Annotated in this window: 47 protein-coding genes and 1 pseudogene (2 of these 48 cut by a window edge); 35 read left to right on the plus strand and 13 right to left on the minus strand. The window is 72.6% G+C overall.

Features of this window, described 5'->3' with window-relative positions; genetic code table 11:
• The 5 genes from WA762_RS18530 to WA762_RS18550 all read left to right on the plus strand — a co-directional run.
• Positions 1-66 carry the 3' end of a hypothetical protein gene (locus tag WA762_RS18530; RefSeq protein WP_335936943.1) on the plus strand. The gene continues 477 nt to the left of window position 1, outside the view, so the window shows 66 of its 543 coding nt (coding positions 478-543); its start codon lies beyond the left edge, outside the window; its stop codon occupies positions 64-66.
• 78 nt (positions 67-144) lie between these two features.
• Positions 145-3,384, plus strand: coding sequence for a S41 family peptidase (locus tag WA762_RS18535; RefSeq protein WP_335936944.1), 3,240 nt, complete (start codon positions 145-147; stop codon positions 3,382-3,384).
• Between the two features lie 144 nt (positions 3,385-3,528).
• Positions 3,529-3,888 carry a histidine triad nucleotide-binding protein gene (locus WA762_RS18540; RefSeq protein WP_335936945.1) on the plus strand — a complete coding sequence of 120 codons (360 nt, stop codon included), beginning with the start codon at positions 3,529-3,531 and terminating at the stop codon, positions 3,886-3,888.
• Between the two features lie 34 nt (positions 3,889-3,922).
• Entirely contained in the window at positions 3,923-4,837 is a 915-nt protein-coding gene (locus tag WA762_RS18545; protein ID WP_335936946.1) for a ribonuclease Z, read from the plus strand.
• Between the two features lie 173 nt (positions 4,838-5,010).
• Positions 5,011-6,006 carry an adenosine deaminase gene (locus tag WA762_RS18550; RefSeq protein WP_335936947.1) on the plus strand — a complete coding sequence of 332 codons (996 nt, stop codon included), beginning with the start codon at positions 5,011-5,013 and terminating at the stop codon, positions 6,004-6,006.
• Here WA762_RS18550 and WA762_RS18555 read toward each other — a convergent pair.
• Complete coding sequence (locus WA762_RS18555; RefSeq protein WP_335936949.1) at positions 5,970-7,316, minus strand: MFS transporter; 1,347 nt, start codon at positions 7,314-7,316, stop codon at positions 5,970-5,972. The two genes, WA762_RS18550 and WA762_RS18555, sit on opposite strands and share 37 nt — an antisense overlap.
• A 351-nt stretch (positions 7,317-7,667) precedes the next feature.
• On the opposite strand from WA762_RS18555, the gene WA762_RS18560 reads away from it, so the two are divergent.
• From WA762_RS18560 to era, 9 genes are all read left to right on the plus strand, one after another.
• The gene (locus WA762_RS18560) at positions 7,668-8,858 is read left to right on the plus strand and encodes a carbohydrate kinase family protein (protein ID WP_335936950.1); all 1,191 of its coding nucleotides are present in this window, start codon (positions 7,668-7,670) and stop codon (positions 8,856-8,858) included.
• Between the two features lie 138 nt (positions 8,859-8,996).
• Positions 8,997-10,025 (plus strand): PhoH family protein, encoded by a 1,029-nt coding sequence (locus tag WA762_RS18565; protein ID WP_335936951.1) that lies wholly within the window; start codon positions 8,997-8,999, stop codon positions 10,023-10,025.
• A gap of 12 nt (positions 10,026-10,037) precedes the next feature.
• Positions 10,038-10,535, plus strand: a complete 498-nt coding sequence (gene ybeY, locus WA762_RS18570) for an rRNA maturation RNase YbeY (RefSeq protein WP_335936953.1) — start codon at positions 10,038-10,040, stop codon at positions 10,533-10,535.
• The gene (locus WA762_RS18575) at positions 10,532-11,827 is read left to right on the plus strand and encodes a hemolysin family protein (protein ID WP_335936955.1); all 1,296 of its coding nucleotides are present in this window, start codon (positions 10,532-10,534) and stop codon (positions 11,825-11,827) included. The genes ybeY and WA762_RS18575 overlap by 4 nt, the downstream gene beginning before the upstream one ends.
• Positions 11,824-12,177, plus strand: coding sequence for an MmcQ/YjbR family DNA-binding protein (locus tag WA762_RS18580; RefSeq protein WP_335936957.1), 354 nt, complete (start codon positions 11,824-11,826; stop codon positions 12,175-12,177). Before WA762_RS18575 ends, WA762_RS18580 begins: the two co-directional genes overlap by 4 nt.
• Positions 12,178-12,224: 47 nt before the next feature.
• Positions 12,225-12,578, plus strand: a complete 354-nt coding sequence (locus WA762_RS18585) for a cytidine deaminase (protein WP_335936959.1) — start codon at positions 12,225-12,227, stop codon at positions 12,576-12,578.
• A 197-nt stretch (positions 12,579-12,775) separates the two neighbouring features.
• Positions 12,776-14,161 carry a WxL domain-containing protein gene (locus WA762_RS18590; protein WP_335936961.1) on the plus strand — a complete coding sequence of 462 codons (1,386 nt, stop codon included), beginning with the start codon at positions 12,776-12,778 and terminating at the stop codon, positions 14,159-14,161.
• A 263-nt stretch (positions 14,162-14,424) separates the two neighbouring features.
• Complete coding sequence (locus WA762_RS18595; RefSeq protein ID WP_335936963.1) at positions 14,425-15,459, plus strand: WxL protein peptidoglycan domain-containing protein; 1,035 nt, start codon at positions 14,425-14,427, stop codon at positions 15,457-15,459.
• Positions 15,434-16,408 carry a GTPase Era gene (gene era, locus WA762_RS18600; protein ID WP_335936964.1) on the plus strand — a complete coding sequence of 325 codons (975 nt, stop codon included), beginning with the start codon at positions 15,434-15,436 and terminating at the stop codon, positions 16,406-16,408. Before WA762_RS18595 ends, era begins: the two co-directional genes overlap by 26 nt.
• A gap of 121 nt (positions 16,409-16,529) precedes the next feature.
• Here era and WA762_RS18605 read toward each other — a convergent pair whose 3' ends face one another.
• Both WA762_RS18605 and WA762_RS18610 read right to left on the minus strand, forming a co-directional pair.
• Positions 16,530-16,796, minus strand: coding sequence for a protealysin inhibitor emfourin (locus WA762_RS18605; protein ID WP_335936965.1), 267 nt, complete (start codon positions 16,794-16,796; stop codon positions 16,530-16,532).
• Positions 16,797-16,844: 48 nt separating this feature from the next.
• Positions 16,845-17,921, minus strand: a complete 1,077-nt coding sequence (locus tag WA762_RS18610; protein ID WP_335936966.1) for a M4 family metallopeptidase — start codon at positions 17,919-17,921, stop codon at positions 16,845-16,847.
• Between the two features lie 296 nt (positions 17,922-18,217).
• Here WA762_RS18610 and leuA point away from each other — a divergent pair, with 296 nt between their 5' ends.
• The 4 genes from leuA to WA762_RS18630 all read left to right on the plus strand — a co-directional run bounded on the left by leuA (position 18,218) and on the right by WA762_RS18630 (position 22,686).
• Complete coding sequence (gene leuA, locus WA762_RS18615; RefSeq protein WP_335936969.1) at positions 18,218-19,996, plus strand: 2-isopropylmalate synthase; 1,779 nt, start codon at positions 18,218-18,220, stop codon at positions 19,994-19,996.
• 241 nt (positions 19,997-20,237) lie between these two features.
• Positions 20,238-20,915, plus strand: a complete 678-nt coding sequence (locus WA762_RS18620; RefSeq protein ID WP_335937029.1) for a TerB family tellurite resistance protein — start codon at positions 20,238-20,240, stop codon at positions 20,913-20,915.
• 142 nt (positions 20,916-21,057) lie between these two features.
• On the plus strand, positions 21,058-21,804 hold the full coding sequence (gene recO / locus WA762_RS18625; protein WP_335936970.1) for a DNA repair protein RecO: 747 nt from the start codon (positions 21,058-21,060) through the stop codon (positions 21,802-21,804).
• Between the two features lie 57 nt (positions 21,805-21,861).
• Positions 21,862-22,686, plus strand: coding sequence for an isoprenyl transferase (locus WA762_RS18630; RefSeq protein WP_335936971.1), 825 nt, complete (start codon positions 21,862-21,864; stop codon positions 22,684-22,686).
• A gap of 117 nt (positions 22,687-22,803) precedes the next feature.
• On the opposite strand, the gene WA762_RS18635 is transcribed toward WA762_RS18630, so the two are convergent.
• From WA762_RS18635 to WA762_RS18650, 4 genes are all read right to left on the minus strand, one after another.
• On the minus strand, positions 22,804-23,238 hold the full coding sequence (locus tag WA762_RS18635; protein WP_335936972.1) for a Fur family transcriptional regulator: 435 nt from the start codon (positions 23,236-23,238) through the stop codon (positions 22,804-22,806).
• A 65-nt stretch (positions 23,239-23,303) separates the two neighbouring features.
• A complete protein-coding gene (locus tag WA762_RS18640) occupies positions 23,304-24,197 on the minus strand; it encodes a metal ABC transporter permease (protein WP_335936974.1) in 894 nt (297 codons plus the stop codon).
• A 2-nt stretch (positions 24,198-24,199) separates the two neighbouring features.
• Positions 24,200-24,982 carry a metal ABC transporter ATP-binding protein gene (locus tag WA762_RS18645; RefSeq protein WP_335936975.1) on the minus strand — a complete coding sequence of 261 codons (783 nt, stop codon included), beginning with the start codon at positions 24,980-24,982 and terminating at the stop codon, positions 24,200-24,202.
• A gap of 38 nt (positions 24,983-25,020) precedes the next feature.
• A complete protein-coding gene (locus tag WA762_RS18650; RefSeq protein WP_335936976.1) occupies positions 25,021-26,016 on the minus strand; it encodes a metal ABC transporter substrate-binding protein in 996 nt (331 codons plus the stop codon).
• Positions 26,017-26,168: 152 nt separating this feature from the next.
• On the opposite strand from WA762_RS18650, the gene WA762_RS18655 reads away from it, so the two are divergent.
• The 3 genes and pseudogenes from WA762_RS18655 to WA762_RS18665 all read left to right on the plus strand — a co-directional run.
• Positions 26,169-27,551 carry a glycine--tRNA ligase gene (locus tag WA762_RS18655; RefSeq protein ID WP_335936978.1) on the plus strand — a complete coding sequence of 461 codons (1,383 nt, stop codon included), beginning with the start codon at positions 26,169-26,171 and terminating at the stop codon, positions 27,549-27,551.
• Between the two features lie 282 nt (positions 27,552-27,833).
• On the plus strand, positions 27,834-28,085 hold the full coding sequence (locus WA762_RS18660) for a DUF6243 family protein (protein WP_335936979.1): 252 nt from the start codon (positions 27,834-27,836) through the stop codon (positions 28,083-28,085).
• A 267-nt stretch (positions 28,086-28,352) separates the two neighbouring features.
• Positions 28,353-28,487 (plus strand): annotated as a pseudogene (locus WA762_RS18665) (XRE family transcriptional regulator); the annotation flags it as partial.
• Positions 28,488-28,559: 72 nt separating this feature from the next.
• Here the strand turns inward: WA762_RS18665 and WA762_RS18670 are convergent.
• A complete protein-coding gene (locus tag WA762_RS18670; RefSeq protein WP_335936980.1) occupies positions 28,560-30,044 on the minus strand; it encodes an MFS transporter in 1,485 nt (494 codons plus the stop codon).
• A 144-nt stretch (positions 30,045-30,188) separates the two neighbouring features.
• Here WA762_RS18670 and dusB point away from each other — a divergent pair, with 144 nt between their 5' ends.
• The 5 genes from dusB (at position 30,189) to WA762_RS18695 (ending at position 38,037) form a co-directional block, all read left to right on the plus strand.
• Positions 30,189-31,337, plus strand: a complete 1,149-nt coding sequence (dusB, locus tag WA762_RS18675) for a tRNA dihydrouridine synthase DusB (protein ID WP_335936982.1) — start codon at positions 30,189-30,191, stop codon at positions 31,335-31,337.
• A gap of 962 nt (positions 31,338-32,299) precedes the next feature.
• On the plus strand, positions 32,300-35,047 hold the full coding sequence (gene ppdK, locus WA762_RS18680; RefSeq protein WP_335936983.1) for a pyruvate, phosphate dikinase: 2,748 nt from the start codon (positions 32,300-32,302) through the stop codon (positions 35,045-35,047).
• A 547-nt stretch (positions 35,048-35,594) separates the two neighbouring features.
• Complete coding sequence (locus WA762_RS18685) at positions 35,595-36,569, plus strand: ArsR/SmtB family transcription factor (RefSeq protein ID WP_335936985.1); 975 nt, start codon at positions 35,595-35,597, stop codon at positions 36,567-36,569.
• 93 nt (positions 36,570-36,662) lie between these two features.
• Positions 36,663-37,076, plus strand: coding sequence for a VOC family protein (locus tag WA762_RS18690; RefSeq protein ID WP_335936987.1), 414 nt, complete (start codon positions 36,663-36,665; stop codon positions 37,074-37,076).
• Positions 37,077-37,245: 169 nt separating this feature from the next.
• Complete coding sequence (locus tag WA762_RS18695; protein WP_335936989.1) at positions 37,246-38,037, plus strand: sulfite exporter TauE/SafE family protein; 792 nt, start codon at positions 37,246-37,248, stop codon at positions 38,035-38,037.
• Positions 38,038-38,115: 78 nt separating this feature from the next.
• Here the strand turns inward: WA762_RS18695 and WA762_RS18700 are convergent, their stop codons facing one another.
• On the minus strand, positions 38,116-38,739 hold the full coding sequence (locus tag WA762_RS18700; RefSeq protein ID WP_335936991.1) for a class F sortase: 624 nt from the start codon (positions 38,737-38,739) through the stop codon (positions 38,116-38,118).
• A 244-nt stretch (positions 38,740-38,983) separates the two neighbouring features.
• Positions 38,984-39,556 (minus strand): hypothetical protein, encoded by a 573-nt coding sequence (locus tag WA762_RS18705; protein ID WP_335936993.1) that lies wholly within the window; start codon positions 39,554-39,556, stop codon positions 38,984-38,986.
• An 800-nt stretch (positions 39,557-40,356) separates the two neighbouring features.
• Between WA762_RS18705 and WA762_RS18710 the strand changes: the two genes are divergently transcribed.
• The 4 genes from WA762_RS18710 to WA762_RS18725 all read left to right on the plus strand — a co-directional run bounded on the left by WA762_RS18710 (position 40,357) and on the right by WA762_RS18725 (position 46,295).
• Positions 40,357-41,340 carry an ABC transporter permease gene (locus WA762_RS18710; protein ID WP_335936995.1) on the plus strand — a complete coding sequence of 328 codons (984 nt, stop codon included), beginning with the start codon at positions 40,357-40,359 and terminating at the stop codon, positions 41,338-41,340.
• A 55-nt stretch (positions 41,341-41,395) separates the two neighbouring features.
• Positions 41,396-42,298 (plus strand): ABC transporter permease, encoded by a 903-nt coding sequence (locus WA762_RS18715; protein WP_335937030.1) that lies wholly within the window; start codon positions 41,396-41,398, stop codon positions 42,296-42,298.
• Positions 42,295-44,478: an ABC transporter ATP-binding protein gene (locus tag WA762_RS18720; RefSeq protein ID WP_335936996.1), complete on the plus strand. Its 2,184-nt coding sequence runs from the start codon at positions 42,295-42,297 to the stop codon at positions 44,476-44,478. Before WA762_RS18715 ends, WA762_RS18720 begins: the two co-directional genes overlap by 4 nt.
• 134 nt (positions 44,479-44,612) lie before the next feature.
• A complete protein-coding gene (locus tag WA762_RS18725) occupies positions 44,613-46,295 on the plus strand; it encodes an ABC transporter family substrate-binding protein (protein WP_335936997.1) in 1,683 nt (560 codons plus the stop codon).
• Between the two features lie 117 nt (positions 46,296-46,412).
• On the opposite strand, the gene WA762_RS18730 is transcribed toward WA762_RS18725, so the two are convergent.
• On the minus strand, positions 46,413-47,213 hold the full coding sequence (locus tag WA762_RS18730; protein WP_335936999.1) for an aminotransferase class IV family protein: 801 nt from the start codon (positions 47,211-47,213) through the stop codon (positions 46,413-46,415).
• A 90-nt stretch (positions 47,214-47,303) separates the two neighbouring features.
• Between WA762_RS18730 and WA762_RS18735 the strand changes: the two genes are divergently transcribed.
• On the plus strand, positions 47,304-47,933 hold the full coding sequence (locus WA762_RS18735; protein WP_335937001.1) for an NADPH-dependent FMN reductase: 630 nt from the start codon (positions 47,304-47,306) through the stop codon (positions 47,931-47,933).
• 123 nt (positions 47,934-48,056) lie between these two features.
• Here the strand turns inward: WA762_RS18735 and WA762_RS18740 are convergent, their stop codons facing one another.
• Complete coding sequence (locus WA762_RS18740) at positions 48,057-48,800, minus strand: SanA/YdcF family protein (RefSeq protein ID WP_335937003.1); 744 nt, start codon at positions 48,798-48,800, stop codon at positions 48,057-48,059.
• 375 nt (positions 48,801-49,175) lie between these two features.
• Here WA762_RS18740 and WA762_RS18745 point away from each other — a divergent pair, with 375 nt between their 5' ends.
• The 4 genes from WA762_RS18745 (at position 49,176) to WA762_RS18760 (ending at position 55,655) form a co-directional block, all read left to right on the plus strand.
• Positions 49,176-50,579 (plus strand): deoxyguanosinetriphosphate triphosphohydrolase, encoded by a 1,404-nt coding sequence (locus tag WA762_RS18745; protein WP_443080627.1) that lies wholly within the window; start codon positions 49,176-49,178, stop codon positions 50,577-50,579.
• Between the two features lie 170 nt (positions 50,580-50,749).
• Entirely contained in the window at positions 50,750-52,009 is a 1,260-nt protein-coding gene (locus WA762_RS18750; protein WP_335937007.1) for an NAD(P)/FAD-dependent oxidoreductase, read from the plus strand.
• 260 nt (positions 52,010-52,269) lie between these two features.
• Complete coding sequence (gene dnaG / locus WA762_RS18755) at positions 52,270-54,189, plus strand: DNA primase (protein WP_335937009.1); 1,920 nt, start codon at positions 52,270-52,272, stop codon at positions 54,187-54,189.
• A 344-nt stretch (positions 54,190-54,533) separates the two neighbouring features.
• A complete protein-coding gene (locus tag WA762_RS18760) occupies positions 54,534-55,655 on the plus strand; it encodes an RNA polymerase sigma factor (RefSeq protein WP_443080625.1) in 1,122 nt (373 codons plus the stop codon).
• Between the two features lie 282 nt (positions 55,656-55,937).
• On the opposite strand, the gene WA762_RS18765 is transcribed toward WA762_RS18760, so the two are convergent.
• Positions 55,938-57,671, minus strand: the 3' portion of a protein-coding gene (locus WA762_RS18765; protein ID WP_335937011.1) for an ABC transporter ATP-binding protein. Its footprint extends 198 nt past the window's final position; 1,734 of the gene's 1,932 nt are visible here — the last part of the coding sequence; its start codon lies off the right edge, out of view; it ends in the stop codon at positions 55,938-55,940.

Below are 57,671 nucleotides of genomic sequence, written 5' to 3' on the forward strand. Positions count from 1 at the left end.
CACGGCGGCGCCCGGCCCGCCGTCACCGTCACCGTCACGGTGACCGAAACGCCCTGGGACAAGTGAGCGCCGCGGCCTCGGGCGTCCGACGGACTCCGGCCAACCCGGTACCGCGGGACACGCCCGCGGCCTAGGGTGATCGGTGTGACGCAGTCTGCCTACCTCCGATACCCCCATGTCCAGGGCGATCTGATCGCCTTCACCGCCGAGGACGACGTCTGGCTGGCACCGCTGGACGGCGGCCGCGCCTGGCGCGTCAGCGCCGACAACCGGCCCGTCACCCAGCCGCGGATATCCCCGGACGGAACCCGCATCGCCTGGACCTCCACCCGGGACGGGGCCCCCGAGGTGCACGTCGCACCCGTCGACGGCGGCCCCTCCCGGCGACTCACCTACTGGGGCGACGCCCGTACCTCCGTGCGGGGCTGGACGCCGGAGGGCGACGTCCTGGCCATCAGCACCCATGGGCAGGCGTCGCTGCGCCGCAGCTGGGCCAGGGCCGTTCCGGTCGACGGAGGACCCGCCCGGACCCTCCCGTACGGACCGGTCGGCTCCGTCGCGTACGGGCCCGGCGGACGGGTCCTGCTGCTCTCGGCCACCATGGGGCGCGAGGCCGCCGCCTGGAAGCGCTACCGGGGCGGCACCGCGGGCAAGTTGTGGATCGAACGGGACGAGCGGCCGGAAACGGCCGACGGACCGGCGGAGTTCATACGGATCCACGCGGACCTCGACGGCAACATCGAGGCCCCGATGTGGGTGGGCGAGCGCATCGCGTTCCTCTCCGACCACGAGGGCGTCGGCGCCGTCTACTCCTCCCTCCCCGACGGCTCGGACCTGCGCCGCCACACCGGCGTCGACGGCTTCTACGCCCGCCACGCCACCACCGACGGCACCCGCGTCTGCTACGCCTCGGCCGGCGAGCTCCGGCTCCTGGACGACCTGGAGGGGGCCGAGCCGCGCCGCCTCGACATCCGGCTCGGCGGCCAGCGCGCCGACCTCCAGCCGCACCCGGTGCACGCCGGCGGCCACCTGGAGACCGCGTCCCCCGACCGCACCGGACGCGGCAGCGCGGTCGCCACCCGGGGCGCCGTCCACTGGGTCACCCACCGCGACGGCCCGGTCCGCGCCCTCGCCGCCGAACCCGGTGTCCGGGCCCGGATGCCCCGCACCTTCCAGGCCGAGGGCGAGCAGCACGTCGTCTGGGTCACCGACGCCGAGGGCGAGGACGCCCTGGAGTGCGCCCCCGCCACCGGCGCCGCACCCGGCGCGGTGCCCCGCCGCCTCGCCGCGGGCCGCCTCGGCAGGGTCCTCCGCCTCGCCGCCGCGCCGGACGGCAGCCGGTTCGCCGTCGCCGCCCACGACGGGCGGGTGCTGGTCGTCGAGCGGGAGAGCGGCGAGGTCCACGAGGTGGACCGCAGCGAACACGGCGACGCCTCCGGCCTGGTCTTCTCGCCCGACTCCAGCTGGCTCGCCTGGTCGCACCCCGGACCCGATCCGCTCCGGCAGCTCAAGCTGGCGCACCTCGCCGACCTGTCGGTGGCCGAGGCCACCCCGCTCCGCTTCCGCGACTTCGCCCCCGCGTTCACCACCGACGGCAAGCACCTGGCGTTCCTCTCCGAGCGCTCCTTCGACCCGGTCTACGACGCCCACGTCTTCGACCTGGCGTTCATCGGCGCCTGCCGCCCGTACCTGATGACGCTCGCCGCCACCACGCCCTCCCCGTTCGGGCCGCAGCGCCACGGCCGCCCGGCCGAGAAGGAGAAGGGCGGCGGGGACGGCGAGGACAACCCGACCGCGCTGCCCGTGACCCGCATCGACCTCGAAGGGCTCGCCGACCGGATCGTGCCGGTGCCCGTCGAAGCGGGCCGGTACTCCTCGCTGCGCGCCGCGAAGGACGGGCTGCTCTGGCTGAGCCACCCGGTGACCGGGGTGCTCGGCACCAGCGGCGCCACCCCCGACTCCCGGGAGCCCGAGACCGTCCTGGAGCGGTACGACCTGGAGAAGCCGCACTGCGAGGAACTCGCCTCCGACGTCAGCGGTTTCGCGGTCAGCGGCGACGGCCGGCGCCTGGTCCTGCACACCCGGGGCAAGCTGCGCGTCGTGCCGTCCGACAGCCGGGTCCCGGCCGGGGACGACGACCACGACGGCGACAACGCCGTCACCGTCGACCTCTCCCGGATCCGCCGCACCCTCGACCCGGCCGCCGAATGGCGCCAGATGTACGACGAGGCCGGGCGCATCATGCGGGACAACTTCTGGCGCCCCGACATGGGCGGCGTCGACTGGGACGGGGTCCTCGACCGCTACCGCCCGGTGCTGGAGCGCGTCGCCACCCACGACGACCTGATGGACCTGCTGTGGGAGGTGCAGGGCGAACTCGGCACCTCGCACGCCTATGTGACGCCCCCCGGCTGGTGGCGCGACGAGGCCACCCGCCAGGGGCTGCTGGGCGCGGACATCTCCCGTACGGACGAGGGCGGCTGGCGGATCGACCGCGTCCTGCCGTCCGAGACCTCCGACCCGCGGGCCCGCTCGCCGCTCGCCGCCCCCGGGGTCGCGGTGCGCGCCGGGGACACGGTCCTGGCCGTCGACGGGTGCCCGGTCGACCCCCTGACCGGGCCCGGACCGCTGCTCACCGGCTCGGCCGGCAAGCCGGTCGAGCTCACCGTCTCCCCGGTGGACGGCGGCGACCCGCGCCATGTCGTCGTGGTGCCCGTCGCCGACGAGGAGGCGCTGCGCTACCACGCCTGGGTCGCCGACCGCCGGGCGTACGTCCACGAGCGGTCCGGCGGACGCCTCGGCTACCTCCACGTCCCCGACATGGTCGGCTCGGGCTGGGCGCAGCTCCACCGCGACCTGCGCGTGGAGGTGGCCCGCGAGGGGCTGATCGTGGACGTCCGGGAGAACCGCGGCGGCCATACCTCCCAGCTGATCGTGGAGAAGCTCGCCCGGCGCATCGTCGGCTGGGACGTGCCGCGCGACATGCAGCCGTACAGCTACCCCGGGGACGCGCCGCGCGGTCCGGTGGTCGCCGTCGCCAACGAGTTCTCCGGCTCGGACGGCGACATCGTGAACGCCGCGATCAAGGCGCTGGGCATCGGTCCGGTGGTCGGCGTCCGCACCTGGGGCGGCGTGGTCGGCATCGACAGCCGGTACACCCTCGTCGACGGGACGCTGGTCACCCAGCCCAAGTACGCCTTCTGGTTCGAGAACCTCGGCTGGGGCGTGGAGAACCATGGGGTCGACCCCGACGTCGAGGTCGTGACGACGCCGCAGGACCACGCGGCGGGACGCGACCCGCAGCTGGACGAGGCGATCCGGCTCGCGCTGGCGTCACTGGCCGAGACCCCGGCCAAGCGCGCGCCCCGGCGGCCGGGGGAGTAGCGCTCCCCGCCGGACCGTGCACACGGTCCGGCCGCCGGTCCGTCGCACCGGACCGCCCGCGACCGCACCGGCCCCGCGGGCGGTCCCGGGCGCCCCGATACCATGCCGTACAACGATCGCCACCGACCGAGGAGCCGACCCCCCATGGCGGGAGAGCCGCAGCCCGACTGCCTGTTCTGCAAGATCGTCTCGGGCGACGTCCCGGCGACCATCGTCCGGGAGACCGAGACCACCGTCGCCTTCCGGGACATAAACCCCCAGGCGCCCACCCATGTCCTCGTGATCCCGCGCCTCCACCACCCGGACGCCGCCGCGCTCGCCGCCGCCGCGCCGCAGGTCGCCGCCGACGTCCTGCGCGAGGCGGGGAACGTCGCCGCCGACGAGAAGATCGTCGACACCGGGTACCGGGTCGTCTTCAACACCGGCTCCGGCGCGGGCCAGACCGTGTTCCACGCGCACGCCCACGTCCTGGGCGGCCGCGGCATGCAGTGGCCCCCCGGCTAGGCCGCGGCGGAACAGCACCGGACGAGCGCACACCGTGTCCGTACGCGAACTGGTGGTCCTCGGCACCGCCAGCCAGGTCCCGACCAGACACCGCAACCACAACGGCTATCTGCTGCGCTGGGACGGCGAGGGCATCCTCTTCGACCCCGGCGAGGGCACCCAGCGCCAGATGCTGCGGGCCGGCGTCGCCGCGCACGACATCGACCGGATCTGCGTCACGCACTTCCACGGCGACCACTCGCTGGGCCTGGCCGGGGTGATCCAGCGGATCAACCTCGACCAGGTCCCGCACCCGGTCACCGCCCACTACCCGGCGAGCGGCCGGCGCTTCTTCGAACGGCTGCGGTACGCGACCGCCTACCGCGAGACCGTCGAGCTGACCGAGGCGCCCGTCGCCGCCGACGGGGTGCTCGCCGCCACGGACGCCTACACGCTCAGCTGCCGCCGGCTCTCGCACCCCGTCGAGTCGTACGGCTACCGGCTCGTCGAACCGGACCGGCGCCGCATGCTGCCCGACCGGCTCGCGAAGCACGGCATCCGGGGGCCGGACGTCGGCCGGATCCAGCGCGAGGGCGCCCTCGGCGGCGTCACGCTCGACGAGGTCTCCGAGCACCGGCCCGGCCAGCGGTTCGCGTTCGTCATGGACACCCGGCTCTGCGACGGCGTCCACGCCCTCGCCGAGGGATGCGACCTGCTGGTCATCGAGTCGACCTTCCTCGACGAGGACGAGCGGCTCGCCACCGAGCACGGCCACCTGACCGCCGGTCAGGCGGCCCGCGTCGCCCGGGACGCGGGCGTGCGGCACCTCGTGCTGACCCACTTCTCCCAGCGGTACGACGACCCGGCCGTCTTCGAGGACCGGGCCCGCGCCGCCGGTTTCGAGGGCGAGCTGACCGTCGCCCGCGACCTCGACCGCGTCCCCGTGCCCACCCGGCGCCGCCCCTCCTGACCGGGCCCGGCCCGGGACGCCCGGCGCCGCCCCTCCCACCGGCCGCCGGGCTTAGCCTGGGACGACCGGCGCCGCACCGGCACGCCCCGGCGGCCCGCGGAACGCCGACGCCGTCCCGAACGACCGGCACCGCCCCGAACCATCGGCACCACCCCTGTGAGCGTGAAAGACCCGTGCAGCACCTCCCCAAAGCCGAGCTCCACCTCCACATCGAGGGAACCCTCGAACCCGAACTGGCCTTCGCGCTCGCGGAACGCAACGGCGTGCGCCTGCCGTACGCGGACACCGAGGAGCTCCGCCGGGCCTACCTCTTCGACGACCTGCAGAGCTTCCTCGACCTCTACTACGCCCTGATGGCGGTGCTCCGGACCGAGCGGGACTTCGAGGAACTCGCCGACGCCTACCTCGCCCGCGCCGCCGCCCAGGGCGTCCGGCACGCGGAGATCTTCTTCGACCCGCAGGCGCACACGGCCCGCGGCGTCCCGATCGGCGCCGTCGTCGAGGGGCTCGGCCGGGCGCTGGACCGCAGCGAGGAGCGGCACGGCGTCTCCACCCAGCTGATCATGTGCTTCCTGCGGGACCAGTCCGCCGAGTCGGCCCTGGAGACGCTGGAGTCCGCGAAGCCGTATCTGCGCCGGATCAGCGCCGTCGGCCTCGACTCGGCGGAGGTCGGGCACCCGCCCGCCAAGTTCCGCGAGGTGTACGAGGCGGCCGGGGCGCTCGGGCTGCGCAAGGTCGCCCACGCCGGCGAGGAAGGCCCGGCCGCGTACATCCGGGAGGCCCTGGACGTGCTCGGCGTCGAGCGCGTCGACCACGGGCTGCGCTGCATGGAGGACCCGGAGCTGGTGGAGCGACTGGTCGCGGAGCGCGTTCCGCTCACCCTCTGCCCGCTGTCCAACGTCCGGCTGCGCGCCATCGACACCCTGGAGCGGCACCCGCTGCGGGAGATGATGGCCGCCGGGCTGCTCTGCACGGTGAACTCCGACGACCCCGCCTACTTCGGCGGCTACGTCGGGGACACCTTCCACGCCGTCCACGAGGCCCTCGGCCTGGAGCGGGAGCAGCTGCGCACCCTGGCCCGCAACTCCTTCGAGGCCGCCTTCCTCGACCACGACGAGGAGCGCAGGGCCCGCTATCTGGCCGAGGTCGAGGCGTACGAATTCGACTGAGCGGGACCGGCCGCCCGGAACGCGTCCCGGGCCGGGCGCCGGCCGCGCAGCGCGGGCGGGCTGATCTCCGCGACGGCCTGCTCCGGCGCGCCGAGCTCCGGCACCGGTCCGGGCACCGCGCCGCTGCGGACGGCGAGCAGCGCGGCCGGGGCGCCGCCCCTGCGCCGCACCGCCCCCGGCAGCAGGGGGCGGCCGCCGGTGTGCAGGGCGACGGCCGTGAACGGCAGGGCGACCAGCAGCGTCACGGCGCCCAGCAGCAGGCCCATGACCGGGAATCCGGCCCGCTCGGACAGCACGCTGCCGAGCACGGGCCCGCAGGCCACCCCGACGGACGAGGCGGACCCCGCCAGGACCGCCCACCGGCCGCGCACGTCCAGGGACGCGGCCAGGCCGATCAGATAGGACAGGACCACCGGGTAGACGGTGTTCCACAGGATCTCGCCGACCGCGAACGGGCCGAGGCTCCCGGCCGACGAGCTGACCACGATGCTCGCCGCGATGACCGCGGTGCCCAGGCCGATCGGCACCGCCCGGCCCAGCCGGGCCCCCAGCACGCCGGCGCCCGTCACCCCGAGCAGGCCCGCGCCGAGCGCGACGGCGAACACCGCCCCGACCGCGACCTCGGAGAGCCCGGCCTGGTCCGAGCCGATCCGGCCGCTGACGCCCCACAGCGCGTTCTGCGCCATGGACCAGACGAGCATCCCGCCCGCCAGCACCAGCCCGGAGCGGCGGTGCGGCAGCCGGCGCGCGACGGGGGCCGCCGTCCCGCCGCGCGCCGCCCCGCCGAGCCGCGCGGTGGCGGGCCAGACCAGCAGGGCGACCACGGCGATCGACGCGAACGGCAGCCGGTGGCCGCCGCCCAGGTGCGGGATCGTCAGATAGAGGGCGCCGGCCGTCGCGGAGACGCTGAGCAGCCCCAGCGACGAGGTCCGGTGCGGGTCCTGCCGGGCGGCGATGCCCGCCGCGGCCACCGCGGTCGCCGTGCCGGAACCGAGCCCGCCGACCACCGCGCCCGCGACCACCAGCGGCACCGAGCCCGCCAGCGCCGCGCAGCCGTACCCGGCCATGGCGAGCAGCAGCCCGGTCCGGGCCGCCCGCCGCGGCCCGAACGACTCCACCCGGCCCGCCAGCGTGAACCCGGCGGTCGCCGAACTCAGCAGCAGGGCGCTGCCCACCAGACCGGCCCGGGTGGCGCCCAGGCCCAGATGGACGGAGAGCCGCCCGACGACGGTGGGGAGCAGATAGGCGGCCAGGTAACCGGCGGTGAACACGGCGACCAGGGGCCACGCGGCGCGCGGGCGCGAGGACATGGGCGTTCCAGACGAGGACATGCCGAAGACGGCAGGGAGGGGGAAGGCAGGGCGGAACAGGGTGGAGCGGGGCAATACGGGGGAAGTGGCGTGCACCTCGGCAAGAGTCGCCAACCGGGCTCGCGGCCCAATTTGTATCAACTGCTCGCGGCCCATCGAAAGCCGTCATTATGTGATCTGAGTCACAAAAGAGTTTGGGTGTGGGGCGGTCGGGTAGTCGCTTGCGTTTACGCAGGTAGGAGCCCCTGTGTCGAGGGCCGGCGCACGCCCTTCGGGAGAGACGGCGCGGACCCTGCGGCGGCGGGAGCGGATCGGGCACACTGGCCGGACCTGTGACGACCGGGAGCGCACGTGAGCAAGGACACCGCGGACATCGACCCCCTGGACGGGCTGCGCGCCCCGCAGGACCCGGCCTGCGACGTCTTCCTCACCGGCACGGTCTTCCTCGACATCATCTTCACCGGCCTGGACAGCGCCCCGGTGCGCGGCACCGAGACCTGGGCGCGCGGCATGGGCTCCAGCCCCGGCGGGGTCGCCAACATGGCCACCGCGCTGGCCCGGCTCGGGCTGCGCACCTCGCTGGCCGCGGCGTTCGGCGACGACCACTACGGGGAGTACTGCTGGGACGCCCTGGAGCACGGCGAGGGGATCGACCTGTCCATGTCGCACACCGTCCCCGGCTGGCACTCGCCGGTGACCGTGTCGATGGCGTACGAGGGCGAGCGCACCATGGTCTCGCACGGCCACGAGGCCCCGGGTCCCACGGGCGCCGCGGGGCCCGCGCACGCCGCGGCCCCCGTGCACGCGCCCGTGCACGCGCCCGGTCCCGCGGGCGCGCACGGGGCCCCGCCGCCCGCCGAGGAGCCGGTCTTCCCGTGCTGCCCGCCGCGCGCCCGGGCCGCGGTCGCCTCGCTGGCCCCCGGCCGCAGCGAGCCATGGGTGGCCGCGGCGGCCCGGAACGGCGCCCGGATCTTCGCCGACGTCGGCTGGGACGAGACCGGGCGCTGGGACCTGGACGCCCTCACGGACCTGGAGCACTGCCAGGCGTTCCTGCCCAACGCCGAGGAGGCGATGCGCTACACCCGCACCGACTGCCCGCGCGCCGCCGCCCACGCCCTGGCCGAGCGGGTGCCGCTCGCCGTGGTCACCCTGGGCGCGGAGGGCGCGTACGCGGTGGACGCGGCGACCGGGGCCGCCGCCGAGGTGCCCGCGATCGAGGTGGAGGCCCTGGACCCGACCGGTGCCGGGGACGTCTTCGTCGCCGGATTCGTCACCGGCACCCTGGCGGACTGGCCGCTGGCCGACCGCCTGGCCTTCGCCGGGCTGACCGCCGCGCTCTCGGTGCAGGAGTTCGGCGGCTCGCTCTCCGCGCCGGACTGGGACGAGATCGCCGCCTGGTGGCAGCGGGTGCGCACCTTCCCCGACCAGGACCCGGCGGCGCTGCGGCGGTACGCCTTCCTGGAGCACCTGCTGCCCGCCGCCGCCCGGCCGTGGCCGCTGCGCCGGGCCGTGCCCACGATCGGCTTCCGCCGCCCCGGGTGACTGTTCGCACGCGTGTCCGTGGCAGGCCGGGAAAAGCCCTCGGCGTCGCCCGTGCCACGTCGTAGGCTTGGTATCCGAGAGGTTGTCGATCGGCGAGAACCGCGCAACGGAGGTATGTGCAGGCCACAGGGCCGGCCCATGACGCAGACACCCATAGCTCAGACCCCCGCCCCCGAACAGGCACGAGCCCGGTTCACCGTCCCGGCCAAGCACCCGATGGTGACCGTCCTCGGCTCGGGCGACGCCCTGTTGCGCGTGATCGAGAAGGCGTTCCCGGCAGCCGACATCCACGTCCGGGGCAACGAGGTCAGCGCCGTCGGAGACGCGGCGGAAGTCGCTCTCGTCCAGCGCCTGTTCAACGAAATGATGCTGGTGCTCCGCACCGGTCAGCCGATGACGGAGGACGCAGTGGAACGCTCGATCGCCATGCTCAGGGCGAGCGAGAACGGCGAGAGGGACGGCGAGGAGACGCCGGCCGAGGTGCTCACCCAGAACATCCTCTCCAGCCGTGGTCGCACCATCCGGCCCAAGACGCTCAACCAGAAGCGGTACGTCGACGCCATCGACAAGCACACGGTCGTCTTCGGCATCGGCCCCGCGGGCACCGGCAAGACCTACCTCGCCATGGCGAAGGCGGTCCAGGCCCTGCAGTCCAAGCAGGTCAACCGGATCATCCTGACCCGCCCCGCGGTCGAGGCGGGCGAGCGCCTCGGCTTCCTGCCGGGCACCCTCTACGAGAAGATCGACCCCTATCTGCGCCCGCTCTACGACGCGCTGCACGACATGCTCGACCCCGACTCGATCCCGCGGCTGATGGCGGCGGGCACGATCGAGGTCGCCCCGCTGGCCTACATGCGCGGCCGCACGTTGAACGACGCCTTCATCATTCTCGACGAGGCGCAGAACACCAATCCCGAGCAGATGAAGATGTTCCTCACCCGGCTCGGCTTCGACTCGAAGATCGTCATCACCGGTGACGTCACCCAGGTCGACCTGCCGAACGGGACCAGGAGCGGTCTGCGCCAGGTCCAGGACATCCTGGACGGCGTCGACGACGTCCACTTCTCCCGGCTCACCTCCCACGACGTCGTCCGGCACAAGCTCGTCGGCCGTATCGTCGACGCGTACGAGAAGTACGACAGCCGAAACAGCCACCACGGGAAGTAGTCGCAGCGCACCATGTCGATCGACGTCAACAACGAGTCCGGAACCGAGGTCGACGAGCGGGCGATCCTCGACATCGCCCGCTACGCGCTCGCGCGGATGCGGATCCACCCCCTCTCCGAGCTCTCGGTGATCGTGGTGGACGCCGAGGCCATGGAGCGGCTCCACATCCAGTGGATGGACCTTCCGGGGCCGACGGACGTCATGTCCTTCCCGATGGACGAGCTGCGTCCGCCGACCAAGGACACCGAGGAGCCGCCCCAGGGGCTCCTCGGCGACATCGTGCTCTGCCCCGAGGTCGCGCGGAAGCAGGGCGAGGACGCCCCCACCCGCCACTCCATGGACGAGGAGCTCCAGCTGCTCACCGTCCACGGGGTGCTGCACCTCCTCGGATACGACCACGAGGAGCCGGACGAGAAGGCCGAGATGTTCGGCCTGCAGGCCGCGATCGTCGACGGCTGGCGCACCGAGCGGGGGCTCACCGGCCCCTCGCCCGCCCCCACGGTCTCGTGAGCGTTCCCCTCGTCCTGGGCGCCGTCCTGCTGGTCGTCGTCGGCTGGCTGGCGGCCTGCGCGGAGGCGGGCATCGCCCGCGTGTCGAGCTTCCGGGCCGCCGAGGCCGTCCGCTCCGGGCGGCGCGGCAGCCAGAAGCTGGAGCAGGTCGCGGCGGACCCGACCCGGTATCTCAACGTCGCCCTGCTGGTGCGGGTCGCCTGCGAGATGTCGGCCGGCGTCCTCGTCACCTACGCCTGCCTCCAGGAACTGCCGAGGACCTGGGAGGCGCTGGCCGTCGCCATGGCCGTGATGGTCCTCGTCTCCTACGTCGCCGTCGGCGTCTCCCCGCGCACCATCGGCCGCCAGCACCCGCTGAACACCGCCACGGCCGCGGCGTACGCGCTGCTGCCGCTGGCCAGGGTCATGGGCCCGGTCCCGCAGCTGCTGATCCTCATCGGGAACGCGCTGACCCCCGGCAAGGGGTTCCGCAAGGGCCCGTTCGCCAGCGAGGCCGAGCTGCGGGCCATGGTCGACCTGGCCGAGGCGGAGTCGCTGATCGAGGACGAGGAGCGCCGCATGGTGCACTCCGTCTTCGAGCTGGGCGACACGCTGGTGCGCGAGGTCATGGTCCCGCGCACCGACCTGGTCTGCATCGAGCGGTACAAGACGATCCGGCAGGCGCTGACCCTGGCCCTGCGCTCCGGTTTCTCCCGCATCCCGGTCACCGGGGAGAACGAGGACGACATCGTCGGCATCGTGTACCTCAAGGACCTGGTCCGCAAGACGCACATCAACCGGGAGTCGGAGGCCGACCTGGTCTCCACGGCGATGCGGCCCGCGGCGTTCGTGCCCGACACCAAGAACGCCGGCGACCTGCTGCGCGAGATGCAGCAGGAGCGCAGCCACGTCGCCGTGGTGATCGACGAGTACGGCGGCACGGCGGGCATCGTCACCATCGAGGACATCCTGGAGGAGATCGTCGGGGAGATCACCGACGAGTACGACCGGGAACTCCCGCCCGTCCAGGAGCTGGAGAACGGCTGCTACCGGGTGACCGCCCGTCTCGACATCGGGGACCTCGGCGAGCTGTTCGACCTCGGCGAGTACGACGACGAGGACGTGGAGACGGTCGGCGGGCTGCTGGCGAAGGCGCTGGGGCGGGTGCCGATCGCGGGCGCCTCGGCGGTGGTCGACCTGCCCGACGGCCGCCGCATCCGGCTCACCGCCGAGTCCACGGCGGGCCGCCGCAACAAGATCGTCACGGTGCTGGTGGAGCCCGTGGCGCCGGAGGGGGAGGGGCGGACGGAGTGACCCCGCAGCAGCTGAGGGAATTCTGCCTGGAGTTGAACGCCAGCGTCGAGGAGTTCCCGTTCGGGCCGGAGCTCTCCGTCTTCAAGGTGCTCGGCAAGATGTTCGCGCTGAGCGCGCTGGACGCGCGCCCGCTGACGGTGAACCTCAAGTGCGACCCCGACGACGCGGTGCGGCTGCGGCAGGAGTACGAGGCGGTCGCCCCGGGCTGGCACATGAACAAGCGTCACTGGAACACGGTGACGGTCCCCGGGGTGCCGGACCGGCTGCTCCGCGAACTGGTCGAGGACTCCTACGACCTGGTGGTGGCGGGGCTGCCCCGGGCCCAGCGGCTGCGGCTGGACCGGGCGTAGCGCCACGGGGGGAGGGGCGTCCGGGGCGGGGCTCGTATGCTCGGCACATGACTGAGAGCACCGGACTCGCCCCCGAGGACCAGAAGATCATCACTCTGGCGCGCAGCGCCCGCGCCCGCAACGGCGTGCCGGAGGGCGCGGCCGTCCGGGACGAGACCGGGCGGACCTATGTCGCGGGCACCGTGGGGCTGGAGTCGCTGCGGCTCAGCGCGTTGCGGACGGCCGTGGCGATGGCGGTGGCCAGCGGAGCCACCTCGCTGGAGGCGGCGGCCGTCGTCTCCGAGGCCGAGACCCCGTCGGACGAGGACCGCGCGGCGGTGCGGGACCTGGGCGGGCCGGCGACCCCGGTGCTGCTGGCCGGTCCCGACGGTGTGCTGCGGGCGAGCGTGACGGCGGGCTGACGACGGGCCGGTCCGGGGCCGCCGAGTGGTGCGGCTCCGGGTTCCGGCGGTGCGGCCCGCGGCAGGGATCTTGACAGCGTCTGATGGCCCATCAGTCGGCGCCCCCCGACGCCATTGACTTCTCTTCGGCCGACGTCGTCAATGGCCCCCTGTCGGCGCGGAAGAGCCGCTGCGCCGTGTCCCGCAGGAGGGGGCCCATGCGTCCGACCATCCGAAGATTCGCCGTACGAAGACGCCCGGACCGCAGACGCCCGGACCGCGGACGCCGCTGGGCCGCCGCGCTGGGCGTCGGCGCGCTCGTCGTGGCCGGGGGAGGGGTGCTCGCGGCTCCCGCGCAGGCCCTGGTGACGGCCTCCGTCCCGGTGAACTTCCCCACCCACTGCATCCCGCCGGCCATCGCGGGCATCCCGCCGATCGACGGGGCGACGAAGGCGGAGATCACCGTCGACAACGCCGTCCCGGAGGTGGGCGACACGGTCACGGTCACCTACACCGTCCTGGAACCGGCCGCGGGCAACCCGGTCGATCTTCCGCTGCCCGCCGACATCATGACGCCCACCGGGAAGGTCGCCGTGCGCGGCGCCCAGACCGCGGACGTGACCGTCACCGGGCCGAAGAAGAACGTCCCAGTGCCCGGCAAGGGCGCCTTCCCGTCGTTCTCGATGACCGGCACGTTCACCGTCACCGCGCCCGGCCGGATCACGCTCTCGCCCGGCGACTACAACATCCACACCAGCTACATCATGGAGCTGGACACCCCGTGCACGGTGACGGACCCGCCCGCCCCCGTCTCCGAGACGATCATCGCGACGGACGGCGGCGGCCAGGTCAACGAGCGCGCCATCCGCCTCGGGGCCGATTCCGGCAGGGCGGGCGACGCCGTCACCGTGACCGGGTCGAAGTTCACCCCCGGCGCGGACATCACGCTCGCCGGACGGGTCGGCGACCGCCAGACCGCCGACACCGCCACCGTCACGGCCGACGGCGCCGGCGGCTTCAGCGGCCGGCTCACCGTCGACGACCCGGCGACCACCGGCATCGTCGCCTACGAGGGCGGCGCCTGGGACGCGGCCAGGGGCGCCGGTCCGCAGGCGTACACCGTCACCGGGGGCGGCGGGGGCCCGGGCGCCGTCGGCAGCCAGCGGCTCGGCACCTCCGTCCGGGCGGGCACGCTGTCCATGGTCCAGGACGCGGACGGCGTCGAGCTGTCGGCAGTCGACTTCGGGCGCGGCGGCGTCTCCCGGGGCTCCCTGGCGACGGTGACGGTCGAGGACTACCGCGGCGGGCCCGCCGGCTGGTCCCTGACCGGAAAGGTCACCGACTTCCAGGGCCCGGGCGGCGCGGTCATCGGCGCGTCCGCGCTGAGCTGGACACCGGCCTGCGCGACGAAGCCGGGCAGCCCCAGCACCTGCGTGGCGGGTTCCAGAGGGCCGGTCGGCAGCGCGGGCGCCACCCTGGCGTCCACGCCGGACGCGGCGGCCACCGGCGGCGAGTTCACCGTCGACGCCCGGCTCGCGCTGAGCGTGCCGGCGTACACCGCCCCCGGCGCGTACTCCGGGGTGCTCACCCTCACCCTCGCCTGACGGGCGGGCCGGTGGCCGGGGCCGCATCCGCCCCGGCCACCGGCCACCGGCGAACCGGGCGGCGCCCCCGGCACCGGCCGGCACATGGCCGCCGCTCTCCCCCCGGCCCCGCGCGCCCGCCCTCGCCCCGGACGACCGCGCGGATCCGTCCCACGGCCGGCCCGCGCCCGTTCCCCCGCCGCTCCACGATCCCCGCCGCCCCACCACTGGTCCCACGGCCCACGACCGGGCCACGTCCGATCCGGAGGCCCCGCACCGTGCGCATGCGCAAGCCGTACGTACTCCTCCTGGCCGGCGCCCTCCTGCTGGGCGGCGCGCCCGCGGTCCACGCCGCGGACAACGGCAGCTGGTCGGTGTACCCGGCCGCCGGACAGGGCGGCCGACGCCCGTACTTCTATCTCTCCGCCGACCCCGGGGCCACCCTCCACGACCGGGTCACCGTCACCAACAAGACGGACCGGTCGCGGACCTTCCGGCTGTACCCGGCCGACGCCTACAACACCGCCCGCGACGGCGGGTTCGCCGTCCGCTCGCGGGACGAGCCCCAGCGCGCCGTCGGCGCCTGGGCCAGGGCCGGCAGCGACCGGGTCACCGTGCCCCCGCACGGGTCGGTGGGCGTCCCGGTCACCATCACCGTCCCCCGGGACGCCGAGCCCGGCGACCATCCCGGCGCGCTCGTCGCACTCGACGAGGACGTCGCACCCGCCGACGCGGGAGCCGTCGCCGTCGGCGTCCGGCAGGCGGTCGGCGCCCGGATCTACCTGCGGGTCAACGGGCCGACGCTGCCCGCGATCTCCGTGGAGGACATCCGGATCGAGCACACCCAGCCGCTGGTCCCGGGCACCGGCCGGAGCCGCGCCGTCATCTCGTACACGCTCCGCAACCGGGGCAACGTCACCCTCGCCCCCCGGGTCGCCCTCCGGGCCGAGGGCCTCTTCGGCCGCACCCTGCTCGCCCGCGACCTGAAGCGGGTCCCGTCCGAGCTGCTGCCCCGCCAGCGGGTCCGGCTGACCGAGCGGTGGGACGACGCGCCCCAGCTGGACCGGGTCGGCGTCTGGCTGACCGCGAGCGCCCGCGACACCCGCGAGTCCGCCTCCGCCCGGTACGTGGCGCTGCCCTGGCCGCTGGCCGGGGTCCTGCTGCTGGTGATCGCCGGCTCGGGCACGGGGCTGTGGCTGCGGAGCCGCCGGCGCCGGGCCCGGACCGCCCGAGCCGACGCCCGACGGGCCCGCCGCGCCCCTTGGTGCGGCGGGACCGCCGGGATCGGGGACAATGGGCGCCATGAGCGTTCGACCTGACACAGAAGCCGCCGCACAGCAGGGCGCGGACCACGCACCCCACCGGGCCGGCTTCGCCTGCTTCGTGGGCCGCCCCAACGCGGGCAAGTCCACCCTCACGAACGCTCTGGTCGGCCGGAAGGTGGCGATCACCTCCAACCGGCCCCAGACCACCCGGCACACCGTGCGCGGCATCGTGCACCGCGAGGACGCGCAGCTGGTCCTGGTCGACACGCCCGGCCTCCACAAGCCGCGCACGCTGCTGGGCGAGCGGCTCAACGACGTCGTGCGGACCACCTGGGCCGAGGTCGACGTCATCGGCTTCTGCCTGCCCGCCGACCAGAAGCTCGGCCCCGGCGACCGGTTCATCGCCAAGGAACTCGCGGGCATCAGGAAGACCCCGAAGATCGCCATCGTCACCAAGACCGACCTCGTCGACTCCAAGCAGCTCGCCGAACAGCTCCTCGCCGTCTCCCGTCTCGCCGAGGAACTCGGCTTCGAATGGGCCGAGATCGTCCCGGTCTCGGCGGTCAAGGACAACCAGGTCGGTCTGCTGGCCGATCTGATCGCCCCGCTGCTCCCGGAGAGTCCCCCGCTCTACCCGGAGGGCGACCTCACCGACGAGCCCGAGATGGTCATGGTCGCGGAGCTGATCCGGGAGGCCGCGCTGGAAGGCGTGCGCGACGAGCTGCCGCACTCCATCGCCGTCGTCGTCGAGGAGATGCTGCCCCGGGAGAACCGCCCGGCGGACCGGCCGCTGCTCGACATCCACGCCAACGTCTACATCGAGCGCCCCAGCCAGAAGGGCATCATCATCGGCCCGAAGGGCAGGCGGCTGAAGGAAGTCGGCACGAAGTCCCGCAAGCACATCGAGGCGCTGCTGGGCACGCCCGTCTTCCTGGACCTGCACGTGAAGGTCGCCAAGGACTGGCAGCGCGACCCCAAGCAGCTGCGCAAGCTGGGCTTCTGAGCTCGGCCCGGTACGGGACCCGCCCGGACCCGCGGGGCCGGCCGGTCCCGTACCGGACCCGCCCGGTCCCGTCAGGACTCGTCGGGCTCCCGTCCGCCGGCCGCGCGTCCGCCCGGGCGCGTCACGCGCCCTCCTTGAGGACGCGCGAGACCAGGGCGCGCTGCTCGTCGGTCAGCCGGGGATCCGCGCAGTGCACCGTGCGGCCGTCCACCGTGATCCGGTACTGGAAGCCGTCCGGCACCCCCCGGGGCGGGGCCCCGTGGCCCGCGGCGAGCGCCGACTCGGCCAACGCCTCCCACTCTGCGGCGTCGGGCCGCCCGGAGGTGTCCACCTCGCCCCGGCGTGCGACACCGGCGAAGCCGCCGGTCCTGCTGACCTGAATCCGCATGCGGTAGTCCTCCATCGCCGGACGGGCCCGGGCACGGGCCCGAGCGCGCTAAGCGGTCGGCACGCCCACCTCCGACCACGCCTTCAGCACCGCTTCGGTCACGTCGCCCTCGCCGAAGCGGTCACGGGCCGCTGTCACCGTCAGCCTGGCGAAGTCCGTGAAGTCCGCGTCCACCTCCAGCCGGCCGCCCGTGAGCACATCGAACCAGATCTGCCCGGCCCGTTCCCAGGCCTTGCCGCCGAGCGCCGTGGCCAGCAGGCAGAACGCCCGGTTCGGAATGCCGGAGTTGAGGTGCACACCGCCGTTGTCCTGGCTGGTGTGGACGTAGTCCTCCATCTTCCCGGGCTGCGGGTCCTTGCCGAGCACGTCGTCGTCGTACGCCGTGCCGGGCTCCTTCATCGAACGCAGCGCCACCCCCTGCACCCCGGGGGCCAGCAGCCCGGCGCCGATCAGCCAGTCCGCCTGGTCGGCGGTCTGGTCCAGCGAGTACTGCTTCACCAGCGAGCCGAAGACGTCGGACACCGATTCGTTGAGCGCGCCGGACTGGCCGTAGTAGCTCAGATTGGCGGTGTACTGGGTCAGGCCGTGCGTCAGCTCATGGGCGACCACGTCGATGGGCAGCGTGAAGTCCAGGAAGATCTCGCCGTCGCCGTCGCCGAACACCATCTGCTCGCCGTCGAAGAAGGCGTTGTTGTACTTCTCGTCGTAGTGGACGGAACCGATCAGCGGCAACCCGTCGCCGTCGATCGAACGACGGCCGTACGCCTTGAACAGGAGCTCGAAGGTGGCGCCGAGCCCCGCGTACGCGCGGTTGACGCTCGCGTCCTGCGTCGGCGCCTCCCCCTCGGAGCGGACCTTGGTGCCGGGCAGCTGCGTCCTGTGCCGGCAGTCGTACAGCGTCCGGTCGGGCGTGTCGGAGGGCTCGCCGCCGCTCGCCCGCGAGCCGGACAGGGGAACGGCCGTCGCCGTCTGGCGGCGGGTGCGGCGGGCGGCGTCGCTCTCCAGGGTGCGGCGGGCGGCCCCGGCCAGATCGGGGTTGTCCGAACGCGAGAGCTTGTCGAGGACATGGGGCGGCACGATGGTGCAGAAGACGGGGCGGAACCCGTGCTGAGACTGAGGCTGCATACACCCGACTGTGGCACCAGGTAACTGACTTGTCACCGGTTGCGACGAGGATTGGCGAAATGGAGTGATCGGTCACGCCTGAGGGTTTTGGGCGCCCGGTCCCGCATACTGATACGGGACGGACGCATCAGGCGCCTCTCGGTTAACCTCGTCGCATCATGCGTTTCGGGCTGCTTCTTCTTAGCTGCCGCGGCGAGGGCCTGTAGTCGTAGGCCGACCCCCTCCCCGCGGAGTCTGGCGTTGCAGCGAAACCGTCGGCCGTCCCCCCTGGTCGGATCCCGAGGAGCCCGTACGCCATGACCACCGCACAGCCCGCGCCGACGCCCGCCGCCGGACGCCCGACGCCGATCACCAACGCCACCCACCTGCAGAAGCCGTCCGGGATGCCGGTCCACAAGTACGGCCGCTACGAGGCCGTCGACATCCCCGACCGCACGTGGCCGGACAAGCGGATCACCGTGGCGCCCCGCTGGCTCTCCACCGACCTGCGCGACGGCAACCAGGCCCTGATCGACCCGATGTCCCCGGCCCGCAAGCGCGAGATGTTCGACCTGCTCGTACGCATGGGCTACAAGGAGATCGAGGTCGGCTTCCCGTCCTCCGGCGAGACCGACTTCGCGTTCGTCCGCTCCATCATCGAAGAGGGCGCGATCCCCGAGGACGTCACGATCTCCGTCCTGACGCAGGCCCGCGAGGACCTGATCGAGCGGACCGTCGAGTCCCTGATCGGCGCCCGCCGCGCCACCGTGCACCTCTACAACGCCACCGCCCCCACCTTCCGCCGGGTCGTCTTCCGCGGCTCCAAGGACGACATCAAGCAGATCGCGGTGGACGGCACGCGGCTGGTCATGGAGTACGCCGAGAAGCTGCTGGGCCCGGAGACGGTCTTCGGCTACCAGTACAGCCCGGAGATCTTCACCGACACCGAGCTGGACTTCGCCCTGGAGGTCTGCGAGGCGGTCTGCGACGTCTGGCAGCCCGAGGAGGGCCGCGAGATCATCCTCAACCTGCCCGCCACCGTGGAGCGTTCGACCCCGTCCACGCACGCCGACCGGTTCGAGTGGATGTCGCGGAACCTGACCCGCCGCGAGCACATCTGCCTGTCAGCCCACCCGCACAACGACCGCGGCACCGCCGTGGCAGCCGCCGAACTGGCCGTCATGGCCGGCGCGGACCGGATCGAGGGCTGCCTGTTCGGCCAGGGCGAGCGCACCGGCAACGTCGACCTGGTCACCCTGGGCATGAACCTGTTCTCCCAGGGCGTCGACCCGCAGATCGACTTCTCGCAGATCGACGAGATCCGCCGCACCAGCGAGTACTGCAACCAGATGGAGGTCCACCCGCGCCACCCCTACGCGGGCGACCTGGTCTACACCGCCTTCTCCGGCTCCCACCAGGACGCCATCAAGAAGGGCTTCGACGCCATGGAGGCCGACGCGGCCGCCCGGGGCAGGACCGTCGACGAGATCGAGTGGGCGGTGCCGTACCTGCCGATCGACCCGAAGGACGTCGGCCGCAGCTACGAGGCCGTCATCCGGGTCAACTCGCAGTCCGGCAAGGGCGGCATCGCGTACGTCCTGAAGAACGACCACAAGCTGGACCTGCCGCGCCGGATGCAGATCGAGTTCTCCCGGATCATTCAGGCCAAGACCGACGCCGAGGGCGGCGAGGTCACCCCGGCGCAGATCTGGTCCGTGTTCCAGGACGAGTACCTGCCCAACCCCGAGAACCCCTGGGGGCGCGTGCAGATCCGCTCCGGCCAGACCACCACCGGCTCCGACGGCCAGGACACCATCACCGTCGAGGCGACCGTGGACGGCGCCGACACCGTGCTGACCGGCACCGGCAACGGACCGATCTCCGCGTTCTTCGAGGCGCTGCAGGCCATCGGCATCGACGCCCGGCTCCTGGACTACACCGAGCACACCATGAGCGAGGGCGCCAGCTCCCAGGCCGCCTCGTACATCGAGTGCGCCATCGACGGACGGGTGCTGTGGGGCATCGGCATCGACGCCAACACCACCCGCGCCTCGCTGAAGGCGGTCGTCTCCGCCGTCAACCGCTCGGGCCGCTGACCCGGCGCCCGCCGAGCACCCGGAGCCGCGATACGGCCGCGAACCCCGCCCCCGCCCGCCGGGGGCGGGGTTCGGCCATCTCCGGGGTTGTGACGATCGGGGTGCTGACGCCACCGCGCGACTGTGGTTAACATCACGTCCCACACGGCAATGTCGCCGGAGAGGGCGCCTCCCGTGCCCTGAGGGCCACGGGGGAGTTACGGAGGTGTACGACGTGCGGTCAGCCCTGGGACAACGCGCCATGAAGCTGCGCATCTGCGGCATCCGCACCGTCTGGGACACCGTCGGCGACGGCGAGTTCTTCTGCCCCGGCTGCGGCGGAGACCGCAACTACCGCCGGCTCACCGGACGCCGCCGCTTCGCCGTGCTCGGCGTGCCGATGCTGCGCCGCGGCACCACCGGCCCCGTCGTCGAGTGCGCCGCCTGCCGGGGGCGCTTCGACACCGACGTGCTCGACCACCCCACCACCACCCGGCTCTCCGCGATGCTCCGGGACGCCGTCCACACCGTCGCCCTCGGCGTCCTCGCGGCCGGCGGCACCACCTCCCGCACGGTGCTGCGGACCGCCGCCGACACCGTGCGCGGCGCCGGCTTCGCCGACTGCACCGAGGAGCAGCTGTCCACCGTCGTCGAGGTCCTCTCCGCCGACATCGGCCACGGTTCCGCCGTCGACCCGGCGGCCGAGGCGTGCGGCGCCGCCCTCGCCATCGAGCTGCACGAGGCGCTGGAGCCGCTGGCCCCGCACCTGGCCCCCGCCGGGCGCGAGGCGATCCTCCTCCAGGGCGCCAGGATCGCCCTCGCCGACGGGCCGTACGGCGCCTCCGAGCGCGAGGTGCTGACCACCGTCGGCGGAGCGCTGCGGATCTGCGCCGTGGACACCGCACGGCTGCTGGCCGCGGCGGCCCGCGCCCCCTTCTGAGCGCCCCGCCGCCCGGCGCCCGCCGGTTCCGGACCGTGCCCGCGCGGCCGCCGTCGGGAGCGCGGTCCGGGGCGTGCGGTCGGGGACGTGCGGTCCGGGGCGCGCGGTCGGGCGGGCCGCTCCCGTGCCGGACAATGGACGCATGAGCTTGTTCCGGGACGACGGCGTGGTGCTGCGCACGCAGAAGCTGGGCGAGGCCGACCGGATCATCACGATCCTCACCCGCGGCCACGGACGGGTGCGGGCCGTCGCGCGCGGGGTGCGGCGCACCAAGTCCAAGTTCGGCGCCCGGCTGGAGCCCTTCTCCCACGTCGACGTGCAGTTCTTCGCCCGGGGCGGCGAACTCGTCGGCCGCGGTCTGCCGCTCTGCACCCAGAGCGAGACGATCGCCCCGTACGGCGGCGGCATCGTCACCGACTACGCCCGCTACACCGCGGGCACCGCGATGCTGGAGACCGCCGAGCGGTTCACCGACCACGAGGGCGAGCCCGCGGTCCAGCAGTACCTGCTGCTCGTCGGCGGGCTGCGCACCCTGGCCCGCGGCGAGCACGAACCGCACCTCGTCCTCGACGCCTTCCTGCTGCGCTCGCTCGCCGTCAACGGCTACGCGCCCAGCTTCGAGGACTGCGCGCGCTGCGGGATGCCGGGGCCGAACCGGTTCTTCTCCGTCGCCGCGGGCGGCATCGTATGCGGCGACTGCCGGGTGCCCGGAAGCGTCGTACCCTCGACCGAGGCCGTCGGCCTGCTGAGCGCGCTGCTCACCGGCGACTGGGCGACGGCGGACGCGTGCGAGGCACGCCATGTCAGGGAGGGCAGCGGACTGGTGTCCGCCTATCTGCACTGGCATCTGGAGCGCGGACTGCGCTCACTGCGGTACGTAGAGAAGTGACACAGGCGGATCAGGCACGGATCCGGCATGGATCAGGCACAGGGAGCGAGACAGTTCATGGCAGTACGCGGGATGCTGGGCGGCCGTAACCGACGCGACTACAAGACCCCGGAGCCGCACCCCTCCGGCGCCACGCCCCCGAGGATCCCCGGTGAGCTGGTGCCCAGGCACGTGGCCATCGTGATGGACGGCAACGGCCGCTGGGCCAAGGAGCGCGGCCTTCCCCGCACGGAGGGGCACAAGGTCGGCGAGGGCGTCGTCATGGACGTCCTCAAGGGCTGCATCGAGATGGGCGTCAAGAACCTCTCGCTGTACGCCTTCTCCACCGAGAACTGGAAGCGGTCTCCGGAGGAGGTGAAGTTCCTGATGAACTTCAACCGGGACGTGATCCGCCGCCGCCGCGACGAGATGGACGAGCTGGGCATCCGCATCCGCTGGGTGGGGCGCATGCCGAAGCTGTGGAAGTCCGTCGTCCAGGAGCTCCAGGTCGCCCAGGAGCAGACGAAGGACAACGACCGGATGACGCTGTACTTCTGCGTCAACTACGGCGGCCGGGCCGAGATCGCGGACGCCGCGCAGCGCATCGCGCGGGACGTCGCGGCCGGGAAGCTGGACCCGTCCAAGGTCAACGAGAAGACCTTCGCGAAGTACATCTACTACCCGGACATGCCGGACGTCGACCTCTTCGTCCGCCCCAGCGGCGAGCAGCGCACCTCCAACTACCTGATCTGGCAGAGCGCCTACGCCGAGATGGTCTTCCAGGACGTGCTGTGGCCGGACTTCGACCGCCGCGACCTGTGGCGGGCCTGCCTGGAGTACGCCCAGCGGGACCGGCGGTTCGGAGGCGCGGAGGAGACGGTTCCGGCGGCGCCGAAGGGCTGAGGAAGGGGCGGCGGGTCCCGTACGGGAACGGCCCCGGCGCCGCGCCGACGGAGAACGACACGAAAGGGGGGCGACGGCCGTGCCGTCGCCCCCCTTTCGTGATCCGCCGGAGGCCGGTCAGCCCTGCTCGCCGGCGCACTCCGCGCAGGTGCCGAAGATCTCCACCGTGTGCGCCACGTTCACATAGCCGTGCTGGGCGGCGATCGACTCCGCCCACTGCTCCACCGCCGGCCCCTCGACCTCCACGGCCTTGCCGCACTTGCGGCACACCAGATGGTGGTGGTGGTCGCCGGTCGAGCAGCGCCGGTACACGGATTCGCCGTCCGAGGTGCGCAGCACGTCGACCTCGCCCGCGTCGGCCAGGGACTGAAGGGTGCGGTAGACGGTGGTCAGCCCCACCGAGTCGCCGCGGTGCCTCAGCACGTCGTGCAGCTCCTGGGCGCTGCGGAACTCGTCCACCTCGTCGAGGGCCGCCGCGACCGCCGCCCGCTGCCGGGTCGACCGGCCGCGCACCGGGGCCGCGTTCGTTCCACTGCTCGGCGCCGTCGCCACAGCCGCCTCCTCGTGTCGCCCGTACCTGTGTCGGGCCATTGTGCCAGCCCGCCCCGGGGCCGTGGTCACACCCGGAGGTCGTCCGCCTCGGCGCGGGCGGCCGGTACTTCAAGGGTGCACTCCCCGGGCGCCTGTTCGCCGCGGCGCGCCCGCCGCCGGGCCAGCGGAGTCGCGAGCAGCGTCAGGGCGACGAAGACCACGATGGCCAGCAGCACGATCGTCGCGCCGGGCGGGACGTCCTGGTAGTACGAGGCCACGGTGCCGGCCAGGGTCACCGCCGTGCCGATCACCACCGACAGGACGAACGTCAGCCGGAACGACCGGGAGATCTGCTGCGCCGCCGCGACCGGCACCACCATCAGCGCGCTGACCAGCAGCAGCCCGACGACCCGCATCGCCACGGTGACGGTCACCGCCGCCGTCACGGCGATCAGCAGGTTCAGCGCGCGCACCGGCAGCCCGGTGACGCGGGCGAACTCCTCGTCCTGGCTGACCGCGAAGAGCTGCCGCCGCAGTCCCAGCGTCACCAGCAGCACGAAGGCGGCCAGCAGGCAGATCGCGGTGATGTCCTCGGGGGAGACCGTGGCGAGTGAGCCGAAGAGATACGAGGTGAGGTTGGCGTTGGAGCCGGTGTCGGAGAGGTTGATCAGCAGCACGCCGCCCGCCATGCCGCCGTAGAACAGCATGGCCAGCGCGATGTCGCCGCGGGTGCGTCCGTACCAGCGGATCAGCTCCATCACCACCGAACCGGCGACGGCCACCGCCGTGGCCATCCACACCGGGCTGGTGGAGAGCAGGAAGCCGAGGCCGACACCGGTCATCGCGATGTGGCCGATGCCGTCGCCCATCAGGGCCTGGCGGCGCTGGACGAGGTAGACGCCGACGGCGGGGGCGATGACGCCGACCAGGACGGCGGCGAGCAGGGCCCGCTGCATGAAGGGAGGGTCGAGGAATTCCATGATCAGCTCAGCAGTCCGGTCCGGACGGGCTCGGTGGCCGCGTGGGGGTGTACATGGTCGTGTCCGGGCAGGGCGTGCTGCCCCACCGCCTTCGGGGGCGGCCCGTCGTGCGTGACGCAGCCGTCGCGCAGCACGATCGCGCGGTCGATCAGCGGCTCCAGCGGCCCCAGCTCGTGCAGCACCAGAAGCACCGTGGCGCCGCCCGCGACCTGCTCGCGGAGCGTGGTGGCGAGGATCTCCTGGCTGGCCAGGTCGACGCCGGCCATCGGCTCGTCCATGATCAGCACCTCGGGTTCGGCGGCCAGCGCCCGGGCGATCAGCACGCGCTGGTGCTGTCCGCCGGAGAGCGCGTTCACCGAGTCCCCGGCCCGGTCGCTCAGCCCGACCAGCTCGATGGCCCGGTCCACGGCGGCCCGGTCCGCCCTGCGGAGCGGGCCCAGCCGCGTACGGGAGAGTCGCCCGGACGAGACGACCTCGCGGATCGTGGCGGGGACGCCCCCGGCGGCGGTGGTGCGCTGGGGCACGTAGCCGACGCGGGACCAGTCGCGGAAGCGGCGCAGCGGGGTGCCGAAGAGCTCGACGGAGCCGCCGGTGAGCGGGACCTGGCCGATGACGGAGCGCACGGCGGTCGACTTGCCCGAGCCGTTGGCGCCGAGCAGGGCGACGACCTCGCCGCGGCGGACGGTCAGGTCGACGCCGCGCAGCACCGGGCGCGCGCCGAGCGTGGCCGTGGCGCCCCGCAGGGCTATCACGGGATCGGTCGTGCTGCTTCCGGATTCGGGCATGGGGGCCTCCGATGCTGCTGTGGCGGGTGTCGCGCGGGTCACTTCGCGCCCAGCGCCGTCCGCAGGGCGGCGAGGTTGGACCGCATGACCTCGACGTAGTCGGCGCCCTTGGACTTGTCGGTGATGCCCTCCAGCGGATCCAGGACGTCGGTCCGCAGGCCGGTGTCCCGGGCCAGGGTCTTCGCGGTCCTGTCGCTGGCGAGCGTCTCGAAGAATACGGTGGTGGCCCCGTCCTTCTTCGCGATGGTGTGGATCTCGCTGATCCGGGCGGGGGTGGGCTCGGCCTCGGGGTCGATGCCGGCGATGCCCTCCTGGGTGAGCCCGTAGCGTTCGGCGAGGTAGCCGAAGGCGGCGTGGGTGGTGATGAAGGTCTTGGTCGTGGTGTTCCGCAGACCGTCCTTGAAGGCCGTGTTCAGGCCGTCGAGCTCGGTGACCAGCGCCTCGGTGTTCCTGCGGTAGTCCGCGGCGTGCCCGGGGTCGGCCTTCTCCAGCGACTTCCCGACGCCCTTGGCGACCTCGGCGTACTTCACCGGGTCCAGCCAGACATGGGGGTCGGCGCCGGCCTCGTCGCCGTCGTGCGTGTGGCCGTGCTGCTCGTCGTGCGCGTGGTCGCCGTCGTGGCCGTGGTCGTGGCCGTCGCCGGCGGTCTCGGTGCCGTGGACCTCCAGCGCGGTGAGCTTCGAGGCGTCGACGGCGTTCTTCACGCCGGACTGCTTGATGGCGTCGTCGACGGCGGGCTGGATGCCCTTGAGGTAGAGGACGAAGTCGGCGTCGGAGAGCCCGCCGACCTGCCGGGGGCTGAGCTCCAGGTCGTGCGGCTCGACGCCCGGCTTGGTCAGGGTGGTGACGGAGACGTGCTTCCCGCCGATCCGCTCGGCCAGGAACTGCATCGGATAGAACGAGGCCACCACGTTCAGTCGGCCGTCGCTCCTTCGGTCGGCGGCGTCCGAGGCGGAGCAGGCGGTGAGGGCGGTGAGACCGAGGGCCAGGGCTCCGGCGACGGTGGCGGTGGGTATGAGGCGGCTGACGTTCATGACAGTCATTTTCAACAAAACTGGAAATGATTGTCAACAAGGATGATGAGATGACCGGATGGCGGACGGGGGCGGCGCCGATTTGATCCGGGGGGCGGGCGCGCCGGTAATCTGTAGCATTCGACGTTCGTCCTCGTAATGAAGAGAGCACCGTGGCCGCCGACAAGATCGACTCCATCGTCAGCCTGAGCAAGCGCCGTGGCTTCGTCTATCCCTGCAGCGAGATCTACGGCGGTCAGCGCGCCGCCTGGGACTACGGGCCGCTGGGCGTCGAGCTGAAGGAGAACCTCAAGCGCCAGTGGTGGCGTTACATGGTCACCTCGCGCGAGGACGTGGTCGGCATCGACTCGTCGGTCATCCTGGCCTCCGAGGTGTGGGCCGCCTCCGGTCACATCGCCACGTTCACCGACCCGCTGACCGAGTGCACCTCCTGCCACAAGCGCTTCCGGGCCGACCACCTGGAGGAGGCGTACGAGGAGAAGCACGGCCACCTCCCCGCCAACGGTCTGGCCGACCTCAACTGCCCGAACTGCGGCAACAAGGGCACGTTCACCGAGCCCAAGCAGTTCTCCGGTCTGCTCTCCACCCACCTGGGCCCGACCCAGGACTCCGGCTCGGTCGCCTACCTGCGCCCCGAGACCGCCCAGGGCATCTTCACCAACTTCGCCCAGGTCCAGCAGACCTCGCGCCGGAAGCCGCCGTTCGGCATCGCCCAGATGGGCAAGTCCTTCCGGAACGAGATCACCCCGGGCAACTTCATCTTCCGCACCCGCGAGTTCGAGCAGATGGAGATGGAGTTCTTCGTCAAGCCGGGCGAGGACGAGAAGTGGCACGAGTACTGGATGGAGCAGCGCTGGAACTGGTACACCGGCCTGGGCCTGCGCGAGGAGAACATGCGGTGGTTCGAGCACCCGCAGGAGAAGCTCTCGCACTACTCCAAGCGCACCGCCGACATCGAGTACCGCTTCCGCTTCGGCGGCAGCGAGTGGGGTGAGCTGGAGGGCGTCGCCAACCGCACGGACTACGACCTCAAGGCGCACTCCAAGGCGTCCGGCACCGACCTGTCGTACTTCGACCAGGAGGCCGGCGAGCGCTGGACCCCGTACGTCATCGAGCCGGCAGCCGGCGTCGGCCGCGCGATGCTCGCCTTCCTGCTCGACGCCTACATCGAGGACGAGGCGCCCAACGCCAAGGGCGTCATGGAGAAGCGCACCGTGATGCGCCTCGACCCGCGCCTGGCGCCGGTCAAGGTCGCCGTCCTGCCGCTGTCCCGCAACCCGCAGCTGTCGCCGAAGGCCAAGGGCCTCGCCGCCGACCTGCGGCAGAACTGGAACATCGAGTTCGACGACGCGGGCGCCATCGGCCGCCGCTACCGCCGTCAGGACGAGATCGGCACCCCGTTCTGCGTCACCGTCGACTTCGACACCCTGGACGACAACGCGGTGACCGTCCGCGAGCGCGACACCATGAAGCAGGAGCGCGTCTCCCTGGACCAGATCCAGGCGTACCTCGGCTCCCGCCTGATCGGCTGCTGACGCCCGCCCGCACCGCACGGCCGAGGCCCCCGGCTCCCCGTACCCCCGCGTACGGAGGACCGGGGGCCTCGTCGTTCCCCCGGTCCGGCGCGGGGCGGGGCGCGACACGCCGGAAAACCGGGTGCGCCCGCCGACGGACCCCGGCTACGGTGACGCCATGTTCTCGTTCTTCCAGATCTACGAGTGAGCGCGCGGCGGGTCCGGGCACCCGCCGCCACCGCACCGATCAGGGGGTCCTCGCAGACCCCGCTTCTCACTTCTCACCACGAATGGGAGAACGCCGTGGCCAAGGGCCGCAACAACCTCCTCGGCGTGGGCGGACAGCGCAAGAAGCTGCCCCGCGCCGATCAGCAGGCCGCAAGCACCGCACGCCAGGCCGACCGCAAGGCGTCCGCCGACCAGAAGCAGGAACTGCTGCGCAGGATGCGCGAGCGCAGCCGGCAGACGCCGGAACCCGCCGCCCCGACCGCGTCGCCGTCGGCCGCCCCGGCCCAGCCGGACACGGCCGAGCCGGACGCCTCGGCCCGGAGCTGACGCCCCCGCCTCACCCGTACGACCAGGGCCCCGGGCCCGGACCACCATGTGGTCCGGGCCCGGGGCCGTCTTCAGATGGCCGCCCGGTTCCTCGGCGCCGGTTCCATCACGCGTGGTGTGTCCGTCCTTCCGTCGCCGGTCGGTGCCTGTCGCTCCACACCCTTGGTCGTGATCACTCGTGTCCCCGGGGGCGCCTTCGCGTGAGGACGTTGCAGTCGGTGACGGTCGTCTGGCCGTTGCCCGCGCGCGCCCACTCACGCACCCTGGCCGACTCGGGCACGTCTCGTCGGACACGACTCCCCGCTGCTGCGCCTTCGCAGGCATGGCAGCAGCGGAATGTTCGACCGCTTCGCCGAGCACGGCGAGGAGCTGTGGAGCCGCGGGCTGCCCCACCGCCCGTGACACCGGAATCCACCCCCCGTGGGACCGGAGTCCTCCGAGGCGGCCGTGCGGGTCCGGACGGCGGGGCGTCCGTCAGGCTCTGGAGCCGGCCGAGGGCTGCTCCTCGGCGGGGACGGTCTCCCGCGCCTCCAGGCGTTCGGCGGTCCGGTGTGCCGTTCCGCGGGCCCAGCGTCCGCTGGTCAGCGCCCCCACCAGCAGGACGCACAGACCGCACGCGGTGATGATCCACCAGGCGGGCCTGCTCGCGTCCACGAAGGCGGTCGCGTACGCGGAGCCGTGCGGCGAGCCGGTCCCGGCCACGCCCGCCGCGAGCACCGAGCCGATCACGGCGACCCCGAGCGTCCCGCCGACCTGCCGGCTGGTCGAGGCGACCGCCGCCGCGACCCCGGCCTGGGCGCGCGGCATCCCGGAGACGGCGGTGTTGGTGATCGGCGCGTTCACCATGCCGAAGCCGAAACCGAACAGCACATAACCGGTGAACAGCAGGGCGTTGTCCGTCTCCGCCCCGAACGCGGCGAACATCAGCCCGCACGCTGTCATCGCCACCCCGGCCAGGAGCAGCGGCAGACGGGGTCCCCGGTTGCCGACGAGCCGCCCCGACACCGGGGCGCAGACGAAGGTCAGGGCCGCCATCGGCAGCATGTACAGACCGGCGTGCAGCGCGCTCAGCCCGCGCACGTTCTGCAGATACAGGGTGTTGAGGAAGAGGAATCCGCTCAGCGCGGCGAAGGAGCAGACCGCGATGGCGGTGGCCCCGCTGAACGGGGCGCTGCGGAAGAACCGCAGGTCGATGAGGGGTTCGGCGCGCCGGGGCTCGTACAGCAGCAGCCCGGCGAGGGCGCAGACGGCGAGGGCGGCGAGCACCAGGATGCGCGGCGCGGACCAGCCCGCCGACGGGGTCTCGATGATCACGTACGTCAGCGAGCCGAGCAGCGCGATCACCAGCAGCTGTCCCACCGGGTCCGGGCGGCGCGGCTTCGGGGCGCGGGACTCGGGGACGTAGCGCCAGGTGAGCAGCAGCGCGGCCAGCCCCACCGGCAGGTTGACCCAGAAGATCGAGCGCCAGCCGACCGAGTCCACCAGCAGACCGCCGACCAGCGGGCCCGCCGCCATGGAGATGCCGACCACCGCGCCCCACACCCCGATGGCCCGGGCCCGCTCGCGCGGGTCGGTGAAGGTGTTGGTGATGATCGACATGGCGACCGGGTTGAGCATCGAGCCGCCCACCGCCTGCACCATCCGGAACGCCACCAGCGACTCCAGGCTCGGCGCCAGGGAGCAGAGCAGCGAACCCAGGGTGAAGAGGACCAGCCCGGTCTGGAACACCCTGCGCCGGCCGATCCGGTCGGCGGTGGAGCCCGCGAGCATGAGCAGGGAGGCGAGGACGAGGGTGTAGGCGTCGATCGTCCACTGCATTCCCGCGACGGTGGCGCGCAGCTCCTTCTGCATGGAGGGCAGGGCGACGTTCAGGACGGTGTTGTCGAGGCTGACGATCAGCAGACTCATGCAGCAGATCGCCAGCACCAGTTGCCGTCGACGGGGACTGAGCTCGGGCATACATCGATAGTACGGTTAACTAATGAATTGCGCCGCACGGTCGGCCGAACGGACGGGCCACCGGCCGCGCCCTCCGGCGCGCGGCGGCCGCTCCGGGCCGCACGCGGCGGCCGACCGTGCCGCGCCGTACGCGACAATGGAGCAATGACCACGCTCGCCCCCTCGCTCCCGCAGCTCCGGATCGGTCCGCATCTGGTGCAGCCGCCGGTGGTGCTCGCCCCCATGGCCGGCATCACCAACGCCCCGTTCCGCACCCTGTGCCGGGAGTTCTCCGGGGGCAAGGGGCTGTTCGTCAGCGAGATGATCACCACCCGGGCGCTGGTCGAGCGCAACGAGAAGACCATGCAGCTCATCCACTTCGACGCGAGCGAGACCCCGCGTTCGATCCAGCTGTACGGGGTGGACCCGGTCACCGTCGGCAAGGCCGTCCGCATGATCGTCGACGAGGACCTGGCCGACCACATCGACCTGAACTTCGGCTGCCCGGTGCCCAAGGTGACCCGCAAGGGCGGCGGCTCCGCGCTCCCGTACAAGCGGCCGCTGCTGCGCGCGATCCTCCACCAGGCGGTCTCCCACGCGGGCGATCTGCCGGTCACCATCAAGATGCGCAAGGGCATCGACGACGACCACCTCACCTATCTCGACGCGGGCCGGATCGCCGTCGAGGAGGGCGTCAGCGCGGTCGCCCTGCACGGCAGGACCACGGCCCAGCACTACGGCGGGACCGCCGACTGGGACGCCATCGCCCGGCTCAAGGAGCACGTCCCGGAGATCCCGGTGCTCGGCAACGGCGACATCTGGTGCGCGGACGACGCCCACCGGATGATGCGCGAGACCGGCTGCGACGGCGTGGTCGTGGGGCGCGGCTGCCTGGGCCGGCCCTGGCTCTTCGGCGACCTGGTGAGCGCCTTCGAGGGCACGGGGGAGAGGCGGGCGCCCCGGCTGCGCGAGGTCGCCGGCGTGATGCTGCGGCACGCGACACTGCTGGGGGAGTGGCTCGGTGACGAGGCCCGCGGCGTGATCGACTTCCGCAAGCACGTCGCCTGGTACCTCAAGGGCTTCTCGGTCGGCTCGGAGATGCGCAAGAAGCTGGCGATCACCTCGTCCCTGGAGGAGCTGGGCGCCCAGCTGAACGAGCTGGACCTGGACCAGCCGTGGCCGGACGGCGCGGACGGACCGCGCGGGCGCACCTCGGGCAACAACCGCGTGGTGCTGCCGGACGGCTGGCTGAAGGACCCGTACGACTGCGCGGGCGTGGGCGCGGACGCGGAGCTGGACACCTCGGGCGGCTGAGCGGGGAGACGGCGGACGGCCGGGGCGAACAGAGCCCGGCCCCGCCCCGCGGCGGAGCGGTTCCGTGCGCGGGCGCGGACGAGCCGACGGCGAGACGGACGACGGCCGGCCCGGCCGTCCGGAGGGCCCGCCGGGGCGGCATGTGCCCCGGCGGGCCCTCCGCGTCTTCGGCGTGCGGCCCCGGCGGGCCTTCCTTGTCCGTGTCTCGCGTACGTCGTCGGGCGGGCTGTCGGCGCCGTCGCGTAGGTCGTCGGCGTACGTTCCCCGGCAGGTGCCCCGGCCCGTCCTCCGTCGGCCCTCCGTCGATGCCCCGGCCGGTCCTTCGGCCCGTCTTCCGTGCCGGCGGCCGGTTTCCGGGGGCGTGCGCGTCCGTTCCCCGGGAGCGCGCCGGGCGCTCCCACCACATAGGCACCGCGTGCCGCGCCAAGTCGCTCGCTCATTTGAGCGCAATATCCGGCCAGTTTCGTTGCTATTCGGCCAGAGTGGTGTCTGAGTGCGCCCTGGTTCGTCTGTGATCCGCCGTATTCGATCACGCCGCGTGGCGAGGTCTTGACTAAAGCATGACCTTTTGTTGTCGTGGGTGCGTCCACATGGTGACATCTGAGCGGCACCCGTAGAGTGATTCTCGCCACCTTGAGACTTGCATCGCTCAAATGAGCGCAATTTTGAGGGGTGCACTTCTCAAATGGTGGCACTCGGTGCCAGTGCCCACTACTTTGATCGATCGACGCTTCCGTTGCGGAGGGTGTCCGATGGGGGCAGCATTGATTGCGTCGAGTGGTTATGTATTCAAGAAGTGAACGCTTCCCTTCGTCGTGGGGACAGCCGGTGTCACTTTCGATCCGCTGGCTGACGGGTGGCTGAGCCCTCATGACGCGCAAGTGGACGTACCCAGACACCTTCGATCTGGGTATGTTCCTCGCCGTCAGGGCAGCCACCGCGTCTTCGAGGAGTCGAGACCCGTGTCGGAAAACAAAGATCCCCACGTAACCACCCCGGAAGCACGGGAGTCCGAGGGGCAGAAGTTCGTCTACGACTTCACCGAGGGCAACAAGGATCTGAAGGATCTTCTCGGCGGGAAGGGCGCCAACCTCGCCGAGATGACCAATCTGGGCCTCCCGGTTCCGCCCGGTTTCACCATCACCACCGAGGCGTGCAAGGTCTACCTCGACAGCGGCGAGGAGCCGACGGAGCTGCGCGACGAGGTCAGTGCGCACCTCGAGGCCCTCGAGGCGCGGATGGGCAAGAGGCTCGGCCAGGCGGACGACCCGCTGCTGGTCTCGGTCCGCTCCGGTGCGAAGTTCTCGATGCCCGGCATGATGGACACGGTCCTCAACATCGGCCTCTCCGACGCGTCCGTGGCCGGTCTGGCCACGCAGGCCGGCGACGAGCGGTTCGCGTGGGACTCCTACCGGCGTCTCATCCAGATGTTCGGCAAGACCGTGCTCGGCGTCGACGGCGACCTCTTCGAGGAGGCGCTGGAGGCGGCCAAGGAGGCCAAGGGCGTCACGGTCGACGTGGATCTCGACGCGGCGGACCTGAAGAAGCTGGTCAAGCAGTTCAAGAAGATCGTCTCCGGCGAGGCCGGGCGCGACTTCCCGCAGGACGCCCGCGAGCAGATGGACCTGGCCATAAGGGCGGTCTTCGACTCGTGGAACACCGACCGGGCCAAGCTCTACCGCCGCCAGGAGCGCATCCCCGGCGACCTCGGCACCGCCGTCAACGTCTGCTCGATGGTCTTCGGCAACCTCGGCCCCGACTCCGGCACGGGCGTCGCGTTCACCCGTGACCCGGCCAGCGGCCACCAGGGCGTCTACGGCGACTACCTGCAGAACGCGCAGGGCGAGGACGTCGTCGCGGGCATCCGCAACACCGTGCCGCTCGCCGATCTGGAGTCGATCGACAAGAAGTCGTACGACCAGCTGATGCAGATCATGGAGACGCTCGAAACGCACTACAAGGACCTGTGCGACATCGAGTTCACCATCGAGCGCGGCCGGCTGTGGATGCTCCAGACCCGGGTCGGCAAGCGCACCGCCGGCGCCGCCTTCCGGATCGCCACCCAGCTCGTCGACCAGGGCCTGATCGACGAGGCCGAGGCACTCCAGCGGGTCAACGGGGCGCAGCTCGCGCAGCTGATGTTCCCGCGCTTCGACGATCAGGCGCAGACCGAGCTGCTGGGCCGGGGCATCGCCGCCTCGCCCGGCGCCGCGGTCGGCAAGGCCGTCTTCGACTCGTACACCGCGGTGAAGTGGTCCCGTTCCGGCGAGAAGGTCATCCTGATCCGCCGCGAGACCAACCCCGACGACCTCGACGGAATGATCGCCGCCGAGGGCATCCTGACCTCGCGCGGCGGCAAGACCTCGCACGCTGCCGTCGTCGCCCGGGGCATGGGCAAGACCTGTGTCTGCGGCGCCGAGGAGCTGGAGGTCGACACCAAGCGCCGCCGGATGACGGTGGGCGGCCGGGTCGTCGAGGAGGGGGACGTCGTCTCCATCGACGGCTCCACCGGCAAGGTGTACCTGGGCGAGGTGCCCGTCGTGCCGTCCCCGGTGGTCGAGTACTTCGAGGGCCGGATGCACGCCGGCGCCGACGACGCCGACGAGCTGGTCTCCGCCGTGCACCGGATCATGGCGTACGCGGACCGGGTCCGCCGGCTGCGGGTGCGGGCCAACGCCGACAACGCCGAGGACGCGCTGCGGGCCCGCCGCTTCGGCGCCCAGGGCATCGGCCTGTGCCGTACCGAGCACATGTTCCTCGGTGAGCGGCGCGGACTGGTCGAGAAGCTGATCCTCGCGGACACCGACGACGAGCGCGAGGCCGCGCTGGCGGAGCTGCTCCCGCTCCAGAAGGCCGACTTCGTCGAGCTGTTCGAGGCGATGGACGGGCTGCCGGTCACCGTGCGGCTGCTGGACCCGCCGCTGCACGAGTTCCTGCCGGACATCACCGAGCTCTCGGTGCGGGTGGCGCTCGCGGAGGCCCGCCAGGACGCCAACGAGAACGACCTGCGCCTGCTCCAGGCGGTCCACAAGCTGCACGAGCAGAACCCGATGCTCGGTCTGCGCGGGGTCCGCCTCGGTCTGGTCATCCCCGGCCTGTTCGCCATGCAGGTACGGGCGATCGCGGAGGCCGCGGCCGAGCGCAAGAACGCCAAGGGCGACCCGCGCGCCGAGATCATGATCCCACTCGTCGGCACGGTCCAGGAGCTGGAGATCGTCCGTGAGGAGGCCGACCAGGTCATCGCCGAGGTCGAGGCGGCCACCGGCGCCCGGCTGAAGCTGACCATCGGCACCATGATCGAGCTGCCGCGCGCCGCGCTGACCGCGGGGCAGATCGCGGAGGCCGCGCAGTTCTTCTCCTTCGGCACCAACGACCTGACCCAGACGGTGTGGGGCTTCTCCCGCGACGACGTGGAGGCGTCGTTCTTCACCGCGTACCTGGAGAAGGGCATCTTCGGGGTGTCGCCGTTCGAGACGATCGACAAGGACGGCGTCGGCTCGCTGGTCCGCAGCGCCGTCGAGGCCGGCCGGGCCACCCGCCCGGACCTGAAGCTGGGCGTCTGCGGCGAGCACGGCGGCGACCCGGAGTCGGTGCACTTCTTCCACGAGGTGGGCCTGGACTACGTCTCCTGCTCCCCGTTCCGCATCCCCGTCGCCCGCCTGGAGGCGGGCCGGGCGGCGGCGGAGGCGGCGGGCAGCGACAGCCGCTGACCCGGTCCGCCCCAGACCCCGGGGCCGCGCCGCGGCCGGTTCGTACCCTCAGCGGTCCGGCGGCGGCCCCGGCACCCCCGGAGGCGGCGGCCCCCGCGCATCGGGCCGCCGCCCCACCCCGCGCACGCCGGTCCGGCGGCGACGGTCCCCACTGTCCCCGCCGGACCGGCGCGCGGCCGAAATGGGCGAGCGCCTCCGCGCCATTTCTTTGTTCAATACGCAAAGTTCGTTCAATCCGCAAAGACGTGGGCCGGTAACGGACCGGGACGCGGTCCATGGATCCCCACCCATGGGCCGCGTCCCGGCTTACCCCCGTCGGGTGCGGAGCCGCACCGTCGCCGACCGCCGCCGAACGAGCAAAACCCCCCACGGCCTTCACTCGCTCTTCCGGTGGCTTCGGATACGCACCCGACGGCGTACAGCATTTCCGCAGGCGGCAGGGTGTGGCGAGACGTTTCACCTCTGGCCGAAACCCCGTGGTGACGTGCTGTTACGGGTCGCATACCCTGGAGCGGGGGTAATTGCACGTGCAACAGGTGGGGGCCCGGTGCTGCGTATCCACATGTCCGGAGTGGACCTGTCCAAGGTGCGGATGGCCACCCGGCCGGACGCGCTGTGGGAAACCACTCTGAGTTTTCACCGGCTGAGGGACCGGCGCGGATCCACGGTGTTCGGGAAATGGCGTTCGGAAACCCGGCCGCGGTTGAATGGTGAAGTACGTCTGCTGGCGGCCCTGATTCCACCGCGCGGCTATTTCCCGGACTTCCTGACACCTTCTCAGGAAACCAGCGATCCGTACACCATCGACGCGGGAATAGAGGCGCTGCGCGACACGCCGCCCGAGCGGATACGCGCCGAACTCGCCCTGCTGGTCGCCGGACGGCGGGTGTCCGGCCGGATCCCGGACGGGCGGGTCGAGCCGCTCGGCCGGCTCGCCGACGCCCTGCGCGCCTATCACCGCGCCGCGATCGAGCCCTACTGGCCGCACATCCGGTCCACCATCGAGGCCGACCGCGCCGTCCGGGGCCGCGCCCTGCTGGACGGCGGGACGGAGGAGCTGCTCGCCTCGCTCCCGCCCATGATCCGCTGGCGGCCGCCCGTCCTGGAGGCGGACTACCCCTTCGACCGCGAACTGCGTCTGGACGGGAGGGGGCTGCTGCTCCAGCCGTCCTACTTCTGCCGCGTCACCCCGGTCGTCTACCGCGACGCGCGGCTCCCGCCGGTCCTCGTCTACCCGGTCACCCACTCCCGCGCCCCGGTCTTCGCCGAACCGGGTCCCTGGCTGGGCCGTCTCCTCGGCAACACCCGCTCGACCGTGCTGAGAGCCATCGGCAACGGCTGCACCACCAGCGAACTCGCCCTGCGGGCCGGCATATCGCTCGCCTCCGCGAGTCAGCACGCCTGCGTACTGCGCGAGGCGGGCCTGATCCACACCCTTCGGCACGGCAACGCCGTCCTGCACACGCTGACCCCGCTGGGCGGATCGCTGCTCCGGGGCGGCGCGCCGCTCGTGACGTCCTGACGGCGGGATCTTCCGCCGGGAGCGATGAGTTCCGTGCGCCCGCGCGGTCTACCTGTCGTAAAGCGTTCGAACACCAGAAAGAACGGTACGGCCATGCCCCAGCTGATCTTCGTGAACCTGCCGGTCAAGAACCTCGAGACCACCAAGGCGTTCTTCGGCAAGCTCGGCTACTCGTGCAACCCGCAGTTCACCGACGAGAACACCGCGTGCCTCGTCATCAGCGACACCATTTTCGCCATGCTTCTCACGGAGCCCCGGTTCAAGGAGTTCACCCGGAAGGAGATCGCGGACTCCGCCACGTCCACCGAGGTGATCCTCGCGCTGAGCGCGGAGAGCCGCGAGCGGGTCGACGAGCTGGCCGACATCGCGCTGGCCTCGGGGGGATCGCCCGCCAACGACCCGATGGACTTCGGCCACATGTACAGCCGCTCCTTCCAGGACCCGGACGGGCACATCTGGGAGGTCATGTGGATGGACCCGGCCGCCGTCGAGGCGCAGCAGGGCTGATTCCGGCCGGCCCGCCCGGCGGGGGAGCGGGAGAACGGGACCGGGAGAGCGGGCCCGGGAGCGCGGGAGAGCGGGAGCGGGGAGGGGAAGCTCAGATCCTGCTCAGCTTTTCCGGGAACGGGCCGAAGCCGATGGACGGGGACGTGATCGCGTCCGTAGGGTCGCGATCATGTCAGACATAGCGCTCACCACCCTGGTCGTCCTCTGTCTCGCGGCGGGTGCGGCGGGCTGGGTCGACGCGGTGGTGGGCGGGGGCGGGCTGATTCTGCTGCCCGCCCTGCTGCTGGGTCTTCCGCATGTTCCCGCCGCGCATGTCCTCGGCACCAACAAGGCGGTCGCGATCGTCGGCACCTCGGGCGCCGCCGTGGCGTATGTGCGCAAGGCGCCGGTGAGGCTCTGGACGGCCCTGCGGATCGGGCTCGCCGCCCTGGCCGGGTCGATGACCGGCGCCTTCTTCGCCGCCGGGATCAGCAGCGAGGTGCTGCGGCCCGTGATCATGGTGGCGCTGCTGGCGGTCGCGGCGTTCGTGATGCTGCGGCCGTCGTTCGGAAGGGCGGACGCGGACGACGGTACGCGGCAGCGGGTCACCCGCGCCCGTACCGTCACCGCGATCCTGCTGGTCGGCGGCGGCATCGGCTTCTACGACGGGCTGTTCGGCCCCGGCACCGGAACGTTTCTGGTGCTGGCCCTGACCGCGGTGCTCCACCTCGATCTGGTGACGGCGTCCGCCACTGCCAAGATCGTCAACGTCTGCACCAACGTGGGCGCCCTGGCGATGTTCGCCTACCAGGGGCATGTCATGTGGGGGCTGGCGGCCCTGATGGCGGTGTTCAACCTGGCCGGTGGGCTCATCGGGGCGCGGATGGCGCTCAGCAGGGGCAGCGGTTTCGTCCGCGTCGTGCTGCTGGTCGTGGTGTTCTCGCTGGTCGCGAAGCTGGCGTTCGACCAGTGGGTGGCCTGAGCCGCTTCGGTCGGCGGGGGCCCGAGCGGCTGGGGCGTCGGCGCCCGGGGGCGATGCGCGGCGGGCGTCGTGGCGGGGTCAGCGCACCCCGGTGAGATGCGCGTACGCCACCACGTTGCCCCGGTAGCCGGTCGCCTTCGAGTACCCGCCGCCGCAGGTGATCAGCCGGAGCGAGGCGTAGGGCGAGGCGCCGTACACCCGGTCGTCGGGGAAGCGGTCGCTCTCGTAGACCTCGATCGCGTCGAGCGAGAAGACGGCGGTGCGCCCGTCCCGGCGGACCACCTCCACCTCGCCGCCCTTCCGCAGGGCGCCCAGGTCGTAGAAGACCGACCGCCCGTGCTCGTCGTCGACATGGCCGGCGACGAGCGCGCTGCCCCGGGAGCCGGGCGGAGTGCCGTCCCGGTACCAGCCCACCACGTTGTGCCTCCCGGCCGGCGGCACGTCGAGACTGCGGTCGGCGCCGAGTCCCAGCGGCATCATCGGCGCGTCGACCCGGATGCTCGGGATCCGGATGCGTACCGGTTCGGAGGGCTTCAGCGGTTCGGCGACCGGCGATCCCGGCAGCGGGCCCGGTCCGCCGACGAACGCCTGCGCGGCGGCGGGCCCGGGCGGCAGCAGCTGGGCGTCGGCGCCGTGACGGATCAACCAGACACCGGCCAGCGCCGCGACGAACAGCAGCCAGCCCTTGGCCTTCTGGGACACGGTTCTCCTCGGGTGACGGAGCGGGAGAGGGTGCGGACGCGGAGACGTGACGCGCACGGGCCCGGACCGGCGTCATGGACGCGGGTACGGACACGGGCGCGTCACGGCCGCACGGGGTCGGGGACCGGCCGTGCGGACGCGTGCGGGTACGCGGGCGTGCCGCGCACGGGTGTGGCCCCGTCCCGGTGGCGCGCTACCACCGGGACGGAAGCCAGGCGGGTGCGAGGACGTGAATCCGTCCCCGTCAGCCGGCCTCCTGCGTGCCGCTCGCCCGACGACGCAGGAGCCAGGCCCCGCCGACGGCGGTTCCGGCGAGTACGCCGGCGCCCGCCGCGATCTGGGTGGTGTCGGAACGGACGCTGCCGCCGACACCGGTTTTGACGTGCCCGCGCGGGCCGTCGGACACGGACGAGCCGTCGCGCCCCGACCCGCCGTCGCGGCCGGACGAGGAGTCGTCGCGCCGCGCGGAGTCGTCGCGCCGGGCGGAACCGCCGTCCTCGGACGGGTTCCGGTTCCCGCGATCGTTCGACCCGTCGTTCCTCGGGGCGGTGCCGAGCCCGGAGAAGGCGTTGAGCCCGCCGACGGAGTCGAGCAGCGAGGGGACGTTGACGCGGGGAGCCGTGTAGTTGCCGCCGGTTCCGCCGCCCTGGTCGCCCTGTTCCAGGGGGAGGCCGCCGACGGCCGGGGCGGCCGCCGGGCCGCCCCGCGGCACGCCGGTCCCACCCGCGTACGCGGGCTGCCCGGCGGCGAAGAGGGCGAGCGCGGCTATGGCGACCGCCGAGGCGGCGGCACCGGTCACTGGGCGAGCAGGACGCATGGGATTTCCTCCGGGCGATGTGCGCGTGCGGCCCCGTCGCGAGCAGCCGTTCCGCGAGAGCTCGCGAACCGCTGTGTCGCGAGTGGTCGCGAGTAGCTGTGTCCTGGGTCCGAGCTAACGGGCGACAGCCCCGCCATGCCTGCTGACTGCGAGTCAGATGCCACTCGATCGGATCGGCGTGTCCCTCTTGTCAGAACTCATCGCCGCAGGTCACGCCGGTGATCGAGCGGTATGGCGTCGGTTCCGCATAAACCGGTGCCAAATGGGTGACAACGGTGGCGAGTAAGTGGCGCACGTCACATGCATGACCTCCGGGTGGCCGGGCACATGTCAGACACCCCCCACGGGACGGCTCAGTCGACCGCCCCCGCCCCGCCGGTCCACCGGGCTCGCCGCCCCGGTCCGGCGGGGCGTTCCGTTTCGCGTTCCGTTTCGCCTTCCGGTTCTCGCGATCCGGGCTCCGTCGCTCCGTTCCGCGGCTTCGCTCCCGCTCTCCGTTTCCGCTCTCCGTTCCCGCCCGGCTCTCGCTCTCCGTTCCCGCCCGGCTCCCGCCGCCCGCCCCGGGTGCGTATGCATCCGTGCGCGCAGCGTGATTCCTGGCCGGATTGCTACGGCTGTATGTCGACCTCATGGCGGGAACGCCGAAACCCTGGTGCCGGCTCGGAGGCGCGGAACAGACTGGCGTTCGCACATTCGTGCTGACGCTCCGTACCCAGAAAGCCCGCCCCACACATGCATGCGCCCCCCAGACCAGGCACCTTCGAGGTGCGCCCTTCCCGTGCGGCGAGGGGGTGCCGTCCGTGCTGCGCCATCTGACGCGCAAGGCGACGGGCTGGCTCCTGATGATCGTGGTCGCGACCAACGCGACCTATTTCCTGGCCAGTTGGTTCCTCGACCCGCGGGCGAACTACCGGGAGCTGCGGCCGGTCCGCACCGAGGAACAGATCGACCGGGCGCTCGCGCCGTACAACCTGAGCCCCGAGGAGCCGGTGCTGCACCGGTGGTGGGACTGGCTCACCTCGGTGGTCCTGCACTTCGACTGGGGCAGGTCGCCCACCGGGGTCTCCGTCAACGGGGAGATCGGCTACCGGGCGCTGGTCAGCGGCGAACTGGTCGTCATCGCGACCGTGCTGTCCGTCGTCGTCGGCGTCGCACTGGCCGTGTACACCGCGTCGCGGCAGTACGGCTGGGCCGACCGCTTCTCGCAGGCCGTGTCCATCGCCGTGTTCAACGTCCCGACGTCCGTCGCCGCGCTCGCCGTGGTCTTCGTCGCGATCTGGCTCAACCAGCACGCCGGGCTGGGCTTCCTCCGCGTCGCCGGGGAGAACTCGCCCGGTGTCGAGGGGCTGCTGCCGACGATCGGCGACCGCCTGCTGCATCTGATCCTGCCGACCCTGAGCCTGACCCTGATGGGCTATGTCGGCTACCACCTGACGCAGCGTTCGCTGCTGCTGGACACCGTCGACGCGGACTTCGTGCGCACCGCCCGGGCCACCGGGCTCACCCGGGCCCAGGCGATCCGCAGGCACGCCCTGCGCGCCGCGCTCATCCCGACGGCGACCTCCGTCGCGTTCAGCATCCCGGCCATGTTCACCGGCGCGGTCATCACCGAATCGATCTTCGGCTGGAACGGCATGGGCCGCTACTTCATCGAGACCATCAGCAAGAACGACGTGCACGGCACGGTCGCGACCGCCGCCTTCGCCGCCGCGCTGACGGCGGTCGGCGCGATCCTCGCGGATGTCGCCACGGTCTTCCTCGACCCCAGAGTGAGGGTGAACTGACGTGGCCGCAGACGTGACAGGCGCCGCCCCGTCCGGCGCCCCCGCGGACCCGGCGTTGGACCCGGCCCTCCCCGCTTCGCGCGAGGACGCGCGCCACTCCGGACTCGGCCGCCTCTATCTGAGGCGCTTCCTGCGCAACCGCCTCGCCGTCGCGGGCGTGGTGATCTTCCTGCTGCTGGTGCTGTTCAGCGCGTTCGGCGGGATGTTCACCTCCTACGCCTACTCCGACGCCGACTTCGCCGCGCTCACCCAGCCGCCGAGCGCCGCTCACTGGTTCGGCACCAACCAGGGCGGGAACGACGTCTACGCCTCCGCCGTGCACGGCCTCCAGCGCTCCCTGGCGATCGCCGTGAGCGTCTCCGTGCTGACCATCGTCGTCGCCGCGGTCATCGGTTCCAGCGCCGCGTACTTCGGGGGCCGGGTGGAGAAGGCGATCCTGGCGGTCATCCACTTCCTGCTGGTCGTCCCCTCGTTCCTGATCCTCGCGCTGGTCTCGCACCGGCTCGCCGGGGACTGGCGGGTCCTCATCGTCGTCCTCACGGTGTTCGGCTGGATGTCCACGGCGCGGGTGATCTGGTCCGTCTCGACGTCCCTGCGGGAACGGGACTATGTGAAGGCCGCCGAGTTCATGGGCGTCAGCGCGCCGCGCGTCATCCTGCGCCACATCATCCCCAACCTCGGCTCGCTGCTGATCGTCAATCTGACGCTCGGCGTCGTCGCGACCGTGCTCAGCGAAACCGCCCTGTCCTTCCTCGGGTTCGGCGTCCAGACCCCCGACGTCTCCCTCGGCACGATGCTCGCGGACGGCGCGGGCACCATCACGAGCGCTCCATGGCTCTTCGTCTTCCCCGCGGGCCTGGTCGTCCTGCTCACCGTGTCGATGACCTTCGTCGGCGACGGGCTGCGCGACGCGCTCGACCCCACGTCCGTGACCGGTGCGGCAGGAGGCCGACGATGACGCTCACCACCACCCCGGCCGTCCCCGCGCCGCCGGCCGCCGACGCCGCCCCGGTGCTCTCCGTACGGGACCTGCGGGTCTCCTTCCCCTCCGAGGCCGGGCCCGTCGAGGCGGTGCGCGGCGTGAGCTTCGACCTCCTGCCGGGCCGCACCCTCGGCATCGTCGGCGAGTCCGGCTCCGGCAAGTCGGCCACCGCGATGGCCGTCATGGGCCTGCTGCCCGCCTCCGCGTCGCTGCGCGGCCGGGTGCTGCTGGGCGGGCGCGACCTGGTCGGCCTCGGCGACGAGGAGCTCTCCGCGATACGCGGCGCCGCCATCGGCATGGTCTTCCAGGACCCGCTGTCCGCGCTCACCCCGATCTTCTCCGTGGGCAGGCTGCTCTCCGACGCCCTGCGGGTCCACCAGGACCTGACGAAGCGGGCCGCCTGGGAACGGGCCGTCGAACTCCTCGACCTCGTCGGCATCCCCGACCCGCGGGGCCGGGCCAAGTCCTTCCCGCACGAGTTCTCCGGAGGCATGCGCCAGCGTGTCGTCATCGCGATGGCGATCGCCAACAAGCCGTCCGTCCTCGTCGCGGACGAGCCCACCACCGCCCTCGACGTCACCGTTCAGGCCCAGATCCTGGACGTGCTGCGGCTGGCCCAGCGGGAGACGGGGGCCGGCCTCGTCCTCATCACCCACGACCTGGGGGTCGTCGCCGGTCACGCGGACGAGGTCGCCGTCATGTACGCGGGCCGGCTCGTGGAACGGGCGGGCGTCGACGAACTGTTCCGCCGCCCCGTGATGCCGTACACCGCGCGGCTGCTCGCCGCCGTGCCGACCGTGGACAGCGGGGTCCACCGCCCCCTGGTCCCGATCGGCGGGGAACCGCCCTCCCTCGTGGACCTCCCGGCCGGCTGCCCCTTCGCGAGCCGCTGCGCCGTCGCGCTCGACGCCTGCCGCGCCGACGAGCCGGCGCTGCGCGAGGTCACCGGGCACGGGCACGTGGCCTGCCTGCGCGCCTCGGAGGTTGTGGACGGAACCCTGGACCCCGCGGGGAAGCCGCCCCTCGACCCCGCGGAGGCGGGAGAGCCGGGCGGCCCCGACGAGTCCGACGGCCCCGGCGCGTCCGGCCGCCCCGACGGCCCCGGCAAGGCCGATGAGCTCGACGCCCCCGGCGCGTCCGGCGGCCCCGGCCACGCGGGCGAGGTCGTGCTCCGCGTCGAGGACCTCGTCAAGACCTTCCCGGTCACCAAGGGCGCCCTCCTCAAGCGCCGGGTGGGCACGCTGCACGCCGTCAACGGGGTGAGCTTCGAGCTGCGCGCCGGGGAGACCCTGGGCCTGGTCGGCGAGTCGGGCAGCGGCAAGACCACGACCCTGCTGGAGATCCTCCGGCTGAAGCGGCCCGAGGGCGGGCGGATCGAGATCGCCGGAACCGACGTCGGCACGCTCGACTCCGCCGCCCGGACACGGGAGCTGCGGCGGCGGGTGCAGATCGTGATGCAGGACCCGCTGGGGGCCCTGAACCCCCGCCTGCCGGTGTTCCAGCTGCTCGCCGAACCGCTGAGGGCGATCGGGCGGGACCGCGAGACGATCCGCTCCCGGGTCCGGGAACTGCTGACCCTGGTCGGCCTGGATCCCGCCGTCGGCGACCGCTTCCCGGCCGCGCTCTCCGGCGGCCAGCGCCAGCGGATCGGCATCGCCAGGGCCCTGGCGACCGAGCCGAGTCTGCTGGTCCTCGACGAACCGCTCTCCGCCCTCGACGTCTCGGTGCAGGCCGGGGTGATCAACCTGCTGGCCCGGCTGGGGCGCGAACTCGGGCTCGCGTACCTGGTCGTCGCCCACGACCTGGCCGTCGTCCGGTACGTGTCCGACCGCATCGCCGTGATGTACCTGGGGCACATCGTCGAGACCGGGGAGACCGAGGCGCTCTTCTCCGACCCGAAACACCCCTACACCCGGGCGCTGCTGTCCGCGATCCCGGTCCCCGACCCGCGGCGGGAACGCGCCCGCGAACGCGTCGTCCTGAGCGGCGAGCAGCCCAGCGCCACCCGCCCGCCCGAGGGCTGCGTCTTCGTCGACCGCTGTCCGCTGTACCGCCTCGCCGCAGAGGACGTGCGTCGGCGCTGCCGCACGGAACGTCCCGCGCCGACGCCGGTCGCCGGCCGCCCCGGCCACCAGTACGCCTGCCACGCCGTCTGACCCCGTACCGTCCCGCACCCGTTCCGGGCCGGCCCGGAACGGGTGCGGGGGTCCCGTCCGGCCGACGCCGGGCGACCCGCCTCCCCGCCCGCGGCCGACCCCGGCGCACACCGACCAGAAAGAACCCATCCGCCATGCGCGCAAGACTGTCCCTGCCCCTCGCCCTCGTCGCCGCCGTCTCGGTCGCCGCCACCGCGTGCGACGCCTCCCCGGGGAAGGACGCGGCCGGCGGGGCGAAGAAGGACGCCCCCGAGGCGGCGTCGGCCGTGGCCGACTACAACCCGACGCCGTACGACCGGATCAAGGACGGCGGCACCTACACCACCGCCGGGACCTTCGACGACCAGGGCAACCCGTTCAACGTCAACGCCACGCTGACCGCGTCCCGGATCTGGGCCTGGTACAACGCCGACGCGATCACCTACTCGCCCACCGGCGAGGTGCAGTACAACCCGGACTACTACAGCGATGTGAAGGTCTCCGTCGAGGGCGGGAACCAGACGGTCACCCTGACCATCAACCCGAAGGCCGTCTTCAACGACGGCACCCCGATCGACTGGACCGCGATCGAGGCCACCTGGAAGGCCAACAACGGATCGAACAAGGCGTACGACGCCTCGACCACCGACGGCTACGACCAGATCACCTCGGTCGGCAAGGGCGAGAACGCCAAGCAGGCCGTCATCCGCTTCAAGGGCGTCAACGCCTCCTGGACCACCCTGTTCAGCACCTTCCTGCACCCCGAGGCCGCCACCGTCGAGAACTTCAACAAGGCCTACGTGAAGAAGGCCCACCCGGAGTGGGGCGCCGGCCCGTACACGGTCGGCGCCTGGGACACCCACTCGGGCGGCGTCACCTTCGTCCGCAACCCGAAGTGGTGGGGAAAGAAGGGCAAGCTCGACAAGCGCGTCTACGTCAACCTGGAGCAGACCGCGGCGATCAACGCCTTCAAGAACGGCGAACTCGACTACACCTCGGCGGTCGACGCGGAGAGCCTCAAGCAGGTCAAGGGGCTCAAGGGCACGGAGATCCGCAGCGGCGGCAGCCCGTTCGAGTACTCGCTCTACTTCAACACGAAGTCGTCGAACCTCTCGGAGACGGCCGTCCGCAAGGCCATCCAGCAGAGCATCGACCGCCCCCAGATCGCGAAGATCCAGTTCCAGGGGCTCGACTACCAGGAGCCGCTGCCCGGTTCGGCGGTGCTCTACAGCTTCCAGAAGGGCTACCAGGACAACGTCTCCGCCGTGCTGAAGTACGCGCCGGAGGAGGCGAAGAAGACGCTCGACGCGGCGGGCTGGAAGCCCGGGAGCGACGGGGTCCGGGTCAAGGACGGCAGGAAGCTCGAAGTCGGTTACACCATCCTCGGCGACGACCCGCTGGACAAGGCCGTCGCCGGCGCCTTCGCCGCGATGCTGAAGCCGGCCGGCGTCAAGCTCGTCATCAAGAAGGCCGACACCGCGGACTTCTCCAAGATCCTCAGCGAGCGCAGGTTCGACCTCTTCCTGTCGGGGAACCGCTCCATGGACCCGTTCGGGGCGCGCTACCTGTGCGACTTCTACTGCTCGGACCGCGACTCCAACCTCACGGGCGCCGGCACACCGGCCCTGGACAAGGAGATCCGCGCCACCACGGCGATAGCCGACCTGGACGAACAGGTGGCGGCCGTCAACAAGGTCGAGCGGAAGGCGCTCCGGCAGTACGCCTTCCTGCCGCTGTTCAGCGGGCCCTCGACCTACGGCGTGAAGAAGGGGCTCGCCAACGTCGGCGCCACCATCTTCCACAGCCCGCTGCCGGAGACGATCGGCTGGGAGAAGTAGGCCACGCCCCCCGGGCCGCCCGCGCCACGGGCGGGCGGCCCGGCCCGGCGCGATCCGGCGTGCCGGGTGGCCGTGCGGGCGGGCCCGGCGCCGGTGCCGCGCCCCCGCGCCGGTGGGTCAGACGGTGTCCCGGGGCGCGGCGTCGTACGCCCGCGCGAGCCGCTCCATCAGCTTCTCGTCCACCGCGAACTCGACGTCGTCCACGCACCGGACCGGCGCGATGCCCTGCGAGTTGGTGACGAACGCGGACCGGAACGCGCCCAGCCCGTCCAGCGTCACCGGACGCCGCACGGACGCCTGCCCCGCGCCGGGCAACTCCCGCTCCAGCAGGGCCATGGTGATGCCGAGCAGCGCGGGGGCGTCCGGCCAGACGACCGAAGCGCCGTCCCAGAAACCGATGTTGTGGATCGCGCCCTCGGTCACCGTGCCGCCCGGCCCGGTCAGCAGCGCCTCGTCGAAACCGGACCGGGCGGCGAGTCGCCCGTAGTACGTCTGGCCGAACTCGCCGGGGCGCTTGATGTGCGGCACGGTCCGGGTGTACGGGACCGACATCACGCGGTACGGCCGAGCGGGCTTGCGGGCCGGCGGGCGCACCGTGACCATGACGGTCGTCTCCGTCCCGTCCGGCGGCAGGAAGCCGTGGACCCGGACCGAGGCGTCCCGGGTCCCGGCGCCGTCCAGCGCGTGCCGGACCAGCCCGCGCACCCGCTCCCCGTCCAGGGGGAGTTCGAACAGCTCCCGGTTGGCGGCGTCCAGCCGGGCCAGGTGCAGCGCGAGTCCGCGCACCTTTCCGTCCCTGACCTGCATGGCCGTGAAATGCCCATAACCGTGGAACGCCGGAATTCGAAGGTCCGCTTCGGTCGCCGGGCGGCCGTCGAACTCGGCGTAGGGAATGGGGGCGGGAGCGGGCGTCGTCATGGGGTCCACCGTATGCGGTGCGGACCGGCGAGCGCCCGGCGCGGGAACGGGACTTGACCTCAACCTTGGTCGAGCCATCAGTCTCCTCGCATGGACCTCATCGCAGCACACCCGTCCCCCCTGTCCGCGACCGCCGCCGCCGAGCCGCCCCTGAAGACCGCCGTCGTCCTCGCCAGCAACCGGGAGGGGCGGTTCGCCCCGGTCGTCGCCGACTGGTTCCTCTCGCGCACCGCGGAGCGCGCGGACATCGCGACGGACCTGGTCGACGTCGCCGACGCCGGCCTCCCGACCGCCCTCTCGTACGCGCCCGACGCCGACGCGCGGGCCCGGGTGGCCGCCGTCTCCGCCCGGCTGGCGGAGGCCGACGCCTTCGTCGTCGTCACCCCCGAGTACAACCACTCGTATCCGGCCCCGCTGAAGAACCTGATCGACTGGTACCGCGCCGAGTGGCAGGCCAAGCCCGTCGGCTTCGTCTCGTACGGCGGCGTCTCCGGCGGGCTGCGCGCCGTCGAGCACCTGCGCCAGGTCTTCGCGGAGCTGCACGCCGTCGGCATCCGCGAGACGGTGTCGTTCGCCTACGCGGGCGCCCTCTTCGACGACGAGGGCAGGCTCCGGGACCCGGCCGGCTGCGACGCGGCGGCCAAGTCGCTGCTGGACCAGCTGGTGTGGTGGGGGCGCGCGTTGCGCGACGCCAGGGCCGCGCGCCCCTACGGAGCCTGACGCCCGCGCGAGCGGCACGGGCGGGACGCGTCCGGTGCGGGAGAGGGGAGTCCGGAGTCCGGCGGCGCGGGAGGGGAGCCGCGCGGCACGGGAGGGGACACGGGCGTACGGGACGGGGCCGGGCTACCGGCGGCCGTCCGCGGCCAGGGTCTCCCGCTCGTCCGCGGCCAGGGCCCGCTCGATTCCCGGCTCCTGCGGGCCCAGGAAGCGCGGTTCCGGCTTGAAGGCGGCCTCCAGGGCCGCCTTCCCCGCCGCGAACACCTCGCGCGCCCCGCCGTAGTACCAGGTCGTGTCGTGCACGGCGTCGACGCCGACCCCGTAGGCGTCGATGCCGGCACTCCGGCACAGCGTGATCGCCCGGCGGATGTGGAATCCCTGGGTCACCAGCACCGCGCGGTCGACCCCGAAGATCTTCTTGGCCCGGACGCACGAGTCCCAGGTGTCGAAACCGGCGAAATCGCTCACGATCCGCTGGTCCGGCACCCCGTGCGCCTTGAGATACGTGCGCATGGCGTCCGGCTCGTCGTACTCCTCGCTGCCGTTGTCGCCGGTCACGAGCACGGCCTTCACCTTTCCGGCCCGGTACAGCTCGACGGCGGCGTCCAGCCGGTGCGCCAGGTACGGCGTCGGTCTGCCGTGCCAGAGCCCCGCCCCGAACACCACGGCGACCTCCCGCGCCGGCACGTCCGCGGTGGTTCGCACCCGGGCGTCGGCGGCGGTGTACATCCAGGTCACGGGGGCCAGCGCGGCCACGCACGCGACCATCGCCGACTGCGCCAGGCGCCGCTGCCCCCGCCGGGTCCGGGGCCACCGGGGCCGCAGCCGCCCCAGCCACCGCACCGGCCGCCCCGCTCGTCCTGCCCGCATTCGGTGTTCCTCCGTGGTCCTGGCCTGCCAAGGTGATCTCTCACATGATCGGACGAGAACCACGGAGAAAAGGTTCTCCACTGCTCGATTCTGCTGAATCCATTGCTTTCGCCACCGTTTCCGAACAGGTACGGGGCGTCATCCGGAAGGGCCCGGTCCGCCTTGGGCGGACCCTCCGGAGCGCCGGATCGTCTCCCCGCGTTGTCGGTCGGGACAGCCCTTAGTGTCGGAAGCATGAGCGGCAAAGACGGCAAGGGCGGCCAGGGCGGCACGGACCACGCGAACGCGATGGATCGCACGAAAGGCGCGCACGGCCCGGACGCGACGCGGCGTGCGCACGGCCCGGACGCGACAGGACGCGCGGACGGCGCGGATGTGACGGGCCGTACGGGCGGCACGGACGACGCGGACTGCCCGGACGCCGGGGACCCCGCGCCGGAGACCCCCGGCGCCCCGGGCGCGTACGGACCGTACGGCCGGCCGGGCGCGCACGGCACCGGGCCGGCCCCCTACCGCGCCGCCGACGCCGAGCGCTGGGACACCGAGCCGGACAAGCGCCCCGGCCGCACCGCGTTCCAGCGCGACCGCGCCCGGGTGCTGCACTCCGCCGCCCTGCGCCGGCTCGCCGGGAAGACCCAGGTCGTCACCCCGGGCACCCGCAGCCGGGCCTGGGACGCCAGCCCCCGGACCCGGCTCACCCACTCCCTGGAGTGCGCCCAGGTCGGCCGCGAGCTCGGCGCGGCGCTCGGCTGCGACCCCGATCTCGTCGAGACGGCCTGCCTCGCCCACGACCTCGGACACCCGCCCTTCGGGCACAACGGGGAACAGGCGCTCAACGACTTCGCCTCGGACTGCGGCGGCTTCGAGGGCAACGCCCAGTCGCTGCGCCTGCTCACCAGGCTGGAACCGAAGCGGTTCGTGCCCGACACCCGGACCGGGGCCCTGGTCAGCGTCGGGCTCAACCTGACCCGCGCCTCCCTGGACGCCGCCACCAAGTACCCGTGGCCGCGCGGCGGACGGCCCGGCGACCCCGGCTCCCCGAAATTCGGGGTCTACGAGGACGACCTGCCCGTCTTCGCCTGGGCCCGCCACGGCGCCCCGGCGGGCCGCACCTGCTTCGAGGCCCAGGTCATGGACTGGTCCGACGACGTCGCGTACTCGGTGCACGACTTCGAGGACGGGCTGCACGCCGGGCACATCGACCCCAACTGCCTGTACGCCGAGCCCGAGCGTGAGGAGATCTGGGCGGTCGCCATCGGCCGCTACGTCCCGGCGGACACCGCCCCGGAGGAACTGGCCGAGGCCCTGGACCGGCTCATCGGCCAGGACTGGTGGCCGCACGGCTACGACGGATCCGCCGTCGCCCAGGCCCGGCTGAAGGACGCGACGAGCCAGCTGATCGGCCGCTTCTGCCTCGCCGCCGAGAGCGCCACCCGGCGCGCGTACGGCACGGGGCGGCTCGGCCGGTACGCCGCCGCGCTCGTCGTCCCCCGCGAGGTGCGCAACGAGTGCGCCGTGCTCAAGGCGGTCGCGAACCGCTACGTCATGCAGCGCGCCGAGCAGGAGGCGATCCGCGCCGAGCAGCGGGTCGTCATCGCGGAGCTCGCCGCCGCGCTCACCGCCCGCGCCCCCGAGGGGCTGGAGCCGCAGTTCCGCGCCCTGTTCGACGCCGCCCCCGACGACCGGGCCCGCAAACGGGTCCTCGTCGACCAGATCGCCGCCCTGACCGACGCCTCGGCGCGCTCCCTGCACGAGGCGCTCACCGCCCCTCGCCGCTGACCCCCGTCCGGCCGAGGGCGCCGCCCCCTCCGGCCGGTCACGCACGGTTCCGCGGGCCCCGGCCACGCACCGTGCGTGACCTGATCGGAGGACACCCTCTTTCGCCTCAACGCCGGGTGCGGGACGCTCGCATTCGGGCCCCGCGAAAGCGAGCATCGAGGAGGCAACAAGTGGTCGACGCACATCAGACCTTCGTCATCGTCGGCGGAGGGCTGGCCGGAGCGAAGGCGGCCGAGACCCTCCGCGCGGAGGGCTTCAGCGGCCGGGTGATCCTGCTCGGCGACGAACGCGACCATCCCTACGAGCGGCCTCCGCTCTCCAAGGGCTATCTGTCCGGCAAGGAGACCCGGGACAGCGTCTTCGTCCACGAGACCGCCTGGTACGCGGGCGCCGAGATCGAGCTCCACCTGGGCCAGACCGTCACCGCCCTCGACCGGGTGGACCGCTCCGTGCGCCTCGGCGACGGCACCGTCGTCCACTACGACAAGCTGCTGCTCGCCACCGGGGCCGAGCCGCGCCGCCTTCCCGTTCCGGGCACGGATCTGGTCGGCGTCCACCATCTGCGCCGGCTCGCCCACGCCGACCGGCTGCGCAACGTGCTGACCTCGCTCGGCCGCGACAACGGCCATCTGGTGATCGCCGGGGCCGGCTGGATCGGCCTGGAGGTCGCCGCCGCGGCGCGCGGCTACGGGGCGGAGGTCACCGTCGTCGAGCCGGAGCCCACCCCGCTGCACCAGGTCGTCGGCCCCGAGCTGGGCCAGATCTTCACCGAGCTGCACCGGGACCACGGCGTCCGCTTCCGCTTCGGCGCCCGCCTCACCGAGATCGTCGGCCAGGACGGCCTCGTCCTCGCCGTCCGCACCGACGACGGCGAGGAGCACCCCGCCCACGACGTGCTCGCCGCGATCGGCGCCGCCCCGCGCACCCATCTCGCCGAGACCGCCGGGCTCGCCATGGCCGCGCGCAAGGACGGCGGCGGCATCGCGGTCGACGCCTCCCTGCGCACCAGCGACCCGAACATCTACGCCGCCGGGGACGTCGCCAACGTGGCCCATCCGCTGCTCGGCGGCCGACTGCGCGTGGAGCACTGGGCGAACGCGCTGAACACCGGCCCGGCCGCGGCCCGCGCCATGCTCGGTCAGGAGGTGAGCTACGACCGGGTGCCGTACTTCTTCTCCGACCAGTACGACCTGGGCCTCGAATACTCCGGCTGGGCGCCGCCCGGCAGCTACGACCAGGTGGTCATCCGGGGCGACGCGGGAAAACGCGAGTTCATCGCCTTCTGGCTGAAGGACCAGCGGGTGCTGGCCGGGATGAACGTCAATGTGTGGGACGTCACCGAGAGCGTGCAGCAGCTGATCCGGTCCGGACGGCAGACCGACCCGGACGCGCTGGCCGACCCGTCCGTGCCGCTGGCCTCCCTGGGCTGAGCCCGCCGGCCCGCCCGGTCCGGGACGTCGTGCTTCCCGGACCTGGGACCGGCCGGGGCCGCCCGGCGCCGGGCACGCCGGCACCGCACCGGACCGGGCGGGACCGCCGCCGCCCGGCCGGCCCGTCCCGCGCCCGCAGGCGGCTCCCGCCCGGCCGAAGGCCCCTTCTGCCGGGGCGCGCGGCTCCCCGCCGCGGGGGTCTTGCGGATCACAGCGGCGGGCGCGGCAGGACTGTCCCACCCCGACCGTAGAATTCACCCGTGGCAGGCAGGATCAATGACGAGGACGTGAAGGCGGTACGGGACGCGGTCCCGATCGACGCCGTCGTATCCGAGTATCTCCAGCTGCGCAACGCCGGCGGCGGCAACCTGAAGGGCCTCTGCCCGTTCCACGACGAGAAGTCCCCCTCCTTCCAGGTCAGTCCGAGCAAGGGTCTCTTCCACTGCTTCGGCTGCCAGGAGGGCGGCGACACGATCGCCTTCGTGATGAAGATCGACCACCTCTCGTTCTCCGAGACGGTCGAGCGGCTCGCCGCCAAGGCGGGCATCACCCTGCGCTACGAGGAGGGCGGCTACAACCCCTCCCACCAGCGCGGGGAGCGGATCCGGCTGGTCGAGGCGCACAAGGCGGCCGCCGATTTCTACCGCGAGCAGCTGAACGGCCCGGAGGCCGAGATCGGCCGGAAGTTCCTCGCCGACCGCGGCTTCGACCAGGCCGCCGCCGTCCACTTCGGCATCGGCTACAGCCCGGTCGGCTGGGACCACCTCACCCGCTATCTGCGCGGCAAGGGCTTCACCGACCGCGAGCTGATCACCTCCGGCCTCTCCCAGGACGGCCGGCGCGGCCCCATCGACCGCTTCCGCGGCCGGCTCATGTGGCCGATCAGCGACACCTCCGGCGACGTCGTCGGCTTCGGCGCCCGCAAGCTGCGCGAGGACGACAACGGGCCGAAGTACCTCAACACCCCCGAGACCCCGATCTACAAGAAGTCCCAGGTGCTCTACGGCATCGACCTGGCGAAGAAGGAGATCGCGAAGGCCAGCCGGGCCGTCGTCGTCGAGGGCTACACCGACGTCATGGCCTGCCACCTCGCCGGGATCACCACCGCCATCGCCACCTGCGGCACGGCCTTCGGCGGGGACCACATCAAGATCCTGCGGCGGCTGCTGATGGACAACGGCAGCGCCCGGGTGATCTTCACCTTCGACGGCGACGCCGCCGGTCAGAAGGCCGCGCTGCGCGCCTTCGAGGACGACCAGAAGTTCGCCGCCGAGACGTACATCGCGATCGCGCCGGACAACATGGACCCGTGCGACCTGCGCCTGGTCAAGGGCGACGAGGCCGTCCGCGATCTGGTCGAACCCCGCACGCCGCTCTTCGAGTTCGCGCTCCGCCAGATCGTGGGCCGCTACGACCTGGAGACCCCGGCCGGGCGCGGGGCCGCGCTCGACGAGGCGGCGCCCGTCGTCGCCCGGATCAAGAACAGCTCCTCCCAGCACGAGGTCGCCGTCCAGCTGGCCGGGATGCTCGGCATCCTGGACACCCAGTTCGTCGTCAAGCGGGTCGCCCAGCTCGCCCGCTGGGCCCGCGAGCGCGGCGACCGGCGCGGCCCCGCCCCGGCGTCCGCCCGCCCCGGCGGTCCCGGCGGCCCCCGGCACCAGCAGATCCAGGCGCCCGCCGCACCCCCGGGCCCCGCCCTGCACCTGCGCAGCCCCGCCCACCGCACCGAGCGGGAGCTGCTGAAGCTGGCCCTCCAGAAGCCCGAGCTGGTCTCCCCGGCCTTCGACGCCTACGGCAGCGACGAGTTCACCGCCCCGCCGTACGCCGCGGTCCGCCAGTGCGTCGCGGAGGCGGGCGGCGCCGAGACGGGCGTCCCGGACACCCGCGAGTACCTGGCCCGGGTGCTGGACGCCGCCCCCGACGACACCGTGCGCAATCTCGTCACCGAGCTGGCGGTGGAGGTCTTCCACGGCAAGACCATCGACGAGACCTACGCGGGCATGCAGCTGGTCCAGGTCCGGCTGCGCGCCGTCGACCGCCGGATCGGCGAGGTCCAGGGCAGTCTGGCCCGCCTCGGCAGCCATGTGGCCCCCGAGCAGCTGGCGGCCGCGCAGAACGAGGTCTGGGTCCTCCAGCAGTACGCCGAGTCCCTGCGCAACCACGGCGCCGCCGCGCTCTGACCCGGCGCCCGCTGGGTACGGACGGGCGGGGCCGCGCCCTGCCTCGACGCGCCCGCCTCGTCCCGTCGCGGTTGTGCCCCGTCCCGAAGCGCTCCGTCCCGTCGCGGTCGTGCCCGGCGGCCCGTTTCGCTGCGCCCGTGAGGCGGCCCACCGCCCCGCCCGCGCATGGTTCGCGTAACCGTACGGTCACGGACCGGACTCAGAAAGTCCCCGCACGCCCCTCGTGGCGACGACGCGTCTTACCCCACACTGGGGGCGGTGCCTGAGTCATCGGAGCGCGGCCGGTCCACCCTGCGGTGGTCCCGTCCCCGCGGTCCGGCAGCGATCACCTGGAGGTCGCCCCCGTGCAGACCCGGACCGTGACCACAACCGAGCCCGTCTCGGCCATCCCCGCGCAGGACCGGGCCATGCGTCACCCCGAGGGCGCGGCGGAGCCGTGGACCCCGCCCGAGGAGGCCGGCCCCGGCGACCCGCCCGAGGCGTACGGGGACGCGCCGTCCCCGGCCCGGGAGCCCTCCGGACCGCCGGAGCCGGGCGGGCGCGCGGAGGCCACGGGGCCGTCCGCCGACCTCTTCCGCCAGTACCTGCGGGAGATCGGCCGCATCCCGCTGCTCACCGCCGCCGACGAGGTGGAACTCGCCCGCCGGATCGAGGCGGGCCTCTTCGCGGAGGAACGGCTCGCGAGCGCCCCGGACCCGGACACCCGGCTGGCCGTCGACCTGGACCGGCTGGTGGTCATGGGCCGGATGGCCAAGCGCCGGCTCATCGAGGCCAACCTTCGCCTCGTCGTCTCCGTCGCCAAGCGCTACGTCGGCCGCGGGCTGACCATGCTCGACCTGGTCCAGGAGGGCAACCTCGGGCTGATCAGGGCCGTCGAGAAGTTCGACTACACCCGGGGCTACAAGTTCTCCACGTACGCGACCTGGTGGATCCGCCAGGCCATGTCCCGCGCCCTCGCCGACCAGGCGCGGACCATCCGGGTCCCGGTCCATGTCGTCGAACTCATCAACCGGGTCGTCCGGGTCCAGCGTCGGATGCTCCAGGAACGCGGCTGCGAGCCGACCCCCGAGGAGGTGGCCGACGAACTCGACCTGACCCCGGAGCGGGTCGGCGAGGTCCTCCGGCTGGCCCAGGAACCCGTCTCGCTGCACGCCCCCGTCGGCGAGGAGGACGACGTCGCCCTCGGGGACCTGATCTGGGACGGGGACGCCGCCTCCCCGGTCGAGTCGGCCGCCTTCCTGCTGCTGCGCGAGCACCTGGAGGCGGTGCTGTCCACGCTCGGGGAACGTGAACGGAGGGTGGTCCAGCTGCGCTACGGGCTGGTCGACGGCCGCCCCCGCACCCTTGAGGAGATCGGCCGCATCTTCGGCGTGACGCGTGAGCGCATCCGCCAGATCGAGTCCAAGACCCTCGGCAAGCTGCGCGACCACGCCTCCGCCGAACAGCTCCGCGGCTACCTCGACTGACGGCTGATGGCCGGCGGCTGATAGCCGACGGTTGACGGCCGGGAACGCGCCGGACGGGAACGCGGCGGGCGGGGACCCGGCATGAACCGTGTCCCCGCCCGCTCGCCCGCCCGGACCACCGGGACCGGACCACCAGGACCAGCCCGTGGTCCGATGCCTCAGCCGCCTCAGCCGCCTCAGCCGCCTCAGCCGCCTCAGCCGCCTCAGCCGCCTCAGCCGCCTCAGCCGCCTCAGCCGCCTCAGCCGCCTCAGCCGCCCTGGTCGCCCCGGCCGCCCCGGGGGTCAGTCGACCTCGGCGACCGCCTGCGCGAACTGCGCCGAGTACAGCCGGGCATACGCGCCGCCGGCCGCCAGCAGCTCCTCGTGCGTGCCCTGCTCGACGATCGAGCCGTTCTCCATCACCAGGATCACGTCGGCGTCCCGGATGGTGGAGAGCCGGTGCGCGATCACGAAGCTGGTGCGCCCGTGCGCCAGGCGCGCCATCGCCTTCTGGATCAGCACCTCGGTACGGGTGTCGACGGAGCTCGTCGCCTCGTCGAGCACCAGGATCACCGGGTCGGACAGGAACGCCCGGGCGATGGTGATCAGCTGCTTCTCGCCCGCGCTGACGCCGGAGCCCTCGTCGTCGATCACCGTGTCGTAACCGTCCGGCAGGGTGCGGATGAAGCGGTCGGCGTGGGCCGCCCTCGCCGCCTCCTCGATCTCCTCCCGGCCGACCTCGCGCGAAGCGCCGTACGCGATGTTCTCGGCTATCGTCCCGCCGAACAGCCAGGTGTCCTGGAGCACCATGCCGATGCCCGACCGCAGTTCGTCGCGCGACATCTTCGCCACGTCGACCCCGTCGAGGGTGATCCGGCCGCCCGTCACCTCGTAGAACCGCATCAGCAGGTTGACCAGGGTGGTCTTGCCGGCGCCGGTCGGGCCGACGATCGCGACCGTGTGACCCGGCTCGACGTTCAGCGAGAGGTCCTCGATGAGCGGCTTCTCCGGGTCGTAACGGAACGACACCTTCTCCAGCGAGACGCTGCCTCGCAGCTCCTTCGGCCGCTCGGCCTCGCCCGGCGCCGGGTCGGGGCTCTGCTCCTCGGCGTCCAGCAGCTCGAAGATCCGCTCGGCCGACGCGACGCCCGACTGCACCAGGTTCGCCATCGAGGCGACCTGGGTCAGCGGCATCGAGAACTGCCGCGAGTACTGGATGAACGCCTGCACGTCACCGATCGACAGCGAACCGGAGGCGACCCGCAGACCGCCGACGACCGCGATCAGCACGTAGTTCAGGTTCGACACGAACATCATCAGCGGCTGCATGATCCCGCTGTTGAACTGCGCCTTGAACCCGGCCTCGTACAGCGCCTCGTTCTGCTCGGCGAAGTCCTTCGCGGACTCCTCCTGCCGCCCGAAGACCTTCACCAGGGTGTGCCCGGTGTACATCTCCTCGATATGGGCGTTGAGCTTGCCGGTCACCTTCCACTGCTGCACGAACTGCGGCTGCGAGCGCTTGCCGACCCTCGTCGCCACGATCACCGACAGCGGCACCGTCACCAGCGCGACCAGCGCCAGCAGCGGCGAGATCCAGAACATCATGACCAGCACGCCGACGATGGTGAGCAGCGAGTTGATGAGCTGACCCATCGTCTGCTGCATCGTCTGCGAGATGTTGTCGATGTCGTTGGTCGCCCGGCTGAGCACCTCGCCGCGCTTCGACTGGTCGAAGTACGACAGCGGCAGCCGCGACAGCTTCGTCTGGATGTCCTCGCGCAGCCGGAACACGACCCGGTTGATGATCCGGATCGACAGCCGGGTCGAGACCAGCATCAGCAGCCCGGCCACGACGTAGACCGCCAGCGCCAGCAGCAGCACGTCGCCGACCGCGCCGAAGTCGATGCCGCGACCGGGGACGAAGTCCACCCCGGACAGCATGTCGGCCAGCCCGCTGTCGGACTTGTGCAGGCCCTCGACGACCTGCTCCTTCGTGGCGCCCTCGGGCATTCGCCGGCCGATGACCCCGGCGAACAC

It is taken from the genome of Streptomyces tyrfis (genome assembly GCF_037034285.1).
In the GTDB taxonomy this organism is placed as follows: domain Bacteria; phylum Actinomycetota; class Actinomycetes; order Streptomycetales; family Streptomycetaceae; genus Streptomyces.

Bases quoted from the DNA above. Each gene is read 5' to 3' on its own strand.
- WA762_RS18540 (WP_335936945.1), top strand. From the start codon at position 3,529: ATGGCGGGAGAGCCGCAGCCCGACTGCCTGTTCTGCAAGATCGTCTCG.
- WA762_RS18555 (WP_335936949.1), bottom strand. From the start codon at position 7,316: ATGTCCTCGCGCCCGCGCGCCGCGTGGCCCCTGGTCGCCGTGTTCACC.
- WA762_RS18565 (WP_335936951.1), top strand. From the start codon at position 8,997: ATGACGCAGACACCCATAGCTCAGACCCCCGCCCCCGAACAGGCACGA.
- ybeY (WP_335936953.1), top strand. From the start codon at position 10,038: ATGTCGATCGACGTCAACAACGAGTCCGGAACCGAGGTCGACGAGCGG.
- WA762_RS18585 (WP_335936959.1), top strand. From the start codon at position 12,225: ATGACTGAGAGCACCGGACTCGCCCCCGAGGACCAGAAGATCATCACT.
- WA762_RS18590 (WP_335936961.1), top strand. From the start codon at position 12,776: ATGCGTCCGACCATCCGAAGATTCGCCGTACGAAGACGCCCGGACCGC.
- WA762_RS18595 (WP_335936963.1), top strand. From the start codon at position 14,425: ATGCGCAAGCCGTACGTACTCCTCCTGGCCGGCGCCCTCCTGCTGGGC.
- era (WP_335936964.1), top strand. From the start codon at position 15,434: ATGGGCGCCATGAGCGTTCGACCTGACACAGAAGCCGCCGCACAGCAG.
- WA762_RS18605 (WP_335936965.1), bottom strand. From the start codon at position 16,796: ATGCGGATTCAGGTCAGCAGGACCGGCGGCTTCGCCGGTGTCGCACGC.
- WA762_RS18610 (WP_335936966.1), bottom strand. From the start codon at position 17,921: ATGCAGCCTCAGTCTCAGCACGGGTTCCGCCCCGTCTTCTGCACCATC.
- leuA (WP_335936969.1), top strand. From the start codon at position 18,218: ATGACCACCGCACAGCCCGCGCCGACGCCCGCCGCCGGACGCCCGACG.
- WA762_RS18620 (WP_335937029.1), top strand. From the start codon at position 20,238: ATGAAGCTGCGCATCTGCGGCATCCGCACCGTCTGGGACACCGTCGGC.
- recO (WP_335936970.1), top strand. From the start codon at position 21,058: ATGAGCTTGTTCCGGGACGACGGCGTGGTGCTGCGCACGCAGAAGCTG.
- WA762_RS18630 (WP_335936971.1), top strand. From the start codon at position 21,862: ATGGCAGTACGCGGGATGCTGGGCGGCCGTAACCGACGCGACTACAAG.
- WA762_RS18640 (WP_335936974.1), bottom strand. From the start codon at position 24,197: ATGGAATTCCTCGACCCTCCCTTCATGCAGCGGGCCCTGCTCGCCGCC.
- WA762_RS18645 (WP_335936975.1), bottom strand. From the start codon at position 24,982: ATGCCCGAATCCGGAAGCAGCACGACCGATCCCGTGATAGCCCTGCGG.
- WA762_RS18650 (WP_335936976.1), bottom strand. From the start codon at position 26,016: ATGAACGTCAGCCGCCTCATACCCACCGCCACCGTCGCCGGAGCCCTG.
- WA762_RS18670 (WP_335936980.1), bottom strand. From the start codon at position 30,044: ATGCCCGAGCTCAGTCCCCGTCGACGGCAACTGGTGCTGGCGATCTGC.
- dusB (WP_335936982.1), top strand. From the start codon at position 30,189: ATGACCACGCTCGCCCCCTCGCTCCCGCAGCTCCGGATCGGTCCGCAT.
- WA762_RS18690 (WP_335936987.1), top strand. From the start codon at position 36,663: ATGCCCCAGCTGATCTTCGTGAACCTGCCGGTCAAGAACCTCGAGACC.
- WA762_RS18695 (WP_335936989.1), top strand. From the start codon at position 37,246: ATGTCAGACATAGCGCTCACCACCCTGGTCGTCCTCTGTCTCGCGGCG.
- WA762_RS18705 (WP_335936993.1), bottom strand. From the start codon at position 39,556: ATGCGTCCTGCTCGCCCAGTGACCGGTGCCGCCGCCTCGGCGGTCGCC.
- WA762_RS18720 (WP_335936996.1), top strand. From the start codon at position 42,295: ATGACGCTCACCACCACCCCGGCCGTCCCCGCGCCGCCGGCCGCCGAC.
- WA762_RS18725 (WP_335936997.1), top strand. From the start codon at position 44,613: ATGCGCGCAAGACTGTCCCTGCCCCTCGCCCTCGTCGCCGCCGTCTCG.
- WA762_RS18730 (WP_335936999.1), bottom strand. From the start codon at position 47,213: ATGACGACGCCCGCTCCCGCCCCCATTCCCTACGCCGAGTTCGACGGC.
- WA762_RS18735 (WP_335937001.1), top strand. From the start codon at position 47,304: ATGGACCTCATCGCAGCACACCCGTCCCCCCTGTCCGCGACCGCCGCC.
- WA762_RS18740 (WP_335937003.1), bottom strand. From the start codon at position 48,800: ATGCGGGCAGGACGAGCGGGGCGGCCGGTGCGGTGGCTGGGGCGGCTG.